This is a genomic window from Spirochaetota bacterium (genome assembly GCA_034190085.1).
GTDB lineage: Bacteria > Spirochaetota > UBA4802 > UBA4802 > JAFGDQ01 > JAXHTS01.
Genome location: JAXHTS010000053.1, coordinates 1 through 42,859 on the forward strand (window position 1 = coordinate 1; position 42,859 = coordinate 42,859).

The window sequence follows — 42,859 nt, forward strand, 5'->3', positions numbered from 1 at the left end:
CTCAGCTGTATATCTCCGTCTAACTCGCTTCTCTTGCATCTTGTCCTACTGGTTATTACTCTCGGAGGATTTACCAACTTAATTTCTCGGTATTATTGTCCCATTTCATTGAAGCGAGACACTTATACAAAGGTTGCTTTTGCTAAACTCTACACTACTAAAACTGCTATTACAGCTGCGGATATTTTAGACGATAGAGTGTTGCCATTTTTTGAGGAGCAAGGGATTCCCCTTTTGAGGATATTAACAGATAGAGGGACTGAGTATTGTGGGAAAATGGAAAACCATGAATATCAGTTGTATTTAGCAGTTGAAAATATTGATCATTCTAAAACAAAAGCCTGAAGTCCTCAATCGAATGGCATTTGTGAAAGATTTCATAAGACTGTGTTGAATGAATTTTATCGCGTTGCTTTTAGAAAAAAGATTTACAGAGATTTAGAGGAGTTATAAGAAGATCTTGACGATTGGATAAAAGAATATAATGATGAGAGGACACATACTGGCAAGTATTGTTACGGAAAAACGCTCATGCAAACATTTCTATATTCGAAGAATATTGCTCTATAAAAAATGCTGGATAATAACTTACAGACAACAAAAGAAAACGAGAGTGTCAGATTAAATGCTGGCTAGTACATTGAAGTGCGCCCACATATTATGTGTAATAATTTTGAAAAATATATTTTACCTTGACTTATTCAAACCTTATTTGTAAGTTTTCTATGTTTTGCCAAATTATTACTTCTAATATATTTTAGAGTATTGATAATGAAGATTGTTTTAGTCTTCCCCCCATTTTATTTAGAACCCATGTACAGTTTGCCGCCATTGGGCTTGGTTAATATAGCCACTACAGTAGCAGAAACAGAGCATCAGGTAGTGATTATCGACTTTGTCCTCTCTCTACGCAATGGTGAGTTGAGTTTTGGAAAGAGTATATATAATGATTGCGCTGATATAATACTCAAAGAAAAACCTGATCTGGTTGGATTCTCAGCCCAGTGTACTACCTACCCCCCAGTTATCCAAATTGCCAAATTGATTAAAACCAAAAGTCCGGAAATTCTTACTATCATTGGAGGTCATAATGCCTCCTTTGTTGATCATTTGACTCTTGAGCAATACCCCTGGATTGACTCTATTATCCGCGGTGAAGGGGAGATGACTTTTAAGGAATTAACTGATGTCTATAGTAAGCTTTATAATCTGGATGGGGTAGCTGGTGTAACCTATCGAAGGGGGGATGAAATTATTAGAAATACGAATAGGGATCTTATTCAGAATTTAGATTCATTATCTCTTCCAGATTATAGCTTTATTCCACCACTCTCGGTATATAGAGACGCCTATGAACTGCCTCGTAGCATCGCTATTTTAGAGGTTGGAAGAGGATGCCCTCATAAATGCATCTATTGTTCTGAATCTATATTTTGGAGGCGAAGCCCCAGACACTTCTCTGTGGATCGATTGACTCAAGAGATGCACAATCTTCATGAAAACTATGGAGCAGAGTGCTTTCTACTTGCATATGATCAATTCACTGCCCAAAAAGAATTCGTACAAGCATTCTGCCAAAGAGTGATAGAGGAGGGATTAAATCATATACCTTGGTATTGCATATCAAGGCTTGACACAGTGAATGCATCTCTCCTTGCATTGATGAGGGATGCAGGATGTGAATCTATGTGTTATGGGATTGATTCTGGCTCACAAAAGACACTGACTAATATTTGTAAAAAAATAGACAAGGATTTGCTCTACACACGCGTGAATGAGACTACAACCCCAGGAATCATTCCTACATTAAGCTTTGTTGTGGGTTTCCCATGGGAAAAGAGGTCGGATATTGACGATACATTGATCCTTTCGCTGAAAACAGGCGCATTGGGAAACATAAATCCCCTAATTCAGATGCCTACTATACTGCCGGGTACTGAATTGTATCATAAATATAGAGATCGTCTTGTACGTGAGGTTGACACCTATTTTTCCCTAGGAATTGAGTTCTACAATGGACAACGTCTTCTTGATGATGAAGAGATAATTAATAAAAACTCCCAGATATATAGCAGCTTCTATAACCTTCAATGTGAGGGCTGTTCTCTATCAGAACTGAACCTCATCGTTACATATTTCCCCTTAATGATAACTTTATATCCAAAAACCCTTTTGTTATTGACAATTGAGTTTTCACAATCGATTTCGATCTTCTTTACAGAATGGCTCTCCTGGATTACTCAACGATTGAAAAGGGATAAACCTATTCTCACTGCACAGGATTGCTATCAGCATTTTACATCCTTTGTTTATGAAAAATTTTATAATGACAGGAATATACATTTAAAACATCTTACTAATATTCTTAAGTATGAAACCTACAGCCTTGAGGTTGGGAAGTATAGCACTTCGCAAAGCTATTTTCAAATAGATCTCAATAATGTCCAAGAATTTATACCCCAAAGAAGCAATGATGTCCTTATTGGGAAATTTGATTTTGATATTCCAATGATCATAAAAGATATAAAGAAAGGCCTTTATACAAAGGACTACCCACTCCAGGAGATATTACTTGTATTCCGACAGCAAGATGACAGGTTGACTGTAACAGAGATAAACGAATTTGGTAATATGTTTTTAAGCATGTGTGACGGAGAAAGTACATTATCATCCATATCGGATAAGCTCTATATTCATTATAGCGCTGACATGAATCCAGAGGAGTTCTTTGAATCCTGTTTAGAGGCAGCTCAAGTATTAGGGGAGATGGGCTTACTTGTAATCAACCAATTTACCAATGATAATAATCAGTTAATTGATGAAAAGATATTATAGTAAATCCTCCCTCTTAGTTGATTATTAAGGGTTAGGATAATTCTCATTTAGTTGAGAAGCTCAATGAGAAAAAGATATTTTAGTATAAAAGGAGGTGAAAGGGATATGCTAAAGGTTAAGAAAGTCGAAGAGAAGGTATCATATGCAAGCAATTGTCATGCGCCATCGTGTCATGCTCCATCATGCCATGCGCCTTCTTGTCATGCGCCAGCTTGTCATGCTCCAGCCTGCCATGCTCCAGCATAATCAGACAGTCTAAGAAGGGGGAAGTTACTGCTTCCCCCTTCTTAGTTGAAGTTAGAAATGAAAATATTATTAAAACAGCGGTTATCAAAAACCGAATTGATTATTTATCAATGAAAGAGAGATTAATCGATTTACTAATTTGTCCAACCTGCCTCCCTCAGGAGAAGAGTTTAACGCCAGATGTCTTTGAGAGGATGGATGAGGACATCATAAAGGGAGAGTTAAAATGCCAAGGTTGCGGATTACGCTACCCCATCAAAGAGGGTATAGCCTCTTTATTGCCACATACACATAAACAACAGGTACATTCTTCACAATATGAAGACTCATTGATGATATCATCCTATCTCTGGAGTCACTATGCTGACATCCTCGATGATGTCGAAGCTAGCCAAGCATATGTAAAATGGGCTGCTCTAATCTCAAATAACCCTGGCCCTTCTCTTGATATAGGATGCGCTGTGGGTAGAATGACCTTTGAGATGGGTATGAAAAGCGACTATGCAATTGGGATTGACAGATCGGAAGGATTGATCCGAATGGCGAGAATGCTTATGTTGAATAGAGAACTAGAATTTACTTTGCTCAAGGAGGGTAAACTAATGGAAAATCGATTTATTCATATTCCCGAAATATGGAAGAATAAAAATGTTGAGTTCATCATTGGTGACGCTCATAACCTTCCCTTTGCATCAAATACTTTTTCTACCATTGCATCCCTGAATATTATTGATAAAATTGCTTTGCCGATATCACACTTGAAAGAGATAAATAGAATAGCTATGAACCAGGGTACTCAATTCCTATTTTCTGATCCTTTCTCATGGTCACCAGAGGTCACTGATGAGATAAATTGGTTAGGAGGAAAGACAGAAGGACCCTTTGCTGGCGAAGGATTGGATAATTTGTTACAGATACTACGAGGAAAAAATAATTATTTTTATCCATCATGGCAGATTGAGGATAAGGGACATATATTATGGAAAATACGCAAGCATCAAAATCTTTTTGAGATAATAAATAGCTCCTTTATCAAGGCCAGGAGGTAAGGGATGATTGAGTCGTACTCTAATACTTCAATCATCGACGGGCATGTGGACCTCCTTTATGAGATGACTCGTAATCATAATGGCATACCCTTTGATAGGATAACAGATAGCCCTGTGACTATAGAGAGGTTGAAAAGGGGAAATGTGCGTATCATTGTGTCAGCCTATTACTGTCCGGATGAATATAATGGAGGCTATTCTGCGGCTGAATATTTGGAAAATCTTTTCAATATATCAGAGTTATATCTAACAGGGCTCAAGCATGTGAAATCTGCAAATGAGTTTGTTTTATGTTTCAATGGCGGGGAAGAGACAGGGATCATTTCTCTTATAGAGAACGCTGATGCCCTATTAGAGATGGGTATAGAAAAACTCGAAAAAAAGGGGATCAAGGTTGTTGGGCTTACTCATTCAGGGAGGAACAGAATCGGGGATGGCAATAGCATAAAATATCCAAATAAAATAACAAATGATGGAAAAGCTCTTGTAAAATCATTAGATGATAGTGGGTTTGCCATAGATTTAGCGCATCTCTCAGAGACATGCTTCATGGAACTTTGTGATATATTCAAAGGCCCTATCATTTCCTCTCATACAGGGCTTCGTAAATTTTATGATATTCCTAGAAATCTCTCTCAAAAACAGACTGACATTATTTTGCACCGTGGTGGTCTGATTGGAATTACAATAAATCCGGAGATGCTTTCAGGTGATAAAATCGCTGATATAATAGATGTATTCCAGAACATCGATTTTATTGTTCAAAAATATAATGCGAACAGCGTTGCATTGGGTAGTGACTTATGCGGTTTTGATTTTGTTAATCAGGGAATACCAGATATATCATATCTCAATGATTTAGCTGAAATTTTTGACAAACACGGATACACCAGCGAATCAATTAGGAAAATTATGGGTGAGAATTGGCTTCGATTCTATTGCTCTCTCCTTTCATAATATGAACCTCTTCCGTATTAATCTACCACATTAAAATTAGCAAATAATAAGGAGCATATATGTAATAGCGACCGTATATTTCAAATATGAAAAAATAGCCAATTTTGTTATTTACTTTAATATATAAACATTCTAACTAGACACAATATATTCATAAGCGCTCAATCCAGCTGTGGCTCCATCCGCAGCGGCCATTACTATCTGTCTCCTTGAATTCTCTCTCATATCACCTGCGGCAAATAAACCCTCAATCGGTGTCCTCATTTGCATATCCACAATCACTTCCCCTTTTTCATTTAGTATTTCATTTGGTAAAAAGGCTGTATTAGGCTCAAATCCTACTAAGACAAACACACCATCAACTTTTAGCTCACTTGACTCATTTGTTTTCTTGTTAATCAAGGATAGTGATTCAACCCCATTATCCCCATTTATGGAATGGACCACGGTATCATAAACTGGATCAATTTTATTGTTACTTAAAACCCGATTCTGTAGAATCTTAGCTCCCCTAAATTGATCCCGTCTATGGATAAGGTAGACCCTGCTTGCAAAGCGTGTTAAATAGTCAGCATCCTCTAAAGCGGTATTACCCCCTCCGATAACCGCTGTGATCTTATCTTTATAGAAAGCCCCATCGCATGTAGCACAAAAAGATACACCCCTACCAAGTAATTCACTCTCTCCAGGAATATTTAATTTCTTATGATTAGTGCCAGTGGCAACCAAAACGGATTTGCAATCCAATGTTCGGCCCTCTGACAGGATAACATGAAAACTACCGCTGTTATTGTCTTTCCTGATTTCATTGATTACGCCGGATTGTATCTCAGCTCCAAGTCTTCTGGCCTGATTTTCCATTGCAGACATTAGTTCCCATCCAGGGATTGGATCAACAAATCCAGGATAGTTCTCAACTTCATTTGTGTTAATTACCTGCCCTCCAGGTGATAACTTCTCGATAACAACTAAACTCAAACCTGCTCTTATACCATAAATGGCCGCTGTAAGACCAGCAGGTCCTGCTCCAATGATAATTAAATCATGCATAATTGTCTCCCCTTAACTATAATATTCTATCATCACAAAACAAAAACAATATTTAATACAATTTCATCTTTATAAAGTCTATCCGAACAGATCCATTCACTGAATGTGACATTTACTCAACTGTTAATGATAATCGATTGCAACTATTTACTGTCAATGATGTTTTTATATTCTCTAACAATGCACTCCTCATGATAAAATGAAAAAAATCATTCCTGAGCACATTTACTTAGCTCTATTAATCGCTATAGTAAATTCTCCCAATTCTCTTATATTTTGAATGTTGCTGAAAATATCCTTAGCTTTACCTATGATAAATTCTTCATGTAACTTAGTCATCTCTCTTCCAATAACGATATCGCATTCAGGGAACACATCGCTGATTGTCTTTAATGACTTTTTAATTCGATAAGGTGATTCAAAGATTACTATCACGCCCTTATAATCCATTAACCTCTCTAACTCTTTTTTTCTTTTGCCTTCCTTTTTACTTAAAAATCCGGCAAAAAAAATATTCTGTCCGGGAAAACCAGATACTGAAATAATTGAGGTAAGGGCAGATGCTCCTGGAATAGGAACAATTTGAATTTTATTTTCTCGCGCCCTACTCACCAGCTTGCCTCCAGGATCTGATAAACCAGGTGTTCCTGAATCTGTTAAATATGCTATTGAATTGCCATTTCTAAGCAACTTTATTGCATACTCAATTTTTGTTGCTAAGGAATGTTCGTGAATAGAATATGTTTTAATTCTTATGTTATAGTGATGAAGTAGTTTTTTTGTTCTCCTCGTGTCCTCGCAAAAGATGTATTGCACTTCCCCCTGTAATATCTTTATTGCTCTAATTGTAATGTCTTCCATATTGCCGATTGGGGAGGAAATGATATATAAAATGCCACTCATCTACATATCCTATTTTAGGGCTATAATAAAAAGGATGAACTTTGAAGGTAAATATTGACAACTACTTGGGAACAAACTTTCTCCTATCGCTTTATTCTTAATGCTATTATGCCAGTTAACGCGCACAATAAATTTGCCAGCCATGCAGCCATTACAGGATCTAATCTACCGGCCTTTCCAAATGCAAGCCCAACCGCAAGTATGCCATAATAGACGAATGAAATAATTATTGATAGAAAGAATGAGAGGACTAAAACCGCTCTGTGAATATAACTTCCAACAATGCTTCCTACCAGTACCACAATTATTATGGAGAATGGGAAAGCAAACCTCCAGTGAAATTCTACAATGTGCTCTTTATAATTATCCCCTGCCCTCTTTTTAGCTTCAATAAATTTTAAGGCATCTGCCATTCGCATCTGCATAAAAGTCTTTGTAGTCTTCAAAAAACTCCCTGGCGATTCATTTAGGGCCATGGTATGCGATGCTTTTCTCTCTTCACTAAACTTACCCTCTTTATTAAATCGAATTATCACCACATCACTAAAATTCCATACATTATTTTGTCTATCATATTGGCCTATGTTAGCATATAATTGAAATGAAAGAATATTCCATTTATCAAATTTAAATATTACTGGTTTTACCATTATGCCGCTTTCAGAATCGATGATCTCAATGTAATAAAAAGACTTATCTTCCCCAAGAAAAAACAACTCCGATTGAGTATACATATAATTCAAGTGCTTTCCGGTTAACTTCTTTATCTTGTTCCTTATCTCATAGGCCCTATAGCTACTGTCAACTGAGACAAATTCAAAGAAAAGAAATGAAAGGATTGATAGCATTAATCCCATTAATAAAAGAGGTACAATTAGACGTATAAATCCGATCTTACCGTTATATATTGCTATTGTTTCATTATTTACATTCAGATTGCCAAATACAAATAGACAAGAAAAAAGGGCTGCAACGGGTAGAACCTGTACTGATATACCTGGAAGCACATTCAAAATATATTGTGCAACAAACCTGAGAGGTACATTTGGATTTGAAAAATATTTGAGATTATCAATGCAAATAGAAATAATATATAGGCCCATCATAATAATAAGAGAGGTTAGGATGGCAATTAGAAACTGCGAGATTAAATACGTATCTAATTTTTTCATGCCCCACCTTGGTTAATCTCGTTTGTTCTTATATTCTTCTATATCATGCAATAAATCTTCAGGAATATTTCTGTCATTGATATAATAGCCCATCTCTTCATCCTTATCGCCATGAAAATCGCTTCCCCCAGAAATCAGAAGATCATATTTCCTCGCTATTCTATGAAACTCTCGCACCTCCTCCATATTATGCATAGATGAATATACCTCAATCCCCTCAATACCCAATCCCTTATAGCGCTCCATCCTGCACTCGAACTCTATAAAGGATCCAAAATTCAATGAAATTGGATGCGCAATAATCGTTATTCCACCAGATTTTCCAATAACCGAAATCGCCTCCTCAAGGGATATCCTTTCACGCTTCACATAACCGGGCTGTCCCCTATTCATATAATTTCGAAAGACCTCTCTTATATCCTTACAGTACCCCATCCTAACCATTACTCTTGCAATATGTGGTTTCCCGATAGTACCACCCATTGCCTCATTCCTCACCTCATCAAAAGCTATCATTATGCCATGATCCCTCAAAATTTCTACTATTCTATTTGCCCTCCATTCCCTAAGTCTCTGAAGTCTATCAATTGTATGTAGCAGTTCAGGATTCTTATGATCAATATATAGTCCAAGTAGATGAAATGAACCACCAGAATAATCAATGCTGAATTCTATTCCAGAAATTAAATTATAATTTATCATCCTAGCATAATCAACCCCCTCCTTAAGACCATCAACCGTATCATGATCAGTAATAGCTAAAGCAACAATGTTCTTGCTCACTGCAAGTTCAATCAATTCTTTAGGGGTATATATTCCATCCGAAGCAGTTGTGTGAGTATGTAAATCTATTCCTCTCATCATATTTCTATCCTATTTCTCAACCATATTTTCCTAACAGATTACCATCAATCTGTAAAGCTAAAATATACATTCTCCTTCATTAGTGATAAAACTCCTCAAGAAGTGGTTGACGACCTGGAAATAATTGAAACCTTCACTATATATTATCATATAAAGATATGTATTCAAATAAATTCGTATTTTTAAATAAGATAATTGACTTAAACAAATATATATAATTAGTATATCCACAGTTTAATCTTATTAAAGATATAATAAACTCTGCACATTCAATCCATTAAACATCAACATAAATCAGGGGAGAGAGATGAAGGTTATTCACATATTAAAAAAAATTGAAATGCTGGATCAAGACATCAAGGATCTCAGAAAGCTTGAGAAATCACTAACAAAGAATAAATCATTTACTACACCTATATATATGTCCATTGAAAAGCAGATTAACATAATACTTGGCAACAGAATTAAGCTACTTGAATTAAAAATTGAGAATCCACCAGAAGATTTATTATTGGAGATTGATGGAACTGTAGACAAAGAGGAGATTAAACCTATTCAGAAGACTCCTGAGAAGAAAAAGGCCAAGAGAGCAAAGGCAAAAGTGAAGAAAGAGCCAGTATTGGTGAAGGACGAGATAGAAGAACAAGAAATACCAATGCTATTGCAGGATGATATTGACGAAAAGATTCAGTTACTTGAAAAGGGAAGAGAAAATAATAATACAACTATCAAGGTGAAGGGGGAAAAAGAAAAAGTTGAAGATGAGGAGAATATAAAGATTCTTGATGTCGCTTTAGAAAAAGGAACCCTTAACAAGCAGGAGCTAGAGAAAGAGAAGAAAAGAGTAAAATTTTTTAAAGACAATTTCCCCAGAAGTGAATACTAATTCTTTCTCATCGCCTTTTCAATCAACAATTCAAGTTTATACTTCTCAAGGAAATAGAGTGTGCTTCCCAGTACCGCTTCCTCCTTACGCAAATCGGTAAATACTAAATCCCTAATTATATTTACATGAATAGCATTATCTCTCAACTCATTTAGCATGCCTGACAAGCTATGAAAATTGCCAGCAGCAATAAAATCAGATGAGACATCACCAGGTCCTACGATGTTATATAAGGTCTCCTTACCTTTATGTTTGGAGATTGAAGCGACCAATGTGCTCCTAGTGTTATATTTTAACAGATGTTGTCCCTGAAGGAAATTACTCTCATCAATTATAGATAGTTTACCAAATCTATCGGTCCTCAGGCAATATACATTGACCATATCTGTCTTCAGATTGGAAAACATACTCACTTGTTTAACGCGCTTAATTATGTTAAGGCAAAAGCCATATAGAAAGACCAAAAATTCATCCTTTGCCTTCAGTGGATAGAAATAAACGAAGATATTCCCACTCTCATTAATGATATATGCAAAAACAAAATCACCCCTCTCTTCATAAGCGATGGATATTGAATCCCTTTGAAACAAGTCATAATACCTGTTAAGGGCACTCAGTAGGCTCTCATCGCCATAAAATTTATAAACGATCTCCCTTTTAGGCCTTAAAGTGAGCGTAGATATTAGACTGATAATATTCGGATATATAGCCTCATCAATCTTTTCCCCATCCCTTGTTATTACAATATATTTACCATTCATATTGGTTACATATCTGGCGGCAGTATTTATCTTTTTTTCAACTATAAAAGAATAGGCCTCTTTAAACATATTAGTGATTCTCTTATATAACTTCTTGTGTGGTTCAGGTGTATTTATGGCGCAATAATCATCAAAACCCCTCTTTAATTTAAGCCCATCCCTTAAAATCATAAAGAGAATCTTTGATAAGACCTCATCAGAATAATATTCCTTTAAAAATGATTCTCCCCAGCTTGTATGATAGAGATAATGTATTGTCTTAATAGAATCACCCACCTCATTATCATAATTTATTATGATAAAATTCAATAGGTTGAATGCAGGGTTGAAAAAATATTCATTCTTTAAATAAATACGTTCCCCAGTGAAAAAAAGGGACATCTGATTTAATAGTTCCATTATTCGGGATTGGTCTATTCTACTATACCCAGATTGGATGTTCAGTCTAGTGAAAAGATGATCATATATCTGATTTAGAACTGTCCATACCAGCAACCTCAATATACTCTTCTCAGTCCTTATTGTTGTTGATACGAAGGTATCCTCTTCACTCGTATTTCTCTTATACAACCTCCATTCACTCTCATTAAGGCCCTTATTAACCGGCTCCACATAGAGTATCGCTTCAAAGGGTGTATCCTTGAAAGTAATAAATTGCTCTATCTTATCCTTCTCACGGGAAAAATGGGTCTTTATTTTTCTACTAAGGAGCATAAAATCAGTTTCGGAAATCTTTTTTGCTAAATTGAGCGAAGGTAACTGCATAGAAATCCTCTGATAACTTAACAGCATAAACCTCTTAACCAGATCCCAAAACTTCATTATTTTATTAAAATCCCAATTATCGAAGTTATCAAGTTCTTGAATGACATTATCATCCCATCCCCATTCCTTAACATAGCGGAACATAACTTCCACTTTATATGGAATACTCTTCTTCGCCTTTACACCCATATATTTGGATAATTGAGGAGCTATCTTCAAATAGAGATTTTGCTTTAGTATATTAAGTAAAGTTTTATCCTCCATTGATGAATTATAGTAATCATATACCTCTTGAAACATCAGCAGATAAGAATCGAGAATAGTATCATTCAGTTGTTCTCTCTGAATATTTATTTTCACTCTCTGACTCAATAGTGGTGAGTCATCACTTCCAAAAAGATATTTTTCCAATACACCGATCTTTATAATTGACTTAAAGGGATTCCCAAGAGATTTGATAATTTGAAAGAGTGCAGCGCCAAGAAAATCCTCTCTGGAAATCTCATATAGATTTCCCAAATCAATAAAATCCTTCTGTCTCTTTTCTTCAGGCAACCTTTGATATAATTTCTCATATTCATCATCCCTAACAAAACGAGGTATTACCCACCAGAATGGGACCTTCCCTGTGATTATAATTGAACTTCTGAAGAATTCATCCTTTAATACAGCTCCAGTAGTTGAACCGAATGCCTCTTCAGTATCCTCTGCAAATATATTCTGTTTGATATTCTCTACATCGTTTATGAATAGATGTACCGATGCATCTATCTCAGTAGCAATCCATTTTTGTATTGCCTCCACCTTTTCCCTGAATCTCTCAAGCGATTCCTTTGAAACATTTCTGCTATTAATGCATATCCAATAATCAAAATCCGACTTTTTATTATATGCAATTGTTCCAATGCTCCCCATTACAGCCACCATCTCAATAAAGGGTTGATCCTTATTGATTTCAAACTTGACCACTGGGAACTTAGAACGAATAAACCTCTTTGTATCCTCATCAACCTCATAATTTACAATTCCAAAAGGAGTTTCCCCCTCTACATATCCAGGCAATTTCTTATTGTTTAAGCTTAACAAAAACGGAATGGAATTTATTATCCTCTTGGTGTTAAGGTTTGTTAGAAGCTGCTGAAAACGCTGAAATTTGATCTCATTAAAAAAGAGATATTTTTGTTTATTATTCTCTATTAGCTCAAGAAACTCCATATTAATCTACTTTTACTTAAATTATCTTTTTCTGGATCATTATAACATTAAAAGGATTATTATAATGGCCTTGTTGGTTTTTCAGTATTCTCATGCCCTTAGATAATATAATTCTTCATCAAAGATGATAGCATGATCTCTCATCATCAATTACTTCAACAAAGAAACAATATTACTTACATTAAATACACATTTTCATCCTTATTCAAGTAAAAAATCCTTTTCTATTATTTTGAATTGGGGATTCAATAACCCTTGGAAAGATCAAGGAGACTGAACCTCTACTAATTCAGGATGCATTTTTTCTTCAAAAATTTTCTTAGTATTAGCTGAAGACCTATCATTAACTAAATAATCAATGATTAGTTTTTGAATTAAGGCAGCTTCGTATTTGGGGACAGATTAATGGAAGCAATAAACTTTTGATCACTGAGGAGATCCACAATTATTCAATTTTTTATATTAAACACTAATGATAGTTTTATAGAAAAGAATATCAGTTACAAGTTCAAATATTGGATTTGAGAGCATACTCCTTGAATAGTTTTCACTCTTAATACGATAGTCTGATCTAAATATTAAAGTAAATATCCTGGAGATATCATCAGGCGTATTCCTTTGTACATATTCCAGAAAATTGGCCCTGCTTCTGGGAATGATGCCAAGCTTGTCTATAATTTTTTTTTCCTCAAGTCCCTCCTTGAGGAGAAAATGATATCTCTCAATCCTCTCAACCTCTCGTGAAATCATTCTCAGAATTACTAACTCATGAACACCATCTTCAATTAGTTTTTTTAATAAATTGAACGCCCTCTTCTCTTTTTTAAAAAGGGCGTCAATAAAATCAAAAATTGAGATATCCTTCTCATCATTGATAAAAGATCTTATAAAACTTAATGTTATATGATCTTTCTCACCAGAATATATTATCTTTTCAATAGCCTCGTCAATCTTCTTAATATCCCTGCCTACAAGTTCAATCAATAGATGAGTTGCACCATCCTCTATATTCAGGCCATGTTCCCTTAAGGATTTAGCAATATAGCCATATAGATTATTCTCAAAATGCTTCCAGAAATGAAAAACCTTTACATCACCCATTAATTCCCTATTTAACAATTCCGGCAACCTGTTCTCTGAACTAGTCATAATCAATATATTTGAATCAGGCAGATTATTCAGCAAATCCATCATAAGAGTTTTATTATATTTAGTTGAATTAAGATGCTGAATGCCAAACATTATGCATATATTCATATTAGAAAATACTGATTGAGAGAGCGCATGCTCAATTGCTTCAATAAACTCGCCATTCTCTATATGATATCTTCCTACAGAATAATTACCCTCCTCCTTATCTAAAAAAACCATATCGATAATCCTATTTATTATTTTCTCCTTTTCTCCCTCCTCTTCACCAATAAATAAATATATTTTTTCAATTTTATTCTTGTCTAAATCCCTATTTAGCTCTCTTGATGTAGGAAACTTGGCCATATTCATACCCTCAATTCCCTTTTTCAACAGGGGTCATTAATTTAGTATACCATCCTGAAATAGTCTTTACAGATATCCTTCTTGAGAGATTGTCAATGACACTATCCTGAACGTGAACAATTGATTCAACAGGGGGTATTAAATCGGAATAGACCTTGAAGGATTGGATCTCTCTCTCAAAGAATATTTCCCTAGCCTTTCTCAAATCCAATAATCTTATCGCCGCCACAATCCTTAATCGCTTTCTAATCGGCTCACCGAAATTTCCATACTGAATGGGCTGTATACGATAATGGACGATTCTCCCTATAAGTCTGATATCTGCATCATTATTATCTGCAACAACTGCTAATCTTCCATCCATACTGATCATTTCCCTTACCTTCAATGTCAACCTTTCCGAAATCGAGGGCTCATCTGTATAATTATAAAAAAAAGGAATGATTATTCTATTAGCGCTTCTGGGGACTACTGGTTCTCCATTGATACTCTTTAACACACTGCCGAGGGTAGAATCTTCCTTCTGATTATTGGAGACGCATCCGATAATTAAAACAAAACTGAACAATAAAACCATTAAATTTCCACTTAATATTCCTTGATTGATGTACATGAAGAAATGAGGTTGATATGATAACATCAATACTCTCATCTTTAAATCCACTCCTATTAAATATTACATTTTATTTTATTAAAACTAATTATCCTCCGATACTAAAGATAGATCATTTACACTCCCACTGGTCTTCCTTGAATTCCAGGATTCCAATAATACTTTTATTGAATGGAATGACCAATATAACAAACGGGATTTTTACTATCCCGTTTGCTTATTAATAGTTTCGAATTATTAATACTCAATTTTACGATCCAATACTAAATTAAATTACAAATTCTTTATACTTTTTGGAAGGAAGAGAGGTGGCATCCCTGCTTATTTAATAGTAAAAATACTTCCTTACTATCTCTTCTTGTCAAAGTTGAAAAAATATACATTCATTAACATACCGGGCGTCGTATAGCAGAGATAGGATTAATCTACTTTTATCTAATCTCTCCCAAATACTTTAGTACTGGATATTTCGATCTGTAAACTGTAACAGGGGTATAAACAAAATCCAGCTTTTTATTCGTCCCAATTATACTCCCTATCCTCTTCCCCTTATTTTCTGGAACAATTAGGTATAAACTATATCTACCGCTCTTTGTCTTTAGTAGAAGAAGCTTTCTGTCTCTCTCAACATACGATCTCAATTCACTCGGAACTTTTGTAAATTTAACTGGATAGAGAGAACCCCTAAATTTTTCATCCCTCAATGTAGCATACTCCTCAATTAGAAGTTTAAAGGTAGCTCTAGGAAGATTTTCAGCATCCGGTTGGATATCTTCTACAGTCTGAGATTCCTCTTCCTCTACACTTTCAAAAAAATCCCTCTCTGGTTCTATTTTACTTACAATATCAACCTTCTTTTCTTCAATCATTTGTTTCTCAGCCTTGGTTCGCAAAACCAAAAAACTCTGCAATAAAAAACCCCCGCCTATTTTGTTTAATTCATTCTCATCGGTAATTCCCTTAGGCATTATAGCATCACCGCCATTATCTCGAGCAATACTCTTTGCTTTTCGAATCCTACTTTCAAGAGATGATTCCCCGATCTCGACTACTCCGATAACCTCATATTTCCCCTGATCGCCCCAGACAACAACCTTAACCTCCTCACCTCTAGGTAGAGAGGGGTACACACTGCCAGTTCGAACAAATTTTGCAGTAGAACAAGCAAATAAAGAAACCAATAAAATTAAAACAGCATATCTGAACCTCATATTTTTACTCCTTATGATAATATAACCACCACTTATCATTATACTCCAACTTAAAAAATTGCCCCCAAATAAAATGAGACCCAGATGAATAGTGGTATAGAAAAAATGATATCTACCCGCTTTATCGAATCGCTATGCTTTTAAACAAATTATATCCATTCTATCAATTATATTATAAAAATAAGTATCCAAAATCAAATGTTATATTCTTGAATAAGTAAAGTTCTAAAACTATGGCAGTTTAGTCTAACATTAAGAATCAATTAGTCAATATAAAATAGTAACACTACCCAAAAAATACTATCAGTATACTATTTTAATTGCAGTAATGATGGATTAGATATTATGATGATTGAAATTCTTTTAATTAAATGCATATTCCAATTATAAGAGACATCATTATCCTTGAATAGGTTAAAATTTTCTCTATAATCATTTACAGGCAGGTGTATGGCAATTTCAGTTTCTATAATCTGTTACAATGAAGAAAAAAATATACGAAGGTGCCTAGAGAGTGTAAAATGGGCAGATGAAATAATTATTTTAGATTCATTCTCCACTGATAGGACTCTTGACATTTGCAGAGAATTTTCAGAGAATATTTTCCAACATGATTTCGATGGTCATGTCCAGCAGAAGAATAGGGCATTACAATCATGCTCCTATAACTGGGTTATCTGTTTGGACGCTGATGAGGTGATTAGTAAGGAGCTTAGGGAATCGATACAATCAATAGATACAGAAAAAATTGAGTATAAAGGATTCTATGTTCCGAGAAGGGTATTCTATTTGGGTAAATGGATTAACTATAGCGGTTGGTATCCAGATTACAAGATGAGATTCTTTGATAAGAGGTTTGGCAGATGGGAAGGGGTTAATCCCCACGATAAGGTTAACGTCAGAGGTAAGACTGCAACTCTTAGAGGCGACCTGCTACACTATTCTTATGAGAATATTTCTGCTCATCTTATTCAGATGGACAGATTCACGGATATACAGGCATGTGAATACGAAAAAATGGGAGAAAAGCCATCAGTAATCAATTTTACCCTTAGACCTCTATATAAATTCATTAAGTCTTTTATTATAAAGCGGGGATTTATGGATGGGATGAGGGGTTTTATTATTGCATCGATGGGCGCCTTCTATGTATTCATGAAGTTTCTGAAACTCTACGAGAGGGGAATAGATTCAGAAAATGATTGAGTATTGAAAATTTTAATAGGTTAAACATAGACCTCCCTGGGTTTGCTTCCCTGCTGAGGACCAATGTATCCCCGATCTTCCATCAATTCTATTATCCTCGCCGCTCTATTATAACCAATAGAGAGCCTTCTCTGTAGATATGAGGCTGATGCCTTCTTTGTCTCCTCAACAATCCTCAGAGCCTCAATGAATAATTTATCCTCCACTGTCTCATCATCCGCTATCCCATCCTCATCATAAATGCTATCTTCAATATCAACATAGGATGGCTTGCTCATCTTATTCAGATGATTTACCATCTTTATAATCTCTTCCTCAGAGATGAAAGTGCCCTGTATCCTAATGGGAAATGAATTAATCGGAGACTGATACAGCATGTCCCCCTTGCCTAACAGCTTTTCCGCTCCATTTTGATCAATTATTGTCCTTGAATCCGTCTTCTGTGCCACTTGAAAGGCTATTCTTGCTGGGAAATTAGCCTTTATAATTCCAGTGATGATATCAACAGAAGGCCTCTGCGTTGCCAAGACCAGATGCATCCCCACTGCCCTCGCCTTTTGCGCAATCCTTATAATGGATCCCTCGATCTCCTTAGCGGCTATCATCATGAGATCAGCCAACTCATCCATAATAATAACTATATAGGGAAGCCTCTCAAATTGATCACCATACATCTTTATCTTATCATTATATTTTTCAATATCTCTCGTATTCAATTCCGAGAGTATCCGGTATCTTCTCTCCATCTCATAAACAGCCCATTTCAGCACCTTAGGGGCGACATGAGCCTCTGTAATAACCGGAGAGATCAGATGGGGAAGGCCGTTATAGAGCTGAAGCTCTACCATCTTTGGATCAATGAGAATAAAACGAACATGGTTAGGATCATAATTATAGATCAAACCTGAGATTATTGAGTTTACGCATACTGATTTTCCTGATCCAGTGGCTCCGGCAATAAGAAGATGAGGCAGCTTCTGCAAATCCAACAATATTGGTTTGCCAAGGATATCCTTGCCAAGCACAATCTTCAATTTTCCAGTAGCTGATCGATACTCAGGTTGCTTAATAACATCTCCCAAGGTCACCATCTCTCTATTTCTGTTAGGGACCTCCACCCCAATTGCCGACTTGCCAGGAATGGGAGCCACTATTCTAACCCTAAAGGCAGCCAGGGCCATAGCAATATCATCGGATAAACCAACTATTCTGTTGACCTTGATCCCCGGGGCAATCTGCATCTCATAAAGGGTAATAACTGGCCCCCTCTGGACATTGATAACCCGTGATTCAATTCCAAACTCTCTAAGAGTATTAATTAGAAGCTCTGAACTCTTCTTAACCTCACTCTTCCAACCCTCAATATCAATCGGCCTAGAGGTATTGAGAAAGCTAGTGGGTACTGAATATTCACCATTTATTGATATACTATCAAAAACCCTAATGATTTTCTCGCCACTTACAGCGCTTCTACCTTTTTCTAAATCATATAACCCACAGGAATCATCATCTAACATACCATCATCAGGGCTAGCCCTTTTTAACGTCGATTCAACCCTTTCACCAACAAGCACTGCCGAATCGATGTCGCTATCCAACTCGCAGTAACCAATTCTATTTGTCGTTATTCCATCTAAAATATCATCAGCATCCTCCTCATCGGAGATGCCTTGTTCCTGCCCTTCCCAGTAATGAATAGCATCCTCCTCATTCAAGGATACAGCAGACTGATCGATTACTGAAGAGTCGTTGGTCGGGATATCATCAAGCTCAATCCCCTCATTCAAATTTTCACTCAATGATAAGGATGTTGAGAATAAACTGTTATTGACATCACCAAAGAGCCCCCCTGATTCATAGGCCATCTTTTCATCCCTTTCAATAGGATCAGTCCTTAAGGGAACAGGCTCCTTCATCTCTAGCAATTTGGGCAGGCCTAACTTGGTCATCACCTCACTCGCCTGATCATCTCCAATCCTAAACCTCTTCTTCACTATCCAGGGTATTCTGCTATATATTCGCTCAATCTCCCTATCAATTAGGTTGATTGGCATCCTATTACTCTTCCTATGACTAAACACACTCTTCAATAAATCTTTTAATAAAACAAAATATTTCCCACCCGATTTCTCAGTATGTTTAAGGATTGAAGAAAGAGAAACAATACCCAATAAAATAAAGCCTATAAGATTCAAGAATAACGTAATAATGTATGATCCAAACCTTCCAAAAAGGCTATCAAGAAGTTTAAATAGATATAAACCGATATATCCACCAGAGTAATATGGAATTGATGAATTTGATATCATCGAAACAAGAATAGAAGATGTAATCATAAGAAAGAAGAGTGAGAAAATTCTTTCCAGCATATCGGCAATCTCACCCTTTCTTAATATACTCCAACCAGAAATAGCAAATATTATCATTAAAAAAGATGACGAGTATCCGAAGACTCCCCTCAAATAATAGCTAATGTAGGCCCCTAGAGGACCCATTATGTTATAAACCGATCTATTCTGGGTTAAAAGCTCAAAATCATTAATTCTAAAACTAAACAAGGAAAATGTTAAAATCAATGAAAAGAGTATTATTATTGTACCCAATATCTCCTGATATCGTCGATCATTCAATGTGCATTACCTCTGGTAAAGATATAAACAATAAAATTTAGCCGATCCATTCTCTTCCCAATAACACTGTTACTATGCAGCTTGGCTACTTCATACATGTATTATAGCATTGAGACTATTGACATAGTAAAAATCCGAAATTTCATACTGCATGATACAATTAAGGATCAATTGATATCCATATATTTACCTAATTTGAATGTAAATTATACCCAATATGCCAAGCAGTATGGTGTAATAACCGAAGATATCAATTCTGATCTTTTTAACTAGAATAAAAAGTACTTTTAGAGAAATCAATCCCACAATCATTGTCACAAACATACTAACAATAAGAGGGAAAATGAAAGTAAAAGAAACCTCTTTCTGAAACACCTTTAATATTTCAAGTAGTCCAGCGCCTGTTATTACTGGGATCGCCATCAAGAAGGAGAACCGGGCAGCCTCTCCTGGATTGAGGCCTAGAATAATACCTCCAGCTATTGTTGACCCAGACCTTGAAATCCCAGGTATAATCGCAATAGATTGGCATATACCTACTAAAACCGATCTCACTACTCCGATCTCTTCTAATTTTCGGTTTTTTATTGGGACAATTTTAGTAGATAACAGGACTAATCCGTTTATTATAAGCATAAAAAAAACGATTGTATATGAAGTAAAGAGCCTCTCAAAAAAACCGTGAAAAAGAACTCCCAGTATTCCGGCAGGGATGGATGCAGCAATAATATTTATTATGACCCGAATCTCATCTTTTTTATAATTTCTCTGGGAAATACCTGAGATAAGCCCCCCTGATAATCTAATAATATCTCTCCATAAATAAATTACAACTGCCATAAGAGTCGCCAGATGCAAAGAGACATTTACAAACAATTCCATATTTTCTCCTGAAGCGTCTAAAGTCTCCCGAAAAAATGGAATGCTTTCAAAAAGCACTAAATGACCAGATGATGAGATAGGTAAGAATTCAGATATGCCTTGAATTACTCCTAAAGAAAGCAACGATAATAATAAATTATTCATAAATATTCCTTTTTCCTTGATTTTTTTCAATTCAAAATAATAAATATCAAAACGCTATATCTATTATTATAAATGAACCAATTTTTATTGAAATTAGTAGTATTATATTGTCTCATTATTGCCCAATCTAATCTCAGGGCAGATTACAATCCAATTCCGAATCCAGATCCAACAAGATTACAGGATGAGATTAATCAGTATATCAAATGGGATAGAAAGAATAGCTCTCCCAAAAATGCTGTATTATTTGTAGGAAGCTCAAGTATTAAAATGTGGCAAACATCTCAGGCATTTCCGGAACATCCAGTAATTAACCGTGGATTTGGAGGATCCCATATTTCTGATATAATTTTTTATTATGATATTGTTATAAAAAAATATAAACCCTCCATTATTATTTTTTATGCTGGCGATAATGATATCGCTTCTCGTAAATCTGTTAGTCAGGTATTTGAAGATTACAAGGAAATAACAAAAAAAATACTAAAAGACAATCCCATTGTAAAATTCATTTATATTCCAATAAAACCCAGTATCAAGCGATGGATGTATTGGGGAAACATGGAAGCCGTAAATAGAATAGTTAAACATTATAACAAACAGAACAATAATCTACTATATATAGATTTAGCCACACCTATATTTAATTCAAAAGGTAAACCAGACAATCATTTATTTCTACAAGATAAGTTACATCTTAATAAAAAAGGATATAAATTGTGGGAATCGATCCTAAAATCTATATTAAATGAAATCTTTCAACAAAATGCAATTGGGAAAAGATCATCAAGATAAACTCCTCCAGTATTAAAGGATTGTATGATTCAAGGTTTCCAGGCCAGTATAGAGACTGAAGAAGCATTAATACAATCAGGACGATTCTCAGATCATTCATTGTTAAGTAATAACCTTACATTCACTAGTAAAATATTGTATCAAGACTCTTGACAACATTAGTAAATAAAATCAACCAATTTTCGTATCATCTTAATAATAGCAGTTAGATATTATTCATTATATAACTATAATATTGATGGTACAACCTCAATTGTGCAAAAAATTTATGACTATTTTAAATAATTATTGATATCTTCAGGTGTTAGTAAAAATATTCAGTTTTACTTAACCTCATTGATTATGAGATTTAATAACCAGAATGTTTTACATTCAACCTCTGATAAGGTCAGCAGTTTTCACATATTTAGACTTTTTTTATTACACAATCGTTGTACAATAAATCTATATAGAGTAGTATAATTTATCTGCAAATTACAGAAAAATCGAATATGCCCATCAACAAAGACCAAAGAATTGAAACACTACGTGGAATCGCTATTATCCTTATGGTTGCAGGACACGTAATCGGAAATGTTTCTACAGAGGGATTACGTGTATCTGATGATTCCTTTTATCGTTATTTTTACTATTCCTTTAAATATCTACGCATGCCACTATTTACAGTAATTTCAGGCTTTGTCTATAGTATGCGTCCTCTTGAAAAGGGGAAACTGGGTTATTTCCTAAGGGGTAAAGCCAGGCGCCTTATACTACCCCTTTTTACTGTATCAACTATTCATTTTCTTACACAGACAATTGTACCAAACATAAATACTCCTACCCAACTTATAAACATATGGAAGATATACCTGTTTCCCTTTCAACACTTCTGGTTTCTCCAAGCTATCTTTCTAGTATTTATTATAACTGCTGTAATTGACTACTTTGAACTACAAGAAACGATAAAGAAATGGTTATTTTGTCTCTTTATTGTAATCATTCTTTATCTTTTTATTAAACACCCAATAAACTTTTTTAGCTTTAACAAAGCTCTTTATCTATTACCTTTTTTTATCCTTGGATGTGGATTGTCACGTTTCGGCAATCAGTTAAAAACACCTCTCATTACTACATTTTCATTGGTATTCTTTTCAGCTACAATCATCACTCAACAGCTCATTTGGTTTAACCAATTTCAATTACAGACATGTTATACTCCTATTTTAAGTATTTCCGTGGGTCTTTCTGGAACATTTCTTCTGATACAATTTAGAAAAAAAATCAACATCCTGGCTTCACTCGGTTTTTATTCTTATGCTATTTATTTATTTCATGTATTCTTTTCCGCTGGAAGTAGAATCGCATTAAAAGGAATAGGTATCACCAATACAGATATTTCGTTTCCATTAGGTTTAACATGTGCGCTTCTTTTCCCAATAATAATTGAAAAAATACTATTAAAGGATAAAATTTTAAAGCGTCTCTTTCTCGGATTGAGATAACTAGTGAATATAATACAATTAATTGTAAGAATACCTTATAATAAAAATATACAATCAAACACATACTTGACAAAAATCAAATAACATACAATATAGTATAATCGAACAGAATAATCCTATTGTCTTATCTATCATTATGATTAAGGATTTAATAATGAACCCTATTGTAAATAAAAAATTGATTATCATATCAATTGGATTCGTCATTCACCTCATTCCCTTTACTGGATGTGATAAAGACGATAATGACCCTGATTTTCCCTATTGGTTAATAAATCCACAAACCTGTATATGCAGCGATGATTCATCCCAAGATGATCCCCTTTATGCAGACCAATGGCATTTAGAAAATAGAGGCCAGGGTGGAGGCACACCTGGAGAGGATGTAAATGTAACTTCAGTATGGGATTCAGGGAACAAGGGCGAGGGGATTGTAATCGCAGTAGTAGATGATGGGCTTGATGTTGATCATGAAGATCTGTACTATGCCATCTATCCAAATTTAAACTATAACTATCTAACTAACGGCACCAATGTAACCCTTGGAAGTCATGGCACCTCAGTAGCTGGAGTACTCGCAGCCAGGGATATGAACGATAGCGGAGGGCGAGGCGTCGCACCATGTGCATGCTTGGCATGCTATAATCTTTTACAGGCAATTAACAGCGCTAATGAGTTTGATGCGATGATACGTAATAATAATAATATACATATATCTAACAACAGTTGGGGACCTCCGGATTATACTGGTCAACTAATTCCAGCGGACTCATCCTGGTTAGCTGGTATTGCCGAGGGTCTGGGAACAGGCAGGGATGGCAAGGGCATCATCTATCTATGGGCAGCGGGGAATGGCGGCAAACCCACCAGCTCACCCAGCAATGAAATTGACAACTCAAATTATGATGGATATGCCAATTCCTATGGTGTAATGGCAATTGGCGCCTTGGCAGATAATGGAGAAAGGGCCTATTATTCTGAAAAGGGAGCCAATCTATGGGTATGCACCTACTCAAGCGGAGGCGCCTCCGGTATAACCACAACTGATATTACTGGAGAAGAGGGTTATGATCCAGGCGATTATACTGACACATTTGGCGGCACTTCATCGGCTACTCCACTTGCTGCGGGTGTAGTAGCGCTCATGTTAAATACAAATCCTAACCTTTCCTGGAGAGATGTAAGGCTTATCCTTGCTAAAACCGCTAAAAAGGTAGATGCCAGTGACACCGACTGGACAACAAATGGAGGGGGTTATAATATAAACCACAAATATGGATTTGGAGGTATAGATGCTGAAGCTGCTGTTAATATGACAAAATCATGGACCAATATCCCAGACCAGTCAACCTATTCAACCCCTTCTAAAAGTGTCAACATAACAATCCCAGATAATAACTCAACTGGCATATCGGATACCATTTCAATATCCTCAGGGATTGACTTTATAAAAATTGAATATGTATCAATTGAAGTTACTATAGACCACTCCTATTCAGGGGATTTAGAAATAATTCTAACCTCTCCGTCAGGAACCGATAGCGTGTTATCCGAAAAGCATATATGTTATGAAATATCAGATCAGTCAGCGACACAGACACGATGCAGCTATTTTAATGATGCCGCTTCCTTTACATTTGGCTCTGCGCGTCACCTAGATGAATCTCCTATTGGCGTCTGGACATTAAATATAAAGGATTTGCAACAAGCGGACACAGGAAGTCTAATAGATTGGAGCATGAAATTCTACGGGAGGGAATAATGAAGGTTTCTATTAATTCTACAACAATTCTTATATGTATATATTTATACTTGGTTCTATCTAATGCTCCTCTGTTCTCACAGAAAAAGGATTATAAAAAAGGTAACAGTAAATGTTGCACCGAGGTTATCTGGCATGATGGGAAAATAAAGAGAAGATTGAAAATTTTGCCAAGTTTAATAGCGGAATTTATCAATGACACAAACCAGAGGAATAACATAAGTAATTCAGATGCAAATGCAAAGATTGTATATAGCAAGGCTGGCGTTAATCTCTGGGAAATCACACATAAGAAAATGAAAGATACACTTAAGAAGGGGAGAATTCCATCAAACTTGAATGGTAATTATTCACCTGTATTTAGAGATTCTTCTGGTCAAAGAAGAGCCTTGCCTGGTAATATAATAGTTTTTATGGAACAGCGTTGGGATCGTAAAAGGGTGAATCGTTGGGCAGAATCTAATAAACTTAAAATAATTAAACGTATCTCTTCTCATCATAACGCATATATCATCGAAACACCCCCAGGGATGGCTAGCCTGGATATCTCAAATAATCTAAGAGATGCAAGAGGGGTTGCTTCGGTTTATCCAAATTGGTGGAAAGAAGTCTCTCCTCGTTAATTTCTGTCTATATTGAACGATAGCTGACCTTCTTGTTCAATTGTAATCATAGCTAAATTGCAACTTAATCTAATGAGATACACTTACTCGCATTTCTATAAATTCTTAAACCATCCCTCACCTCTTTGATAAATTATACAATACCTTACTTATTTTTGAATATGCTTAATAATAACTGCATCTATCATTATACTTTTTTATGTTGACTTTTGTATTATTTTGTAGAAAATTCCAACGAATTATTCCTTGGTCGATATTGAGGGCGTGGGGAGATTTTTATAATTATATAAAATTCAGATTTTCTTGAATTATTTTCAGATAAAGGCGAGATTGATATGATAGGGATGGAATTACCTGAAAAGATGTTACAACTCAAAGCTAATATGCAGAGCATTGCAAAGGATTTGTTCAGACCTATAGCTATAAAATATGATGAAGCAGAGCATGAATACCCTAAAGAGCTGGAAGTGTTACGTAGAACCCAATCTAGGGTAAGGCGTCCCCAAAAGAAGGATAATGAAAAGGAGAAGGGGGATAGACCTAAAGAAGAAGGTTTAGGCAGGCGTATGAGAGAAGCAATCTCCATTGAAGAGCTAGCATGGGGAGATGTTGGGTTGATGATGTCCATACCAAACGCAGCACCGGGTAATCCAGCCCTTATTGCCTTAGCCTCGGATAAACAGTTAGAGAGGTTTGGGAATAAATGGACGGCCTTTTCTATTACTGAGCCTGGCACTGGATCTGATTCAGGCTCGATCAGCACCACAGCAAAGCTCGATGGTGATGAATGGGTATTGAATGGGGAAAAAATTTTTGTCACAGCCGCTGATCGCTGCGATAATGCAATTATTTGGGCAACTGTTGATAGTAAAGCAGGGAAAGCTGGTGTGAAATCCTTTGTAATTGAGAAGGGAACCCCCGGATTTGAACTGGCTAAGCTGGAAAAGAAGATGGGACTGAGGGCATCGGATACAGGCAGCTTTACACTCACTGACTGCAGAATCCCAAGGGATAATATCCTTGGCAGCGCTGAGGTAAAAAAAAGATCCACTGAAGGATTTAAGGGAGTTATGAAGTCCTTTGATAATGTCAGACCTGCAGTAGGGATCATGGCAACGGGAATATCAAGAGCCGCTGTAGATTTTACTAGAGAGAAAATGGAAGAGAATGGATTTGTTTTGGATTATAGCAAAAATGTTAACAATGTATCGAGCAAAGAGAAGGAATTTTATCTAATGGAAGCCACTGTAGACGTCATGCGGCTTTTATCCTGGAGAGCATTTTGGATGGCTGATAATGGGATGCCCAACAGCCTTGAGGCATCGATGTGCAAGGCAAAGGGCGGTCGCTCTGCCACAATAATCACTCAGAAATGCTGTGAAATCATTGGGCCCCTTGCTTTTTCTCAAAATGAACTAGCTGAGAAATGGATGCGTGACGCTAAGGTGTTGGACATATTCGAGGGGACAGGACAGATACAGCACCTTATAATTGCAAGACATATCTTGGGATTATCGAGTAATGAATTAATATAATGCATCCGTTAAACGACGCGTATTGCGTCTAAAGTAGACTATTCACTAAGGAGTAAGAAATCAGTATTTTTATAACACATATGCAAAAAATAATTATGTTAATTAAAAAATATACACTGCCCACTGTTCTTATTCTTTTGTTCGTTGTTGATCTCTATGCAGATACACTTGACAGTACGCTGAAGCAGGATTTTACTGCCCAACAGACTATCAAGATTCGTTTTGAAGTTAATAAGAGATTATACTCATTTAAAGCTGGAAGATTTAGATTAGAGAAGATCAAAAAAAACAGGGATAAAATAAATAGGATTACTCAAAGAATAATACCCTGGGCCATAATGGAACATCTTGAACCTGCTGAGGTTGCACGTATTATTGTTTATATGTATCATGCTGATGAGGCAGGTGCCTCCTTCCAGGATGCGGAAGATCTGATCCCGCTAATAGCACAAAGGGATATCCCTCTTAAAGATTTTATACTGATGGTACAATATAACCGTGAGACAAAAAAAGCGCAAATACCTGAGGAGATTCGCCAATCTTTTCTGGGTAAGACGGTATTATTGAAATGGGATGGGGTATCAACGCTTACAGGGGGGCGAGGGCTTGTGCTCGCTCGCAACTCAAAATTAAATATAAATAAGACTGCTTCATTATTGCTAAAAAGACTCCCTCCAAATGGAGCTAAAATCAGTTCTGAAAATCTGGTATCGATTATTGAAGATATTATTGGTCAATCGGTGAAGGAAAAGAAATCTCAGGAAATAATGCATAACCTATCCAAGGCTCACAATGTTGTGAACTCTCAGGTAAGTTCACCTAAAATGTTGAAGGATATTATTGATCATACATATCATGCAGAACACAACATCCAGCATATCAGCAATATCAGCATCCCTAATGATCCCAAGGTCAATAAAAAAATTGACCGGGAAAAGGGGATAATACCTGAATTAGAAGATAAGTACTCCAAACCGTCTTATAAGAACTGGAAAATTCTAAACAGAAAAAAATTATATCAAACGATAAAGCCCTGGATAGGAACACCATATAAATTCGGCGAGAAGAAGGGGAGGGGTGGTATTGATTGCTCAGGATTCACGAGGATCATTCTTATTGATAAAAAAATTGGGGTACCGTCGGATAAAATTCCTCATGGCACGGCAAAACAATCACGATCAGGCGTATTAGTAAAGAGAAAAAGCTTGAGGGAGGGGGATCTGGTCTTTTTTTCTGCATCACCAAATAGATCAAAGATTACTCATGTGGGGCTTGTGACATCGGCAAAGACCTTCTCACACGCTTCCTCTAGCAGGGGAGTGATAAACGATAATCTCAGTGCGAAGTGGTGGAGAAAAAGGTTTGTCAAAGGACGACGTCTATTCATAGAAGTTGCTGATTAAATTACCCTCTTTCTCTATAAAATCTAAGTCAATTAACACCCTTTAACGCGATGATTTTTATATTTTATTCCAAGGTGTAACCTCTAATAAGGGATTATAACCTGAAGTTTGACATCGATGGATTTATACCTCTGCTGAAAGCAGCGGTCTTTAAAACTCTAATGAATAGAAGGAGGATGAATATATGAGCAACGATGCTGAACTTTCACCCGGTAATATCATGCAAATGGCATGGTCCTTTCATAGAAGCAGAATACTGCTTACAGCATACGAGTTGGACCTATTTACAACCTTAGGCGAAAGCAGTAAATCCGCAAAAGACGTTGCAGATTCAATTGGGACAGATGAGCGAGCTACTGAGCGCTTGATGAATGCCTTATGCGCAATAGGCATGCTAAATAAAAATGAATCGATGTTCTCGAACACGCCCGAAAGCTCACAGTTTCTTGTTAAAGGGAAAAAAAGCTACATAAATGGATTGATGCATACCACACACCTCTGGGACGCATGGGGCACCCTCACCGAGGCTGTGCGCAATGGCACATCAGTTATAGCTCAGCATATCAATGATAGGGGTGAGGATTGGTTAACCGCATTTATCGCTGCAATGCACGAACGCGCAAGCATGCAGGCAAAGGGCATTGTTTCATTGATTGATTTCACAGATGTTTCAACCATACTGGATGTAGGAGGTGGTTCAGGCGCCTATTCAATGGCTTTTGTAAATGTGAAGGATAACATAGTAGCCACCGTGTTTGATCTTCCCAATGTGATATCTCTAACAAGGGATTACATAAAAGGTGAGGGGCTTGCTGACAAAATTGATACAATTGTTGGTGATTACACTACTGACGATCTTGGAAGCGGTTTTGACCTAATATTTTTATCAGCTATCATCCATAGCAATTCCTACAAGGAGAACATGAGTTTAATCGAAAAATGCTTCAAGGCCTTGAATCCTAATGGACAGGTTGTTGTACAGGATTTCATTATGTCTGAAGACAGGACAGCTCCAACCTTTGGAGCCATATTCTCATTGAACATGCTTGTTGCAACATCGTCTGGAGATACCTATACGGAGTCAGATGTAAAGCGATGGATGGAAGATGCCGGACTCTCTGGCATCATAAAAGAAGATACAGGTATGGGAACATCACTGATGATAGGCAGAAAAATTGCGCCATAAAGCAGGTATAGACCTATTAAAATTGGACTTCATTGAAAGTACAAACATGTGAAGTCCAATCAACTGAAAATAAATCAGGGTACTCTTGACTCATAAACATAAATTGGATTAAGCATAAGAAGAATAGTTATTAGAGCTTGCCCCAAAGCTTGGATTTTTTGGGTTTTGATCCTTCTTCCGATTCCTGTGTTAAGGGGATGGTGAGATGATATACACCATGATCGACCTTGGTCTTGTAGGGTATATTAGCCTTTTCCAAAACATGCAGCATGGACTTGTTAGAAGAGAGTATGTCAGCGGTTAGAGCCTCAATATTTCGCTCTTTGGCTATCTCGATTAAACGCTTGAGAAGATAAGAGGCAATACCTCGATTCTGGTATCCTTCATCAACTACAAAAGCCAAATCAGCACATCTTTTATCAGGCCACATAACATATCTCCCCTCTGCTATTATTGTTCCATAACCAGAATCTCCAACCACACCCACTAAAGAGAGTATATCGTGATGATCTACATTAACATAAAGCTGCATCTTATAATGGGGCATGGCCTTCATTGGAGAAAAATATCTATAATATATGGCCTTATCAGAGAATCTATAGAAGAGCCTGCGCATCTGTTCTTCATCCGATGGCAATATGGGACGAAATTTTACCATCAAATCCCCTGGAAACATTTTTGTTTCAATAAGCTCATTGGGATAATGGGTTGCTGACTCAGGAATATATATCTGATCCTTATAAATAAGATTCATATCCTTAGCCTGATTGATCAATTCTTCACGATAATCTGGATGTGCTATATCGATTAGAGCCATTGCCCTCTGGCGAACTGTGCGTCCCCTAAGGGCTGCAATGCCATTCTCCGTAACAACATAGTCGATTAAATTGCGTCCTGCCAAGGAATCCTGATAGTCCTTTAATATGGGAAGGATGTTTGATTCAAGGTTTCGATTGCGAGAGGGCAGAGCTATAACTATTTTACCACCCTCAGACATAGATACACCGGATAGATAATCCTGAGACTCGCCAGGCCCTGCAGAAATGCGCCCTCGTCCTGTATGAAAGGCCACCTCCCCTGTCAGGTCTACCTGACGCGATGGGAATATCATGATAAAATTATCTTGCTTGGCAATCTCTTTTGGATCCGCAACAACATCAATCCCTTGAAACTCAACTAATGGATTTTTGTGCAACCAGTCATAAAGTTCCCGTGTTCCATATGCATAGGATACAACGCTTCTCCCAAGGAAGGACCCCTTGCGTTGATTTGTGACAGCCCCACTCTTGATCAGATCCATAATGGCATCAGTAACGAAAGCGGAATGTATGCCCAATTCACGCTTGTTTGTAAGCTGCTTAGCCAAAGCCTCATAAAGCGAACCCAAGGAAAATGCAACACAACTCCCATCATTGACCAATTCTGCGATATTCTTAGCCACTCCATCGAATACAGGATGAATGTTGGGTCTAGAAATCTCAATTACAGGATCACTACTCTCAACAAAGCAATCGAATGCGTCTACCGGAATCAATGTATTCCCCAATGTATAAGGCACCTCAGGATTGATCTCGCCCACAGAAAAGGACGCTTGTTCGATTGCCTGACGCGCTGCATCAACCGATACACCTAAACTAACATAACCCCTGTCATCAGGAAGAGAAATCTGTACAAAAGCTATATCTATCTGCAGGGTTTCTGAACTTATAAGAGACGGGATCTTTGAAAAACGCGCAGGTATAAGATCCACCCTGCCCTCGGCTATTGCGCTATATGCAACCCAACCAGCAAAAAAGGTTTTGAGACGAAAGGAGTCCGGATACTTCTCCTCAATGGAAACAGTATCGCCTATACTCACGAGCTGAATGAGTTCAACATCCATGATGTTGCCCTCTTCTGAAGTCAACATGCTCTTTATTAGAGTTCGAGGCTCACCAGTACCGGTGCTTAAAAACAAGCTATCCCCCGGTTTTATCCTTCTAATCACCTCATCAACATCTACAATTTTTTCTCTCCAACCTTCACTCATCATCAATCCCCGAAAAGGATAAGAGTATACTTAACATCACATACAATTCATAATATAATTAAATCCCACCATTTAAGGGTATCACAGTTCTTTCCATAAGTCAACTCAACTCTGTTATTCGCCTTACATTTCACATCCTCATTCATCAAAACCAATTTTTATATGATTCATATAATTTTCAAGGTTAGTACTGAGTCCTTATTGTGGGGCAGGCATCATTATGGTTGATATCAATAATCCTTTATCAAATAATTAAATGTGTAGATGACTATATGTGTTGCAGGAATGCTAAAGTCATTAGCAACCTTCAGTTCATGCTCATCCATAGCACCTGAGCATTTTCAAATACCTATCAGGTTCATAATGAAATTTATTACAGCTTTTTATATATCTCATTATAATTTTTATAAGCATTGTTTCAGATACTCAAATAGTGTTTCGTGATCTTCAAATACTCTATCTGCTTCACTTAAAAAAGATGCTGAGAGGGAGGTTGCTATTGCATAACAACAGAGATCGGCTCTCTTGGCTGAAAGGATTCCAAGCGGCGCATTTTCAATTGCTAGAGAATCATCTGGACTAACGCGCAATTTCCCCATCGCCTTGATGTATGGCTCTGGATTAGGTTTGCCATTTTTTATATCATCTACTGTTACTATTACGTCAAAATATTTTTCCATCCCTTCGGGTATAACATGCGCTACAGATCTTCTCAAGGAACCGGTAACCAAAGAGAGAAGAATTTTCTTGCAGGTTAAATAGTCCAATATTTCCCTAACAAAGGGGAAAACGTCTATCTCAAATCCTTCGAATATTCTTAATTTCTCTTCTAGGAGGTTAATGAGTTCATTATTCTTTGGTGGGGTTAATCCATATTGATTAAATATATCCTTGATTGAATCAATGCCCGGCATCCCCTCCCTTCTGAAAATATCCTTTTCGGATATTGATATGCCATATTCCGCAAATACTGTCTGCCACGATCGTGCATGATATCTCATGGAATCCACAATAACCCCATCCATATCGAAATGTATAGCCTTATATTTTTTCATTTTCAATAATTTTTCAAATTCTTCCTAAATCTCATCTTCTACTAATTCATCCATCAACAGGATTCATACTCAAATCATCTCTAATAACTCTTTATTTTCACCCTCTCTTGATGACTCTGAAAGGCTAAAGTAATCAGTTTATCAATCAAATCACTATAGCTTAATCCAGCACTCTCCCACAATTTTGGATACATGCTTATGTTTGTAAATCCTGGTATCGTGTTTATCTCATTGATATAATATGCGCTCTCATCCTTCTCTACAAAAAAGTCAACCCTTGCCATTCCCCTGCAACATAGAATTCTATAGGCTTCCCCTGCTGTCTGCCTAATTTCATCAGCTAGCTCTTTGCTAATCTGAGCCGGAATCCTCAATTCTGCCCCATCAGGGTCAATATACTTAGCCTCATATGAATAGAATTCATGATGTGGAATGATTTCACCCAACATTGAAACCTCAGGGAAATGATTTCCCAAAACAGCGCACTCTATTTCTCTACAGTTAATACTCTTCTCAATAATAACAGTATTGTCAAAGGTGAAGGAGTATTTTATAGCCGCTAAAAGCTCATTTTCCTCACTAACCTTCATTACACCAACAGAAGAGCCAGTATTTGAGGGTTTTACAAAAAGTGGCAAACCTAACTCTTCAACGATCATTTCAACGTTATTGGAATAATTACACCATTCCATACTACTAAGAAAAATCCATGGGACTACGGGGATGTTGGCATCCCTTAATAGCCTCTTTGTCACATCCTTATCCATTGCCACAACCGAACCCTTGACATCAGCGCCAACATATGGAACCATGGCAAGTTCCAGAAGCCCCTGAATCTTTCCATCCTCACAGAAACTCCCATGAATAACTGGAAAAACAACATCCAGTTCTATTTTTTCATTATTATCTAAATTGTATAGGTTAAGTTTCATGTCATCTTCAAAATGATTGACAAACCATCTTCCTCTCCTCTTTAACGCCAACACTTTACCGAAGTTCTTATCAATTTCAATCACAGGCTCTTCCTGTACATACCACTTGCCATCCCTATCAATGCCAACCGCAATTATTTCATACTTATCTTTATCAATCGCTGAAACTACTGAAGCGGCAGAACATAGTGAAACATCATGTTCAAGTGATCTACCTCCATACAATATTCCAATCCGTATCATACCCTTAATGATTCCCCTATGATTATCCACACAAAGGTAGCAATTAATAACACTTATCCATGCTATCTGTATGAGAACATATGTATGGCGCTATTCTCACACTTATTATGCATATCTTTGCTAATGCAAACGTTAGCCGATAAACTCATCATGAATTACCTGTGATGCCAGCTCAACATGCTTACCATCAATTACACATGAAATCCCAATCTCAGAGGTTGAGATCATTTCAATATTTATGTTATTATTAGACAAAACCTTAAACATCCTTCCTGCAATCCCATAAGAAGAAAGCATTCCAACACCAACTGCAGATACAATTGCTATATCCTCTTTATAATCTATCGAGCTTTCCACTAATTCCTTTCCCAACTTTTCACATAACTCAAGCGTACACTTAAGATCGCTCTTTAATACTGTGAAGGATATTGATGCCATTTCATCAATACCTGTTGACTGTACTATCATATTAACATTAATTTTATTTTCGCCTAGCTTTTCAAATAGATCCGCAGCAACTCCAGGTATATCTGGAATATTCCGTAGTGTAACCTTCGCTTCATCTACTTTTGAGGTTATGCCACTAATTACATACTTTTCCATTACACCCTCCCTGGGCATGACAATTGTGCCTTCATCATATGATAAACTGGATCGAACATGTAACCTCACATTATACTTTTTTGCAAACTCAACAGCCCTGGAATGCAAAACATTGGCCCCAAGCCTTGCAAGCTCCAACATCTCATCATAGCTGATCTCTTTCAGCTTTTTGGGTTTAGAGATGATTCTTGGATCAGCTGTATATATACCATCAACATCAGTATATATCTCACAATCCGATATTCCTAGAACAGACGCAAAAGCGACAGCAGATGTATCTGTTCCCCCCCTTCCCAAGGTGGTAATATTCTCCTCTTCATCAATGCCTTGGAATCCCGCTACAATAACAACCCTATTATTTTGGAGTGAATTTTCAATCCTCTCAGTAGAGATTCTCTGTATCCGAGCATTGGAAAAATTTCCATCAGTAATTACCCTCACTTGGGAACCTGTATATGATATTGCATCAATACCAATTTCATGAAGAGCCATAGCCAACAAGGCGACAGAGACCTGTTCGCCTGTTGAGAGAAGCATATCCATTTCCCGTTTGCTAGGGTTCTCACTGATCTCATATGCGAGTTCAACCAGAGAATCGGTAGTCTTCCCCATTGCAGACACAACTGTAACTACAGAATAATCATTAACAACATAATCCTTTATCCTTTTAGCAACAGCCTTAATCCTCTCTGCTGATCCTACAGAGGTTCCTCCATATTTCTGCACAACCTTTTTCATTCTATATATCTTATAGATAAACTTTCTGTTCTATATATCAAATTCCTGGCACACTCAACGTCTGACCTGCATGCTCCAATCCAATGGTTATTTGTCCAATTAGTTCAAAATCTCCCGGCAATTCTCCTGACTCATTGCCATTAACTGAGCGATAAATACTATAGGTTTTCCCAACAGGGACATTTTCCAGAATAAAGGTATTGTCAGAATCCTCTACCCATGTTGCTAATGTTGGAATCTTATAACTACTTAGTCTGAAATTATAATCTTTCCATCCTTCTTCATAACCGATATACTCCTTTTCCTCGCTGCTATTACAGACATCACAATTTACACAAGCTTCAGAGTCATCACATTCAACACAATCTACACAATCCACAAAATTGTTATAATCTTCCTTATATTTCTCAAATTTGAGATGATATTCTAAAATGGATTCAAGGTCACTCGATATACCTTGATTAGGTAGCTTTGGTTCATTGACACCCAACCCGTCCGATCCCGGTCTAGTCCTATCAGCAGCAATATATTCGCCAATATCATGATCACCATCAATTGCAACGACATAGCAATTGTTTATTCCAGCGTCCCCAGTCAATGTGGCGGTCTTGCCTATAACATAGGTTCTGGCAACCGCTAACACATTCCCTCCAATTACTAACTCATCCCTTTTCACGTCTCTAAGCCAATCAGAGAGCGCATAATAATGTCTTACATAGTGAAGACCATCCTCACTACCATAATAATCATATTCATACTTCTTAAGAAAATTTTTAATAACAATCCGAATCTCAAGCACTGTGGCTTCATTGTTAATATCGAAAATTAAACCATCCTCAATAGATATAACCATAGGGAATACTCTGTTTATGCTATTGTAATAATTGAGAAGGCTATCATAATATGTATTAACCTGTAACCAATTAAAATCAAATCCGATAACGGTCTCTTCACGAAAAATTGATTCAAGATTTTTATTAAATATCCATTCGCCCATATTGTTAAATTCATCATCATCATCCACGAGATAATATTCCTTACTACCGTCAAATATCATCTTTCGGATATATAATTTAATATACTGCCATGGAAACATCGGTCTAATATCATCGTTCTCATACAACACGCCAGTGCCATTAAAAAAGGATTCAACATCATTCAAAGGAAAGGTGTAAGTTTTTCTATAATTGGCAAACAATTGTTGATGATTCCCAGTAGTGTCAACAATTTTCAGTTCAGCAATATCAAGCATAAATACGTCTGGCCTTACCATTGGTGAGGGATGAGTTTGATCTGAGGAATCGATAAAGTCATCAACGGAATCATCTTGGGGATAATTCCCATTCCATGGACGTGGATTGTTCGATTCATAAGTTCCCTTTAATACAACCTTAAGCCTATTTGTCGCCAACTCATCGAATAATGGTTTCTCGCCGCACCCGATGATACCAACAATCACAACAAAATGAACAAAAATCAGTATAATAAGGCATTTAAGCGTTGCAGCTTTCCATGGAGTAAATAATTTGCTATGTAAAATTAGTATTTTCAATAATTTAAACATATTTAAATATTTAAAAAATTCAAGCAAAAAGATTATACCTTTGAATACGTATCTTACCATTATATATTGAAATACACTGTAATACCAGTATTTAGAATATGCCCATTTCTACTTGCTCCATCAATATGCTCTTCATATATAAGTAAATAATCAACTCGCAATCCAATATTTAAAATCTTCCCCGCTGGGAAGGAACCCTCAAAGCCCAGCATGCCAACAGGATCCCATTGGTGATCCCTATCGGGTCTAATCTTAACATAACTAGTTCCAGCACCAACCTTAAATTGAAATTTTAATGGAAATTGCTTTATTACCGGCGCTCGATAAATCAAACTGCCATACACAGGCCATAAGGAAAGGGTATTTACGCCTTTGGATTCAAAATATTGATATGATCCATCAATTCCATATTTTAATGATTTAATAGGAGAATTATAACGAAAAAAAATTCCACCGCCAAGATTGGTATCCACATACTTTCTCGTTGTATAGACTGGAGTTATTGGTCCAAACCATAAACCCAACTGAGGTTTAAGGAAATAGTCAACACCTCTTCTCCTACGGGAATAAGCACCTGTTGCTATAATTAAAATTAATATTATGATGGAAATTATCCTAATAATTTTCATCGCCTTTTCTCAAAATATCTCATATAGTAATTGCGCTGCGGATCAGTAGCAAGAATAGAGGCAGACCAAAAATACAGTAAGTCGAATCTGTAACATCTGCTTGTTGTTACGCGAAGCACTGAATAATTAATGTATGACATTTTCGAGCATATTAAGCATTCTCGAAAATTTTCAGACTAATAACTCCTTGTATAGGTTTACCTGTTAAATAATAACCTTTTAAAAAAGTACAGATAACAATACCTTAATTATCAACCAATGGTTTAGATATAAGGGTATATCATTAACTTATACATATCCATCGAAAGTTCTACTCAATATTCATCAGTTGATATTTTTGTCAATAAAATAAATCATAGATAGAATATTTACAAGTATTTAGGAATAATTTCAATGTTCGAAAATGAACCTCTGTATAAAAGGCGGTGTCTAATTTTATTAAGAATATTATTTCTGATGCCATTCCAGCGAATGCTGGAATCTATAATCTTCTAACATAAAAAAAAGATTCTGGCACTCAGGCTGGAATGACAAAGGATATATTTTCATACCAAAAAGAATTATCATTCTTGTGTTAAAAATTATTCACATCATTCATGGAGGTGAGATGTCATACATAAAGGGGTAAACTAACAAAAATATCCCTACACTAAAGCAGGAGGTTCATCAATAGTTAGACAAGATAATAAGGCATTTTACATTCAGGACACTCCATGAATTCACCATCCTCATCTTGCTTTGTACAGCCACCACCAATACATGTTACCTCATTTTTTTGATCATCAATTTTCGTTTCATTCATCTGTGGAGAATAAATCCAGGTTCCACATTGACAATAAAAATCCTTCTTTAATACTTCATCATAGGATACTGTTTTTCTCTTTACCATTTTAAAGTTCCTCACTTTTCATTAGTCAAATTCAACCTTAAGTAATGACGAGATGATGAATTCATAGGATTTTATATAGCGAAATTGACAAATATTGAATCCTGCAATTGATATCTGGAATCATATGGTGCATCTTTTGGTTTTCTGTAGTCTTTGAATATCTACTTGAATCATAGTATTCCTATAATGCAAATACCTGAGAGTTGTTAATCACTTTAAATTAAAATGTTAGGGATGAATAAGATTATCCATCATCATCTGCACTATAGAGTATGGATCATCTTCTCGTGCAAGAACATGCTCAACATGGCTTTCAAGTTTAGAATCTTTTTCAAACTGATTGCGAAGATGCCGTGCAACCTCCTTTTCTAATAGACCAAGGATTTCCTCCCTTAACCGATCTTTATACCAGTCCTTTTTCCGTTCTTTCTCATTTAATCCTTGAAAAAACGCGTCAGCAAGCGCTGATATGCCCTCGCCAGTGGAAGCTATTGTTTTTAATATGGGGATATTCCTTCCTTCAGATACCTCGGAATCGAAGTTGAGCATATTCTGGATATCCAAAACAACTTGATCAGCGTCCTTTCTATCGGCCTTATTGACAACAAAAATATCCGCTATTTCCATTATTCCAGCCTTAATCGCCTGAATACTATCTCCCATTCCTGGGACACAAACAACTATCACAATATCAGCAGCTCTTACCACATCCACCTCATCCTGTCCTACTCCAACAGTCTCAACCAGAATAATGTCCTTGCCTGATGCATCCATAATTTTTATTACATCACGCGCGGCTAGACTCAACCCCCCCAAAGCCCCGCGAGTTGCCATGGAACGAATAAATACGCCTTCTATTGAGCTAATTTTGTTCATTCGAAGGCGGTCACCTAACAAAGCTCCACCAGAAAAAGGGCTGGAAGGATCAACAGCTATTATACCAACATTATGGCCCCTATCTACAAAAACTTGGATCAACTGATCAGTTAGTGTGCTTTTACCAGCTCCAGGCGAGCCGGTAATCCCTAAAACTTGCGCCCTTCCTGTTTTAGGGTATATATCTTTCATTATATCCAACCATCCATGTTCACGATTCTCCACTCGAGTTATCAGCTTAGCCATAGCTCGCATTGATCCCTCTTCCATTTCCCTTATCAAGTCTTTATAATCACTGTTCATCCCATACTCTCCTTTTATATTGATTGAAGCATTATTTAATAATTGAGACCTCCCTAATTGCCTCCTTATGTTCCTACTTCCGATTTACTCATTCCCTACCTTGAGTAGGAAGTCTGTTATTAATGATGTTTTGAAATTATACCATAATGTAATGGTGGCTACTATTTTTCAACTTATTATTATATAAATATCTCCTGTACTTTTTATAATGTAGTTGGATTTTTTTGTGAACCTTAACGAGGAGTCCTGTTTGTTCAAATTATATATTTTTTCTAAACATTATGTATATTTATTTTTTTTTATTGACAGAAAGTATAGGCGATATATTTTTCCAAAAAAAGTACAGACGGTTGGCAAATTCTATAACATATACACATAGAATTCAAAGTACATCCGTTTAACTACATTTTGTTATCGCTAGGGTATAAATTAGTATCCTCCAGTAGCAAAATATTTAAGGGAAAGACTGACATAAACTATGATATTGTATTTAATAAATACATTATCATAAAATGTCAATGATTTAGATCATTCAGGTGGGAGAAATATCTTAATTGCATACCATCAAATTTATTTTACAAACACAATTGCCTCTTAATGAAGTAGAGTAGTTGTCATAGAATTCAAATCTATATCTCTTAATTATAACAGAAACGCTATCAACCGGTAATTCTATTGTAGTTAACGAAATTGATCATAGACTATAGATTTAATACAGATAAAAGTATTACCAGTGAATAAAAGCTAAGATTGCATCAGCACATTAAAGGTATGCACTTAATTTAATTCTGCGTCAACTGATGAATTCAGTTAATAGTAGAATATTATCAAAAGAACAACAAACAAATAATATCTAATAATAACGATCCTGTAAAAGTGACGATTCCCATAATATTGCTATTGATGAACATCAATAATAGACGATAGGAGCATAATACGGGAATTATAATTTTACAAAAGTATTTTTACAGTAATGCTAACAATAATTCAATATAATTTATTGTGCATGGTAGTGATGGGAACTTAACAAGTTTTTTTCTTGGAAGGGAATAGGGATTAAGATGCTCCAATGAACAACCAATGGAGTTTAAGAGATATCTATTTCATCAAATAATAAGGAGATTAAGAATGAGATCAAGAAGACGCTATTTGGCAGCCTTTGTTTTGTTGGTATTTATTTTTACAGGAATCTGTTTGTCGAATTTATTAGCAGGAAAAAAACCTAAGCATATTTGGAAATTTGCAACATTAGGGCAGGACTCAATTAAAATGGTAAGCACTTTAACAGTTGATCTTACACAAGATATTCTAAATACAACTAATGGAGATGTTAAATGTGTATGGTATCTTGGGGGCGTAATGGGAGACGAAGAGGACTATGTAACAAAAATGCGGATTGATCAACTCCAGGGGGCAATGATTACCGGAACAGCTAATGCTATGGTATGCCCTGGTATATCTGTATTGGAACTCCCCTTTCTCTTCAACAATTGGGATGAGGTGCATTATGTGAGAAAAAAATTAAGACCAACGGTAGATAAACTTGCTGAGAAAAATGGATTTAAGGTTCTAACAATGGTTGATGTGGATTTTGAGCATTTCTATTCTTCGAAATATCCAATGAAAACAATTGAGGACTTCAAAAAGAGTAAGGTATTAACTTGGCATGGCCCTCTAGAGGTTGAAGTATTAAAAGCTCTTGGGGCTAGCCCTATTCCAGTTAATGTACCAGAGGTCGTTCCTTCTATGAGATCAGGAGTGGTTGATGGGGCAATATCTCCAGCAGTCTGGTGGTTAGCCGCTCAACTCTATACAATAACTCTTTATATTAATCCCATTCCAATAAGAATGGATCCTGGTTTGGTGATAGTATCGATGAAATCATGGAATAAGATACCTCCTAATTATCAGAAAGGCATTATGAAATTGGGAAAGAAATTAGAGGACTTTATAAATCCAGAAATACGAAAGATTAATAGGGATTCTCTCAATGGAATGCTGAAATATGGCTGTAAGGAAGTGAAAATGACCCCTCAGGAGATCGAGGTATTTAAGAAAAGGACTAGGCCAGTATGGGATAAGATGGTTGGGAAGGTATACTCTAGGGAGATGCTAGATAAAGTTCTAGGTTTATTAAAGAAATTCAGATCAACTAAGTCTTAGGTTGTTAATATTTATCAATTGAAGGAGCATAATTGATTCTGTAAAAATTCGTGAATATATATACTGCTATATATTCACGAATTTTCTGAATTAGTCAAAAATGATATAGCTACTCTACTTCCTTTGTATTTTATCAAGATAGCGTTGATTTGATCACAATAGCGTGAATCAATAAAACTTGAAAAATCAATTTATATGATTATTCTAGATAGCATTATTCATGTAGTGGTTGATTTGTCACCCTTATCCACTTTATATTATACTTTTTGCCCTTGATCTCAACTATACCCTTAAAGAGTTCATCGGTTGAAGTAATTCTTCCAAGTCTCCAAGAACCTTTTCTATACAAGTCTTGTTTCATATCCTTTCGATATCCATATCCATGAAAGAGAACAATTTTATTTAATCCCAGTTCAGACTTCTGTGCCTTGTGTGATGGGAGAACAGTTTTTATCCACTTCTTTTCTCCTTTTACGAAGAGGACCTCAGCCTGATTCTTCGTGGCAGGTGTCGCTGGTGTTAAAATTTTTGCAGCATAATAGCTGTTATTCATTAGTGAAGAATCTTCATACCAGCCACATAAAACTTCTCCTCTTTTAAAATCCACTCCCCCAATTGATGTTGTAGCTGGTATATTGCTTGCTAAACCCTTCATGCTATTAGTATCACTCATTAGACCCTCTACTGTTGAGCATGTTACACTACCGAAAAGAGAAAAAGCGACAATAATTACTGACAATTTCTTCATCCGTCTCCTCCTTATACATTCTGTTGAATATTACAAAATATTATTTTGATATTTTTCAAGTAAAATTTTATAGCAAACTAATAAATATTGTAACTTCTTAAAACGAACCATAATTTCCGTATTAATGAGATTACTCTAATTCTCATAATATTTGTTGAGAACTTACTTGATATTATGCTTATTTGTTATTTTGCAGGAAATTTGGATTAATGTTGATAGAAGTATTGTAGAATAATATAGGGCTCAAGAAGAGCGATTTGCACAGGTAGCTAAAATTGGCACAAGCTGTATTTATACTCATTCTAAATAGGTTTGCGAATAAATTAGATAACGGATTTCCCAATAATTTCAAATTTTTCAGTTAGTATAGATCTTAACTCCTTTTCATAATCTTGAAGATTATTTAGAAAATG

Annotated in this window: 33 protein-coding genes and 1 pseudogene; 15 read left to right on the plus strand and 19 right to left on the minus strand. The window is 36.2% G+C overall.

Going from position 1 to position 42,859, the window contains the following annotated elements; translation table 11 throughout:
* Positions 1–117: 117 nt before the first annotated feature.
* The 5 genes and pseudogenes from SVZ03_10485 (at position 118) to SVZ03_10505 (ending at position 5,087) form a co-directional block, all read left to right on the plus strand.
* Positions 118–570, plus strand: a pseudogene (locus SVZ03_10485) (integrase core domain-containing protein).
* A gap of 201 nt (positions 571–771) precedes the next feature.
* Positions 772–2,835 carry a cobalamin-dependent protein gene (locus SVZ03_10490; GenBank protein ID MDY6934632.1) on the plus strand — a complete coding sequence of 688 codons (2,064 nt, stop codon included), beginning with the start codon at positions 772–774 and terminating at the stop codon, positions 2,833–2,835.
* 63 nt (positions 2,836–2,898) lie between these two features.
* Entirely contained in the window at positions 2,899–3,081 is a 183-nt protein-coding gene (locus tag SVZ03_10495; GenBank protein MDY6934633.1) for a hypothetical protein, read from the plus strand.
* Positions 3,082–3,191: 110 nt separating this feature from the next.
* A complete protein-coding gene (locus SVZ03_10500) occupies positions 3,192–4,130 on the plus strand; it encodes a methyltransferase domain-containing protein (protein ID MDY6934634.1) in 939 nt (312 codons plus the stop codon).
* A gap of 3 nt (positions 4,131–4,133) precedes the next feature.
* On the plus strand, positions 4,134–5,087 hold the full coding sequence (locus SVZ03_10505; protein MDY6934635.1) for a membrane dipeptidase: 954 nt from the start codon (positions 4,134–4,136) through the stop codon (positions 5,085–5,087).
* A 132-nt stretch (positions 5,088–5,219) separates the two neighbouring features.
* Here SVZ03_10505 and trxB read toward each other — a convergent pair whose 3' ends face one another.
* From trxB to SVZ03_10525, 4 genes are all read right to left on the minus strand, one after another.
* The gene (gene trxB, locus SVZ03_10510) at positions 5,220–6,137 is read right to left on the minus strand and encodes a thioredoxin-disulfide reductase (GenBank protein ID MDY6934636.1); all 918 of its coding nucleotides are present in this window, start codon (positions 6,135–6,137) and stop codon (positions 5,220–5,222) included.
* 225 nt (positions 6,138–6,362) lie between these two features.
* Entirely contained in the window at positions 6,363–7,040 is a 678-nt protein-coding gene (gene rsmI / locus SVZ03_10515; protein MDY6934637.1) for a 16S rRNA (cytidine(1402)-2'-O)-methyltransferase, read from the minus strand.
* An 83-nt stretch (positions 7,041–7,123) separates the two neighbouring features.
* Positions 7,124–8,212, minus strand: a complete 1,089-nt coding sequence (locus SVZ03_10520) for an LptF/LptG family permease (protein ID MDY6934638.1) — start codon at positions 8,210–8,212, stop codon at positions 7,124–7,126.
* A gap of 12 nt (positions 8,213–8,224) precedes the next feature.
* Positions 8,225–9,076: a PHP domain-containing protein gene (locus SVZ03_10525; GenBank protein ID MDY6934639.1), complete on the minus strand. Its 852-nt coding sequence runs from the start codon at positions 9,074–9,076 to the stop codon at positions 8,225–8,227.
* Positions 9,077–9,383: 307 nt separating this feature from the next.
* On the opposite strand from SVZ03_10525, the gene SVZ03_10530 reads away from it, so the two are divergent.
* Entirely contained in the window at positions 9,384–9,962 is a 579-nt protein-coding gene (locus SVZ03_10530; GenBank protein MDY6934640.1) for a hypothetical protein, read from the plus strand.
* On the opposite strand, the gene SVZ03_10535 is transcribed toward SVZ03_10530, so the two are convergent.
* The 4 genes from SVZ03_10535 to SVZ03_10550 form a co-directional block, all read right to left on the minus strand.
* The gene (locus SVZ03_10535) at positions 9,959–12,703 is read right to left on the minus strand and encodes a class I adenylate cyclase (protein MDY6934641.1); all 2,745 of its coding nucleotides are present in this window, start codon (positions 12,701–12,703) and stop codon (positions 9,959–9,961) included. The two genes, SVZ03_10530 and SVZ03_10535, sit on opposite strands and share 4 nt — an antisense overlap.
* A 462-nt stretch (positions 12,704–13,165) precedes the next feature.
* Positions 13,166–14,200 (minus strand): DNA polymerase III subunit delta, encoded by a 1,035-nt coding sequence (gene holA / locus SVZ03_10540; protein MDY6934642.1) that lies wholly within the window; start codon positions 14,198–14,200, stop codon positions 13,166–13,168.
* A 10-nt stretch (positions 14,201–14,210) separates the two neighbouring features.
* Positions 14,211–14,852, minus strand: a complete 642-nt coding sequence (lptE, locus tag SVZ03_10545) for an LPS assembly lipoprotein LptE (GenBank protein ID MDY6934643.1) — start codon at positions 14,850–14,852, stop codon at positions 14,211–14,213.
* Between the two features lie 392 nt (positions 14,853–15,244).
* Positions 15,245–16,024, minus strand: coding sequence for a hypothetical protein (locus SVZ03_10550; GenBank protein ID MDY6934644.1), 780 nt, complete (start codon positions 16,022–16,024; stop codon positions 15,245–15,247).
* Positions 16,025–16,474: 450 nt separating this feature from the next.
* Here SVZ03_10550 and SVZ03_10555 point away from each other — a divergent pair, with 450 nt between their 5' ends.
* Positions 16,475–17,230 (plus strand): glycosyltransferase family 2 protein, encoded by a 756-nt coding sequence (locus SVZ03_10555; GenBank protein ID MDY6934645.1) that lies wholly within the window; start codon positions 16,475–16,477, stop codon positions 17,228–17,230.
* Positions 17,231–17,250: 20 nt separating this feature from the next.
* Here SVZ03_10555 and SVZ03_10560 read toward each other — a convergent pair whose 3' ends face one another.
* Both SVZ03_10560 and SVZ03_10565 read right to left on the minus strand, forming a co-directional pair.
* The gene (locus SVZ03_10560; GenBank protein MDY6934646.1) at positions 17,251–19,860 is read right to left on the minus strand and encodes a DNA translocase FtsK; all 2,610 of its coding nucleotides are present in this window, start codon (positions 19,858–19,860) and stop codon (positions 17,251–17,253) included.
* A 186-nt stretch (positions 19,861–20,046) separates the two neighbouring features.
* Entirely contained in the window at positions 20,047–20,886 is an 840-nt protein-coding gene (locus SVZ03_10565) for an undecaprenyl-diphosphate phosphatase (protein MDY6934647.1), read from the minus strand.
* Between the two features lie 87 nt (positions 20,887–20,973).
* On the opposite strand from SVZ03_10565, the gene SVZ03_10570 reads away from it, so the two are divergent.
* From SVZ03_10570 to SVZ03_10600, 7 genes are all read left to right on the plus strand, one after another.
* Entirely contained in the window at positions 20,974–21,681 is a 708-nt protein-coding gene (locus SVZ03_10570; GenBank protein ID MDY6934648.1) for a GDSL-type esterase/lipase family protein, read from the plus strand.
* 491 nt (positions 21,682–22,172) lie between these two features.
* Entirely contained in the window at positions 22,173–23,165 is a 993-nt protein-coding gene (locus tag SVZ03_10575) for an acyltransferase (protein MDY6934649.1), read from the plus strand.
* Between the two features lie 154 nt (positions 23,166–23,319).
* Positions 23,320–24,927 (plus strand): S8 family serine peptidase, encoded by a 1,608-nt coding sequence (locus tag SVZ03_10580; protein ID MDY6934650.1) that lies wholly within the window; start codon positions 23,320–23,322, stop codon positions 24,925–24,927.
* Positions 24,927–25,550, plus strand: a complete 624-nt coding sequence (locus tag SVZ03_10585; GenBank protein ID MDY6934651.1) for a hypothetical protein — start codon at positions 24,927–24,929, stop codon at positions 25,548–25,550. The genes SVZ03_10580 and SVZ03_10585 overlap by 1 nt, the downstream gene beginning before the upstream one ends.
* A gap of 335 nt (positions 25,551–25,885) precedes the next feature.
* The gene (locus SVZ03_10590) at positions 25,886–27,085 is read left to right on the plus strand and encodes an acyl-CoA dehydrogenase family protein (GenBank protein MDY6934652.1); all 1,200 of its coding nucleotides are present in this window, start codon (positions 25,886–25,888) and stop codon (positions 27,083–27,085) included.
* Positions 27,086–27,180: 95 nt separating this feature from the next.
* Positions 27,181–28,488 carry an NlpC/P60 family protein gene (locus tag SVZ03_10595; GenBank protein ID MDY6934653.1) on the plus strand — a complete coding sequence of 436 codons (1,308 nt, stop codon included), beginning with the start codon at positions 27,181–27,183 and terminating at the stop codon, positions 28,486–28,488.
* Positions 28,489–28,672: 184 nt separating this feature from the next.
* Complete coding sequence (locus SVZ03_10600; protein MDY6934654.1) at positions 28,673–29,674, plus strand: methyltransferase; 1,002 nt, start codon at positions 28,673–28,675, stop codon at positions 29,672–29,674.
* A 130-nt stretch (positions 29,675–29,804) separates the two neighbouring features.
* Here SVZ03_10600 and SVZ03_10605 read toward each other — a convergent pair whose 3' ends face one another.
* The 8 genes from SVZ03_10605 to meaB form a co-directional block, all read right to left on the minus strand.
* Positions 29,805–31,706: a GNAT family N-acetyltransferase gene (locus tag SVZ03_10605; GenBank protein MDY6934655.1), complete on the minus strand. Its 1,902-nt coding sequence runs from the start codon at positions 31,704–31,706 to the stop codon at positions 29,805–29,807.
* 401 nt (positions 31,707–32,107) lie between these two features.
* On the minus strand, positions 32,108–32,758 hold the full coding sequence (locus SVZ03_10610; GenBank protein ID MDY6934656.1) for an HAD family phosphatase: 651 nt from the start codon (positions 32,756–32,758) through the stop codon (positions 32,108–32,110).
* Positions 32,759–32,838: 80 nt separating this feature from the next.
* Positions 32,839–33,933 carry a D-alanine--D-alanine ligase family protein gene (locus SVZ03_10615; GenBank protein ID MDY6934657.1) on the minus strand — a complete coding sequence of 365 codons (1,095 nt, stop codon included), beginning with the start codon at positions 33,931–33,933 and terminating at the stop codon, positions 32,839–32,841.
* A gap of 132 nt (positions 33,934–34,065) precedes the next feature.
* Positions 34,066–35,274, minus strand: a complete 1,209-nt coding sequence (locus SVZ03_10620) for an aspartate kinase (protein MDY6934658.1) — start codon at positions 35,272–35,274, stop codon at positions 34,066–34,068.
* A 37-nt stretch (positions 35,275–35,311) separates the two neighbouring features.
* On the minus strand, positions 35,312–36,838 hold the full coding sequence (locus SVZ03_10625) for a hypothetical protein (protein ID MDY6934659.1): 1,527 nt from the start codon (positions 36,836–36,838) through the stop codon (positions 35,312–35,314).
* A gap of 59 nt (positions 36,839–36,897) precedes the next feature.
* Positions 36,898–37,467, minus strand: coding sequence for a hypothetical protein (locus SVZ03_10630; GenBank protein ID MDY6934660.1), 570 nt, complete (start codon positions 37,465–37,467; stop codon positions 36,898–36,900).
* Positions 37,468–38,140: 673 nt separating this feature from the next.
* The gene (locus SVZ03_10635; GenBank protein MDY6934661.1) at positions 38,141–38,356 is read right to left on the minus strand and encodes a hypothetical protein; all 216 of its coding nucleotides are present in this window, start codon (positions 38,354–38,356) and stop codon (positions 38,141–38,143) included.
* A 228-nt stretch (positions 38,357–38,584) separates the two neighbouring features.
* The gene (gene meaB / locus SVZ03_10640; GenBank protein ID MDY6934662.1) at positions 38,585–39,535 is read right to left on the minus strand and encodes a methylmalonyl Co-A mutase-associated GTPase MeaB; all 951 of its coding nucleotides are present in this window, start codon (positions 39,533–39,535) and stop codon (positions 38,585–38,587) included.
* 1,128 nt (positions 39,536–40,663) lie between these two features.
* Here meaB and dctP point away from each other — a divergent pair.
* Positions 40,664–41,698 (plus strand): TRAP transporter substrate-binding protein DctP, encoded by a 1,035-nt coding sequence (dctP, locus tag SVZ03_10645; protein ID MDY6934663.1) that lies wholly within the window; start codon positions 40,664–40,666, stop codon positions 41,696–41,698.
* A gap of 214 nt (positions 41,699–41,912) precedes the next feature.
* Here the strand turns inward: dctP and SVZ03_10650 are convergent, their stop codons facing one another.
* On the minus strand, positions 41,913–42,446 hold the full coding sequence (locus SVZ03_10650) for a hypothetical protein (GenBank protein ID MDY6934664.1): 534 nt from the start codon (positions 42,444–42,446) through the stop codon (positions 41,913–41,915).
* Positions 42,447–42,859 lie beyond the last annotated feature (413 nt).

What these genes read in the sequence shown, in the direction of transcription:
- SVZ03_10490 (MDY6934632.1), top strand. Translation starts at nt 772, where the DNA reads ATGAAGATTGTTTTAGTCTTCCCCCCATTTTATTTAGAACCCATGTAC.
- SVZ03_10495 (MDY6934633.1), top strand. Translation starts at nt 2,899, where the DNA reads ATGAGAAAAAGATATTTTAGTATAAAAGGAGGTGAAAGGGATATGCTA.
- SVZ03_10500 (MDY6934634.1), top strand. Translation starts at nt 3,192, where the DNA reads ATGAAAGAGAGATTAATCGATTTACTAATTTGTCCAACCTGCCTCCCT.
- SVZ03_10505 (MDY6934635.1), top strand. Translation starts at nt 4,134, where the DNA reads ATGATTGAGTCGTACTCTAATACTTCAATCATCGACGGGCATGTGGAC.
- trxB (MDY6934636.1), bottom strand. Translation starts at nt 6,137, where the DNA reads ATGCATGATTTAATTATCATTGGAGCAGGACCTGCTGGTCTTACAGCG.
- rsmI (MDY6934637.1), bottom strand. Translation starts at nt 7,040, where the DNA reads ATGAGTGGCATTTTATATATCATTTCCTCCCCAATCGGCAATATGGAA.
- SVZ03_10520 (MDY6934638.1), bottom strand. Translation starts at nt 8,212, where the DNA reads ATGAAAAAATTAGATACGTATTTAATCTCGCAGTTTCTAATTGCCATC.
- SVZ03_10525 (MDY6934639.1), bottom strand. Translation starts at nt 9,076, where the DNA reads ATGATGAGAGGAATAGATTTACATACTCACACAACTGCTTCGGATGGA.
- SVZ03_10530 (MDY6934640.1), top strand. Translation starts at nt 9,384, where the DNA reads ATGAAGGTTATTCACATATTAAAAAAAATTGAAATGCTGGATCAAGAC.
- SVZ03_10535 (MDY6934641.1), bottom strand. Translation starts at nt 12,703, where the DNA reads ATGGAGTTTCTTGAGCTAATAGAGAATAATAAACAAAAATATCTCTTT.
- holA (MDY6934642.1), bottom strand. Translation starts at nt 14,200, where the DNA reads ATGGCCAAGTTTCCTACATCAAGAGAGCTAAATAGGGATTTAGACAAG.
- lptE (MDY6934643.1), bottom strand. Translation starts at nt 14,852, where the DNA reads ATGAGAGTATTGATGTTATCATATCAACCTCATTTCTTCATGTACATC.
- SVZ03_10550 (MDY6934644.1), bottom strand. Translation starts at nt 16,024, where the DNA reads ATGAGGTTCAGATATGCTGTTTTAATTTTATTGGTTTCTTTATTTGCT.
- SVZ03_10555 (MDY6934645.1), top strand. Translation starts at nt 16,475, where the DNA reads ATGGCAATTTCAGTTTCTATAATCTGTTACAATGAAGAAAAAAATATA.
- SVZ03_10565 (MDY6934647.1), bottom strand. Translation starts at nt 20,886, where the DNA reads ATGAATAATTTATTATTATCGTTGCTTTCTTTAGGAGTAATTCAAGGC.
- SVZ03_10575 (MDY6934649.1), top strand. Translation starts at nt 22,173, where the DNA reads ATGCCCATCAACAAAGACCAAAGAATTGAAACACTACGTGGAATCGCT.
- SVZ03_10580 (MDY6934650.1), top strand. Translation starts at nt 23,320, where the DNA reads ATGAACCCTATTGTAAATAAAAAATTGATTATCATATCAATTGGATTC.
- SVZ03_10585 (MDY6934651.1), top strand. Translation starts at nt 24,927, where the DNA reads ATGAAGGTTTCTATTAATTCTACAACAATTCTTATATGTATATATTTA.
- SVZ03_10590 (MDY6934652.1), top strand. Translation starts at nt 25,886, where the DNA reads ATGATAGGGATGGAATTACCTGAAAAGATGTTACAACTCAAAGCTAAT.
- SVZ03_10595 (MDY6934653.1), top strand. Translation starts at nt 27,181, where the DNA reads ATGTTAATTAAAAAATATACACTGCCCACTGTTCTTATTCTTTTGTTC.
- SVZ03_10600 (MDY6934654.1), top strand. Translation starts at nt 28,673, where the DNA reads ATGAGCAACGATGCTGAACTTTCACCCGGTAATATCATGCAAATGGCA.
- SVZ03_10605 (MDY6934655.1), bottom strand. Translation starts at nt 31,706, where the DNA reads ATGATGAGTGAAGGTTGGAGAGAAAAAATTGTAGATGTTGATGAGGTG.
- SVZ03_10610 (MDY6934656.1), bottom strand. Translation starts at nt 32,758, where the DNA reads ATGAAAAAATATAAGGCTATACATTTCGATATGGATGGGGTTATTGTG.
- SVZ03_10615 (MDY6934657.1), bottom strand. Translation starts at nt 33,933, where the DNA reads ATGATACGGATTGGAATATTGTATGGAGGTAGATCACTTGAACATGAT.
- SVZ03_10620 (MDY6934658.1), bottom strand. Translation starts at nt 35,274, where the DNA reads ATGAAAAAGGTTGTGCAGAAATATGGAGGAACCTCTGTAGGATCAGCA.
- SVZ03_10625 (MDY6934659.1), bottom strand. Translation starts at nt 36,838, where the DNA reads ATGTTTAAATTATTGAAAATACTAATTTTACATAGCAAATTATTTACT.
- SVZ03_10630 (MDY6934660.1), bottom strand. Translation starts at nt 37,467, where the DNA reads ATGAAAATTATTAGGATAATTTCCATCATAATATTAATTTTAATTATA.
- SVZ03_10635 (MDY6934661.1), bottom strand. Translation starts at nt 38,356, where the DNA reads ATGGTAAAGAGAAAAACAGTATCCTATGATGAAGTATTAAAGAAGGAT.
- meaB (MDY6934662.1), bottom strand. Translation starts at nt 39,535, where the DNA reads ATGAACAGTGATTATAAAGACTTGATAAGGGAAATGGAAGAGGGATCA.
- dctP (MDY6934663.1), top strand. Translation starts at nt 40,664, where the DNA reads ATGAGATCAAGAAGACGCTATTTGGCAGCCTTTGTTTTGTTGGTATTT.
- SVZ03_10650 (MDY6934664.1), bottom strand. Translation starts at nt 42,446, where the DNA reads ATGAAGAAATTGTCAGTAATTATTGTCGCTTTTTCTCTTTTCGGTAGT.